Source organism: Nibrella saemangeumensis, assembly GCF_039541915.1.
Classification (GTDB): Bacteria; Bacteroidota; Bacteroidia; order Cytophagales; family Spirosomataceae; genus Nibrella; species Nibrella saemangeumensis.
Window position 1 is genome coordinate 115,344 of record NZ_BAABHD010000010.1, and the last position, 57,017, is coordinate 172,360.

The window sequence follows — 57,017 nt, forward strand, 5'->3', positions numbered from 1 at the left end:
TGACGAGTGAACTGGTGAAGGTGCTGGGGGGAACGATACAGGCATCCAGCGCAGAGGGGGTTGGTACTATCTTTACCGTCAGTCTGCCTATAGAATGGTCGCAGACTGACCTTCAACCAACTCCTCCTCCGGTGAGCGCGTTCCCTGAGTCTGTCCTGTTCCAGGCCCCTCCGGCTGCTGGTCCGGCACCGGTGCCGGCTACAGAAAACATCATGCTCATAATCGACGATAATGCCGATATGAGGGCCTATATACGAAGTATTTTTGAAGCAGATTACCGCGTTGTGGAAGCGGAGGACGGTCAGGCCGGTTTAGCGACCGCGACCGACAGTCTGCCCGACATCATTATTTGTGATTTAATGATGCCTCGACTGGATGGCTTTGGGTTCTGTAAAGCGCTGAAAACGCAGGAGGTCACCAGCCATATACCGGTGGTTATGCTTACCGCTAAAGCGGCCGTTGAGGACCGCATTGAAGGGTTCGGACTAGGTGCTGACGATTACCTGACCAAGCCCTTTCACCAGGCCGAGCTGCAGGCCAGGGTGCGCAATCTGATTGAGCAGCGCCGGCGGCTGTACCAGCGCTTTGCGGTAAAAGTGCCGGAGGCAGTCTCTGTACCGGAACCTGCCGGGCCGGTGCGGCTTGCGGCCGAACAGCAGTTTCTTGACCGGCTTACGGCGGCTGTACTGGCCCACCTCGACAATGCCGATTTTAGCGTTGAGAACCTGGCCGAGAGCGTTAACCTGAGTCGGGTGCAACTCCACCGTAAGCTAAAAGCGCTTACTAACACGACCGCGACCGACTTTATACGATACATCCGGCTGGCAAAGGCTGCCGAATTCCTGCGGACGGGCAATCAAAGTGTAACGCAGGTAGCTTATGCCGTTGGCTTTGCCAACCTCTCGTATTTTGCCAAAATGTTTCAGGAACAGTACGGGAAATTGCCTTCCGAATACGCCAGGGCCACGGCATCGTCTGGGTAAGTTGTTGTCCTCCGCCGGTGCGCAGAGAATTTTAGGGTAACTTCTACAGCAAGTCCGGGAAACCGGACTTTTTTTACGCCGGTGTAACGTGTCTGTTAATCAATGAAACGAGAAGGTTAGCGCTCAGGTAAAATTACGCGGTACTTGCAGGAGTAATTAACACTACTCAATTCGGTACTAAACACCCCTCTTTATCGTTATGAACAGCCCCTGCAAATCCCTGCTTCGCTTTCTGTTGCCAGCTACCTTCTGCCTGATGAGTATCTGTTTTCAAACGTTTGCCCAGCTTGCCCATCATGTAGAAAAAGACAAACTATCCTCCTCATTGGAAATGCCTGCGGAGCCTGCGTCGGTGCAGGCTCCGCAACCGTTGACCGACTATGCTCCCAATACAAATGCGCCGTTCTTTCCGGGTGGTCAGCAAGCCCTGCAGCGTTATTTGAAACAGCTAGACCTATACCCCCGTCAGGCGCGGATGAGCCAGCGCGAAGGTACTGTACTGGTGCAGTGCCGGGTGATGGCTACCGGAGAACTGTGCGAGGTTAGGGTGGTACGATCAGCCGGGACCTTGCTTGACCAGGCTGCCATACAGGCCGTGGAGCAGATGCCCCGGTGGTATCCGGCGCACCGGGCCGGGTCGGCGGTTGCCAGTCTGATGATACTGCCAATCACGTTTCGGGTCGACTAACCGGGTCCCACTACGCTATTTCTTACTTCACTTAGGACTATTTTCTGCTGTCCTAAGGCGTACACCCGTCGTCCGCAAACGGACAATCAGCTGTTGTGCATACTGAGTAAAATCTCATTTCTGAGCGGCTGAGACGTTTGCCTGCAATTGGCAATGTATTTGCTCAGCAAAATTGAATTATATGCTAGACCCATGAAACGGACCTACTTAGGCGAGTTTGAAGAAATTGTGCTGCTGCTGGTAGCGAGTATGGACGGGGAGGCCTATGGCGTTGCCCTCACCCATAAGATAAACGAGGAAACCGACCGCTCGGTGCGGCTCAACCAGGTACACGGGGCCTTGCATCGCCTGGAAGAGAAAGGTATGGTGGCCTCACGGCTTGGCGACCCGACTCCGGAGCGTGGTGGTCGTCGGAAACTATTGTTCACGGCGACGGCTTACGGTTACCGCACGTTACAGGACATTAAGGCTGTGCGGGCGCAGTTGTGGAGTGCGGTACCTGCTAACCCTAAACTCGCCACCAGCCTATGAGCAAGTCTACTCATAAAATGCCCCAACCCCCACGTTCGGCCGACCGACTGCTGGAATGGTTTTGTGCTCCGCACCTGCTGGAAGCCCTACAGGGAGATCTTCACGAGGAGTTTGCCTACCAGGTTGAACGCGTTGGTGAGCGAAGAGCCCGCTGGCGTTACTGGTTGGATGTGCTGGGGTTTGTTCGGCCCTTTGCCATCAAGCGTAAACGAAACGAATATCCACAACCATTTCTCCTTAATCCTGCCATGCTTCAAAATTATCTGAGAACAGCTTTCCGAAATCTTGCCAAACATCGGGTTAGTACGCTCATTAACCTGTTGGGGCTTACGATAGGGGTAACAGCTTGTCTGGTAATCTATGTCATTACCAGCTTTGAGCTAAGTTTTGATACCTTTCACCCGGACAGTGAACGTATTTACCGGGTCGTAGGAAAGGCCAGAATGGGTAAGTCCATCGATGACCAGCTTATAGGGTTCATACCACGGGCAACCCCCAAAGCCATTCGGGAAGAGATACCTGGACTGGAGACGGTGGCGGCTTTTCACAATCTAAGCTCTCACGTTCTTGTTCCCGATAGTACGCAGGAAATGAATCGTTTCGACGAAAAAACCTTGGGAACAGACCAGGCGCAAATCATCCTTGCCGAACCGCAGTACTTCGATATTTTTCGGTACGAATGGCTGGCTGGCAACCCTCAAACCGCTCTTAACGACCCGTTTAAGGTGGTACTGTCGGAGCAAAAAGCCCGTACATATTTCGGTGATATTCCGCTTACTTCCATGCTGGGTCGGGAGGTGATCTACCGCGATTCTGTTCGGACGACGGTGAGCGGCATTGTGAAGGAATGGACGCTCAACACCGATTTTACCTTTACCGACTTTATTTCGGCCGCCACCATTCGCGCTAGTTTACTTAAGCGGGAAATCAACCTCGATGAGTGGAATGATATCTGGTCGGCTTCGCAAGTATTTGTGAAGCTGGATAAAGGTGCCGTGCCCTCCGATGTTAACGCCCGGTTATTTGCCTTTTCCCAAAAACATTTTGGACCAAAGCAGGGAACTGGAGACTTCCGTATCGTACCAGTACTACAACCGCTCGCAGATCTTCACTTTAATGCCGCCTATCAGGATAATTATTCAAGAAAGGCACATCTGCCAACGCTCTATGGCCTAATGGGGGTGGCGGTATTCATTCTGCTCATTGCGGCCATCAACTTTATCAACCTGGCTACTGCTCAATCGGTACATAGAACCCGGGAGGTAGGGATGCGTAAAGTGCTAGGGGGCAGTCGGATAAGCCTGCTTGCACAGTTTATCAGTGAAACGTTTATTCTGACGATACTGGCTGTTGGCATCGCCCTGTTGCTGACTAAACCGGTTCTTTCAGCTTATCAGGCGTTTATTCCCAAGGGCCTTGTATTCATGGTATTTAATCCGCCGATCCTGCTTTTCCTGCTAGCCATAATCCTAATCACTACCCTGCTCTCTGGCTTCTATCCTGCCTGGATTTTATCGGCCCGTCAGCCCGCCCATGCGTTGAAAGGTCATTCCGGACTAATGGGTAACCAGAAAAGTTACCTGCGTCAGGGATTAATCGTTTTTCAGTTTACGGTATCACTGGTGTTTATTATTGGAACCATCATGGTTAGTCGCCAGCTTAATTTTATACGTGATAAAGATCTGGGTTTCTCGACCGACGCCATTGTCCTGATTGATACCCCGCACGATGACAAAAGTGCAGTACTTGCGCAGAAAATCAGGCAGCTTTCCGGTATTGACCGGGTGGCTATGCAATGGTTTCCGCCGATGGGAGAGGGCTATATGCTCACAAAACTTAAGTACAAGGGCGCTACGGAAATCGAAACCGACGTATCGGCTAAGGTTGGCGACGAAAACTTCATTCCGCTTTATCAACTGCGGTTAGTTGCCGGGCGTAACTTTATGCCCACCGATACACTTCGGGAACTAATCATAAACCAGACCTATGCCAAAGCGCTCGGCTTTAAGCAACCCGCCGAGGCAGTCGGTAAACTCTTAAATTTCAACGGTAAAGATTACCCTATTGCTGGGGTGGTCGCCGACTTTCACGAGGAAACACTACACCGGCCCATTCAGTCTACCTTCATCGCCTACATTCCGAACTTATCGAGGAACATAGCTGTGAAGCTGACCACCAAAGGCCGGCAGCTAAGCGACGCCAAGATTACCTTAGCCGCCATTGAAAAAGCCTGGCAAGCCGTATATCCTGACGAGAAGTTTGCGTTTACTTTTCTCGATGATTCGATTGCCCGCTTGTATGAGAAGGATCAGAAAACGTCTCAACTCGTTAACACCGCGACCGCCGTTGCTATCCTGATTTCGTGCATGGGCCTGTTTGGACTGGCTATATTCACGGCTGAGCAGCGGACCAAAGAGATCGGTATCCGCAAGGTGCTGGGGGCGTCAGTTGCGAGCCTCGTTACCTTACTATCGGCTGATTTTGTCAAGTTGGTTGTCGTCGCCATTGGTATTGCCTCGCCCATTGCCTGGTACGCGACCGACCAATGGCTGCAGGACTTTGCCTACAAGGTAAACATTGAGTGGTGGGTGTTCGCGCTGGCGGGGCTGCTGGCAACGGGTATTGCCTTGCTCACCGTCAGCTTCCAGAGTATCCGGGCCGCGCTGACAAACCCGGTGAAGAGTTTAAGGAGTGAGTAAATTCGAGTTGGGGCAACTTACTCGAATCAAGAATAACAAAATTCGCCATGACTCGCACCGGAACGCCCGAACCCCGCCATGAGCCTCCACGCGTAGCCGACCGGCTGCTGGAATGGTTTGTGGCTCCGCACCTGCTGGAAGCCTTACAGGGTGATTTGCACGAAGAGTTTGCCTATCAGGTCGACCTGATAGGTACACGCCGGGCCCGATGGCGCTACTGGCGGGATGTGCTGGGGTTTGTCCGGCCCTTTGCTATCCGGCGTAAACAAGCTGACTATCCATACCTAAATTTTACCGATATGCTACGCAATTATGTCAAAATCGCCTTCCGGCATCTCTGGAAAAGTAAAGAATATGCCACCATCAACGTGGTGGGTTTGGGCGCAGCCTTCTGTATCAGCGTCTTTCTGTTCCTGACGGCCTATCTGCAACTGACCTACGATTCGTTCCATGAGGACGCAGACCGTATTTTCAAGGTGTATTCCTTTGCCAACGATCCGGAACAACCTACCAAAACGGGGGCAATGCCTCTGCCTCTGCAACCGGCCCTGAAAGCCGAGTTCCCCGAACTGGAGGCCGTCACCCGTGTATTGACCATAAAGAATTCGGCAGAGTACGACGGAAAGTACCTCGACAAAATTGTCACGGCGGTTGATCCGGATTTTCTGACGCTATTCTCTTTTCCACTTATAAAGGGTACCCGGGAAACCGCCCTGAGCGAGTTGAGCAGCGTGGTGTTGAGCGAGCGTATGGCCGAAAATATCTTTGGGCGTAGCGAACCCATGGGTAAACACATTCGCATCCACAGCAACGGCCAGCCGAAAGAGTATATAGTTACCGGTATTGCCAGGGAGGCACCGACTAACTCAACCATTCATTTTGATGCACTGATCCGCATCGAAAACCTACCCGCTTACGCTGGTAGCAAAGCTAACTGGAGCGATAATTCATACCCGGTTTTTGTAAAGACGGCAGCGAACGTAGACCAGTCTGCTCTGGAAGAGCGGTTCAAAGCGTTCACTGCCAAATACTTTCCTGACCGGCAGAAAGAACTGAAATCCAAAGGGGCACGGCCAGACTCCTGTGGCGATGTATTCGCGCTACGTCTGGATAAACTAACTGATATTCACTTTGACCGGAAGTCGGCGGATCAGAAAGGTACGCCGGTGGCGGTGGTCTATGTGCTGCTGGGTATGGTAGCCTTCATTCTGCTGATTGCCTGCATCAACTTCATCAACCTGAGTATAGCCCGCTCCTTCAAACGCGCCCGGGAAGTTGGGGTTCGTAAATCGCTGGGAGCGCTTCGAGGAGAGTTGTTTGTTCAGATCTGGGGAGAGTCGACGCTGATTTGTTTTTTTGGTTTCGCGCTGGGGGCGTTGCTGGCTTACTTATTCCTGCCGGCTTTTAATGCCGTGTTCGGAGCCAAACTGGATTTAGCTTACGCCCTTCAACCAGGATTTATCGGACTGATTATCGGTCTTTTTATCTTGGTCACCTTGCTGGCCGGCGGCTACCCAGCCTGGCAGATGGCGAAATTAAATACCGTGGAGGTACTGAAAGGCAAAGTGTCTATGAAACGGCCCGGCGTGTTGCGGAATGCGCTTATCGTTACGCAATTCAGCCTGTCGAGCCTGCTCATCTGCTGTACCGTTGTCGCCATGCAGCAGGTCAATCATCTACAGCGAAGCCCGGTAGGGTTTGATACCGAACAGATTATCAGCATTCCGGTTGGTGAGCAGGTAAACGGGCGGCAGGTGTTGCAGCGCTTACGCAACCGACTGGCTAATGATCCCGCGGTGCTGACCATTACGGGTGCGGGTGTCAATCTGGGCAGGGGTAAAGACCGGGTAATGTCGCGCTCGGTGCTCGGCTTCACCTACAAGGGCCGGCAAGTCTCTACCGATATGCTGCTGGTTGATTACGATTATTTCAAAACACTCAACATCAACATGCTGGCCGGACGGGATTTCAGCCCGGCGTATCCTGCCGATTCCGCCAATCGGATAATTGTGACCGAAAGCATGGCCAAACTGATCGGCGAAAAAAATCTGGTTGGTACCCTGCTGGGCGACGACTCAGATACGACCGGCACCAAATCGCAGATCATTGGCGTTGTGTCCGATTTTCAACTGTACTCGGTGGCCGACAAAGCCCGGCCGATTACCATACATCTCTCCGCCACGGAACCCATCCGGTACGTGTTTGTCCGGGTGGCACCGAATGACCTCATGCGATCGATGGACCGGATCAAACAGGTCTGGCGTGAGGTAGCCCCCCAATCGGAGTTTATGGGTTCTTTTTTGAACGAGAACGTAGCGGAATGGTACCAGAATGAAACCCAGCTCTCTCAGATATTCAGCCTGGCTGCCGGCATTGCTATTCTGCTGTCCTTCATCGGTTTGTTTGCCGTTGCGATTCTGGTCATTGAACAACGTACCAAGGAAATTGGAATTCGTAAAATACTAGGGTCGAGTATCTTCGGTATTGTTCTGCTGCTGTCGCGGGACTTTGTTAAACTGGTACTGATCGCCTTAGCTATTGCATTACCACTCGCTGGCTTTGGCCTGCAGCAATGGCTGAATAATTACGCTGTTCGCATCGAACTCAGTGGCTGGGTCTTTGCCGGTGTGGGGCTGGCGGCTATCCTGATTGCGCTGCTATCCGTCAGTTTCCAGACCGTAAAAGCGGCCCTGGCGAACCCCGTGAAGAGCTTACGTAGTGAGTGATAGGTATCCTGTTCGAAGTAAGGCTAGCGGTATAACGTGTAGTTTTATCCTGCCAGCTTTTGTAAACGATGATATGTAAATGTATCGTAAAGGTTCGTTTACTTATTATACGGTATACGTTAGTACTAGACCTATTTCACATATTTGGGCTGACATCTCAACTATGTGAAAGCGATGCAGAAGAAACATTTACTTTTTATTAGCCTACTGGCTGTACTGTCCCAATTCACAGCAACAGCCCAGCCGCAACCCGCCAAACCCCGTACCATTATTACCACCGATGGTGAAGCCGACGACGTTAACTCGTTTATCCGGCTCCTGCTCTACAGCAACGAACTGGATATTGTAGGACTGGTGTACAGCAGTTCGCAGTGGCATTACGCCGGCGATGGCAACGGTACAGCGTTTACCTCCGAAATGCCGAATACCGCCAAGCTCTATGGTGAGCGGACCGAGCTGCGGTGGCCCGGTACCACCTGGCTGCAGGATTGCATTATGAAGTACGAGAAGGTTTACAATAACCTGGTAAAGCACGACAAGGGGTATCCGGCTCCCGATCATCTGATGGAGATGATAAAGGTCGGAAACATTGAGTTTGAGGGAGAAATGAGCAAGACTACTGAAGGGTCAGACTTTATTAAAAAGGTCCTGCTCGACAACAATCCGGGTCCGGTATACCTGCAAATCTGGGGCGGCACCAACACCGTGGCGCGTGCCTTAAAATCCATTGAGGAAGAGTATAAGGGTAAACCCGAGTGGCCGGAAATAGCCAAAAAGGTATCTGGTAAAGCCGTTCTCTACACGATTCTCGACCAGGATGCTACGTATCGGAAATACATTGCTCCGAACTGGCCGCAGATAAAGGTCATGTATAATACCACTCAGTTCGGGAGCCTGGCCTATGGCTGGCCCAAGACCGTACCGGCCGAACTACAGGCTTCGCTGAGTGGTAAATGGTTTGCCGAAAACATAAAGTTCAAGCATGGCCCACTGCTGGAAGGGTATTATTTATGGGGTGATGGTGAGCAGGTGCTCAATGATCAGGAGCACACGCAGGGGAGTATGGAAGAAGCCGAAAAAGCCGGACGGAGTCAGTATGACTTCCTCTCCGAAGGGGATTCACCGGCTTTTCTTTCGTTGCTCGATGTTGGCTTGCGCAGCCTGGAGAACCCGGCCTTTGGCGGGTGGGGTGGACGGCTGTTGCGCTCGCCAAAGAACAAATTCCGCTGGGAAGACGGCAAAGCTGTAGCCGATCTTAACCCCTACACCAAGCAGGAGGATACCGCCTATCCGCAGACCCGCTGGATCAACGCCATCCAGAACGACTTTGCCGCCCGGGCCGACTGGTGCGTGCAGGACTATAAAGAAGCCAATCATCCGCCGGTGGTGACGCTGACGCATGAACCGGACGTGCTGGTGAAGCCCGGCGGGCGGGTTAACCTCAGCGCTTCGGCCACCGACCCCGACGGGGATGCCCTCACCTACCGGTGGTGGCAGTACGAGGAGGTAGATGGGTATGAGAAGAAAATACGAATTGTGAACGCCGATAAACCGAAAGCGTATTTCTATCTACCCGAAGATGCTCCTCTCTGGCAAACGATCCATATTATTCTCGAAGTAACGGATTCCCGCACACCGGCCTTAACCCGCTACCAGCGTGTGGTTGCCAAAATTGTGAAGGAGTTGCCCAAGCCGGTAGCTGCCCGGTAACAGTGGCGTTTAATGGCTGATATGCGTACCTTCGCCCATCCGGCAGGCTCTTGCGGATGGGCGAAGCGCTTTTTTAATGAATCCATTTTTATTTAAAATTACCCTGATGCCCCTGGCGATTGGCCTGGTAACGCTGGTCAGCCGTCGGTGGGGCAACAAAGTGGGTGGACTGATTGCCAGTCTGCCGTGGGTGGCAGGGCCAATCCTGCTGTTTTTTATTCTGGAGCAGGGCAAAGCGTTTGGTATTCAGTCGGTACATGGCATCCTGACGGGCATAATTGCCTGGGTCTGCTTTACGTATACCTACGCCCGACTGGCCCCAGCCCGGCAGTGGCCGGTCACGGTATCCATTTCCTATCTGGTTTATGTGGGCGTGGCCTGGCTTATCAACTTTTTTGACATTAGCCTGCCGGTAAGTTACGGTCTGGCAATGAGTAGCGCGGTGCTGGCGCTCCGATACTTTCCAAAGGCACACCTTCGATCGGCTCCGGTCCGGCGGCTACCTTTTGATATTCCGCTCCGGATGCTGGTGGCCACGCTGTTTGTGGTAGCGGTTACGTGGCTGGCCAACACGCTGGGACCGGCCTGGAGCGGAATACTGACGCCCTTTCCCATTATGACCTCCGTGCTGGCAATCTTCACGCACCACCTGCAGGGCAGCGGAGCCGCCATCCTGATCCTGCGGGGGCTGCTCATTGGGGTGCTGGGCTTTACCACGTTTTTCTTTCTACAGGCATTTTTCCTCCCCGTCTTTTCGGTAGCCCTTTCGTTTTTTCTCGCGCTGCTCATCAATATGCTGATCAACGCTATTGCCAGCCGGGTATGGTGACGGGCCGGAAGTCTTTCCTCAATTATTTATAAAGAGAGTGGATTATCAGATTAATCTTTTGTACGTAATTTCGGACCCCAAAGAAAATATATGCTATGAATCAATTTTCTACCCTTGACTGGGTTGTTATCGGAGCCTATTTCCTAATACTAACCGCTGTTGCCGTTTGGGTTGTAACCCGCAAACAATCAAACACTGAAGATTACTTCCTTGCTGGTCGAAACCTGGGCTGGTTTGTAGTCGGCGCGTCTATTTTTGCCTCAAACATTGGGTCCGAACACGTAGTGGGACTGGCCGGAGCCGGAGCCGGAGGAAAAATCCCCATGCTCATTTACGAGCTCCATGCCTGGCTGGTGATTACCCTGGGCTGGGTGTTTCTGCCGTTTTATTACCGTAGCGGGGTATTTACCATGCCCGAGTTTCTGGAACGCCGGTTCAACGCGAGTACCCGCTGGTTCCTGAGTATCTTTTCGTTGCTGGCTTACGTCCTCACCAAAGTGTCGGTAACGGTCTACGCCGGTGGTATTGTGATCTCGTCGCTACTGAACATCGATTTCTGGTTTGGCGCGCTGATTACCGTTATCTTAACGGGTATCTACACGGTTCTTGGGGGGATGCGGGCGGTAGCTTATACGGAAGCTATTCAGACCGTGATTCTGGTGATTGGCGCGGCTACGCTGACGATCGTCGGGGTGCAGTCGGCCGGTGGCTGGAGCGGGGTGAAGGAGGCCTTACCCGCTGGTTACCTGAATATGTGGCGGCCCAATTCCGATCCGGATTTTCCGTGGTTACCGCTGGTGCTGACCAGCACCATTGTCGGTACGTGGTACTGGTGTACCGATCAGTACATTGTGCAGCGGGTGTTGGCAGCCCGGAATATTCAGCAGGGCCGGCGCGGTACCATCTTCGGTGGTCTGCTGAAACTGCTGCCGATATTTCTTTTTCTGATACCCGGTATTGTGGCGCTGGCGCTGAAGAATAAAGGTGAGCTGAGCTGGGATTCACCCGACCAGGCCTTTGCATCGCTGCTAATGAACAAAATGCCGGCTGGTTTGCGGGGGCTGGTCGCGGCTGGTCTGATGGCCGCGCTGATGAGCTCGCTGGCGTCGATTTTTAATTCCTGTTCTACCCTGTTTACCGTTGATATTTACAAAAAGCTGCGTCCGGATGCGCCGGAATCGCGACTAGTGAATGTAGGCCGGGTAGCTACGGGTTTTGTTGTGCTCCTGGGTATTGCCTGGATTCCCATCATGCAGAATATCTCGGGCGTGCTGTACGAGTATCTGCAATCAGTGCAGTCGTATATTGCTCCGCCCATTACGGCGGTGTTTCTGCTGGGCATCTTCTTCAAGCGAATCAACAGCCAGGGCGCTATGGCAACGCTGATCATTGGTCTGCTGGTGGCAGCTGTGCGACTGGTTTCAGAACTGAGCCGCAGCTCCCTGGATCCTGATGGCTTTTTGTCCGCCTTCGGCAGTATCAACTTCCTGACCTTTGCCGCCTGGTTTTTCCTGTTCTGCGTGATTGTTTGTGTAACGGTAAGTATGCTTACTCCGGCACCAACAGAGGAGCAGGTCAGAGGGCTGACGTTCGGGTCTTTGTCTGAGGAACAAAAAGCGGCCAACCGGGCTACCTACTCGGCCGTGGATGTGATCGGATCGCTGGTCGTTATCGCCATTGTGGTGCTGGTTATGGTGAGTTTCACGGGGTAAGCCATATAACCCGTAACCATACAGCAGCTTTGCGTTTCTTTGCTGAATTAAACTAGAGTTTACAATGAATTTGGAAAGTAAAGTAATTATTATTTCCGGTGCATCGCGTGGCATTGGCCGGGCAACAGCATTGCTGTTAGCCGAAAAAGGGGCTAGGGTAGTAGCTACGGCCCGGAGTGCCGATGAGTTGAAAACGCTGGAAGAACAATCGGGCGGCCGCATTGTGGCCGTAGCAGGCGATGTTGCCAGCGAAGCGGATATGCAGCAGGTGGTGCAGACGGCGCTGGACCGCTTTGGTCGTATTGACGTTGTGATTAATAATGCAGGTTATGGGGTCTTCAAGAATGTAGACGAACTGACCGTTGAGGAGTGGGATGCCCTGATGGCGACCAACGTAAAAGGTACGTTCCTGCTGACCAAAGCCGCTTTGCCGGCTATGAAGGAGCAGGGTGAAGGCCATATTATCGTGGTAGCCTCCGACGTAGCGAAGCGGACCTTTGCGGGCGGCTCGCTCTACACTGCCAGTAAGTATGCCCAGGAGGCCTTTATGGGCGCTCTCCGGAAAGAGGTTCGTCCGTTGGGTATAAAAGTCAGTGGTGTTTATTCTGGTCTCGTCGATTCACATTTTCACGCTAAGGGACAGGGCCACGAAACGTCGCAAAACTGGCTGAAGGAAAAAGACATGGCCAACGCGCTGTACTACATCGTCTCCCAACCTACCCACGTGGTTATTGACGAACTGATGATTCATCCGCTGGAACAGGATTATTAGTAGGCAGTGTGTGCAGTTCTAAATAGGCAGACTTGGGGAGCGGCGTTATGATACGATTTTCTGCTTACTGATAACTGCTTACTGCCCACTTTAAAACCTCTACACCCCGCTGCATCTCCTCCGGAGTTCGGGAGGCAAAGCCGAGCCGGGTGTGGTGAACGGTCGGCTGGTCAGGTTGGTAGAAGCGGCCGTCGCTAATGGACAGGCCTTGTTGGTGGCAACGGGCGGCTAGAGCGGGGAGGTTAACATCAGGGGCAAACTTCGCCCAAACCGCCAGACCGCCGTCGGGTAGGGTGAAGGACACCCGATCACCAAGATTTTCTCGTAATAATTGGCTGAAGGTATCCCGCCGTTGGTGGTATACCTTCTGTGCTTTTTTGAGGTGTCGCTGAATATCACCTTCCGCCAGCATTTCGGCAATGGCCTGCTCCAGAACCGTATCCCCCTGCCGGTCGATGATGCGCCGCCGGTAGCCAAGTTCCTCGATCAGATTGGGCGGAGCGACCACGTACCCAACCCGGAAGGCGGGGGCTATGGATTTGGTAAAAGAGCCTACATAGACGACCATACCGGCCGAGTCGGCGCTGGCTAATGGCAGAATCGGGCTGCTGGCGTAGTGGAAGTCGTAGTCATAATCATCTTCCAGCACGATAAAGCCAAATTCCTCCGCCAGTTGCAACAGTCGTACCCGGCGCTCGGCGCTGAGCGTAACGGTGGTGGGATGATGGTGGTGCGGAGTGACGTACACCATCCGGACGGGCTGTCGACGGCATTGTTCCGCTAAAGCCTCGACATCGATGCCTTGATTATCCACCGGGATTGGCAGGAGGGTAGTCCCCCGTTCTATAAAAATCAGATTAGCCGTCCGGTAATTAGTCTGCCCAACGGCTACTACATCGCCGGGCGTGAGCAGGACCTGCGCCAGCAGGTAAATTGCCATAACACTGCCGCGAGTTGTGAAAATATGCTCGGGCGTGGCCGGAATCCCACGGCTGTCTTGAAGGTAGCGGGCGAGTTGCTGCCGGAAAAAGAAACTACCGTTGGTATCGGCATAATTCAGTAGGTGATTCTGAAACCCCCGCTTCAGGATGTTGCGGTAGTTGCGCGCCAACTGCTCGACAGGAGCCAGCCGCACATCCGGAAAACCATCGTCGAAGGTCAGTGCTGAACTGGGTTTAAGGACCGGAATCGCTAAATGCTTCTGCTGCTTAAATGAATAACCGGTTTGGTGCGCCAGGCCCGGCTTAGGCGATTCGGCGATAGGCCTTGGTGTAACGTCCGGTAACTGACTGCTGACAAATGTGCCCTGGGCTGGGTTTTGGATGAGCCATCCCTGTGCCGTCAGGTCATCGTAAGCCGCAATGACCGTTTTGCGGTGGACCTCCAGTAGTTCGGCCAGAGCCCGGCTACCGGGCAGTTTGGTGTTGGCCGGCAGTACCCCTTGCCGGATGTGACGGATCAGCGCATTACCAATTTGGGTTGATAACGAGGTAGATGCCTGACGATCCAGCAAAATAAGTGTTTTATACGGAAGCATAATCTGGACTACTAGCTATATAAAAACTGGTAGCCTACAGTAGTCCAGTAAAGAAATAAATTTGTGGAGGTAAAAACAACTATTCTCCATGCTCACCGCCCGCACCAAACTCAGCCGTCTGCCTAAGCGCGGCTCTCACGACACAACAACCATTTACCCAATCCTGGATCAGGGTCTCGTCTGCCATGTCAGCTACGTCCTGAACGGGCAGCCATTCACCATCCCGACTGCTTACTGCCGGATTGACGACACGGTCTACATCCACGGTTCGGTCGGCAGCCATTTCTTCCGGGAATTGGCCAAAGGCATAGATGTTTGCGTGTCGGTCACAATGATTGATGGGCTGGTGCTGGCCCGCTCCGCGTTTAGCCACTCTGTAAACTACCGGTCGGTGGTGGCGTTTGGAAAAACGCAATTGGTGGCCGATGAAGAAGAGCGGTGGCTGGCTTTGGAGCGCATTACGGAGCATCTGGTACCCGGCCGTTGGGCCGACGTGCGCCAGCCCAACACCAGTGAAATGAAGAAAACGATGGTCATTGCCATACCTATCGAAGAGGCTTCCGCCAAAATCCGCACTGGCGGGGTCAACGATGATCCCGAAGATATTGATCTGCCCCACTGGGCCGGCGTTGTACCTCTTTCTACGACCTATCACGCACCCATTCCTGACCCGAATCTGCGGGAGGGGGTTGAAGTGCCGGGGTACTTATTAAAGTAAGCAGCAGGCAGATCTCAGTAGGCAGAAAATACCGTCTCAATATGCCCACTGAGAACTGCCTGCTGCTTACTAACTACTGGCTCCACTCCGTCGGGGTTCGGTCCCAGCGATGGCCTTTGAGTTCTTCCAATAATTCCTCGGGAAGACCTTTGCCGTCGCTGGTGGCGGTGTTGGCTTCGACGTTGCGGATTTTGCGCATGCCGGGGATGGTCGTATGCACATCCGGATTGCTCAGGATGAATCGGAGCGCTAGTTCGGCCATAGTCATTCCCTGCGGAATCAGCGGCTTCAGGGCGTCGGCATGGTCAACGCTGGCGTTAAGGTTCTCGGGGACAAAGTAGGTCGAGCGCCAGTCATCAGCGGGGAACGTCGTTTCTTTGGTTAGGGTGCCGGTCAGTGTGCCCTCATCGAAGGGTACGCGGGCGATAATGCCGATGTTCATCTCGCGGCAGAGCGGGAAGAGGTTATCTCCGGGGTTCTGGTCGAAGATGTTGTAGATCACCTGTACGGCATCGATCAGGTTGGTGCGGAGCGTGTTCAGACAGTTATCCGGCTCCCAGCGGTTGACGCTGATACCCCACGCCCGGACTTTGCCTTCCTGCGTCAGTTTAGTCACCGCTTCTTTCCACTCATCGCGGTCGGCCCAGCCGTCTTCCCAGACGTGAAACTGTTGCAGGTCGATGGTTTCGACGCCTAAATTCTTCAGGCTTTTTTCTGTGTATTCCACGATGTAATCAGCGGGAAACACCTCGTCCAGCGAAAACTGGGGCTTCGACGGCCATTTCCGATTTTTAGGTGGAATTTTGGTAGCAGCATACAGCCGCTTGCCGGCATGGCGCTTCAGCAAGTCGCGCAGGATTTGTTCGCTGACACCATCGCCGTAGGCCCAGGCCGTGTCGAAAAAATTGCAGCCGCGTTCTACGGATAGTTCCAGCGCTTTGTACACTTCATCCTGATCGGAGCCGGTCCAGCCCGCCAGCCCCCACATACCGTAACCAATTTCGCTTACTTGCCAGCCGGTACGACCAAAAGTTCTATATTGCATTTTCTAAATTAGAGTTTAAGAGTGATGAGATAAGAGGCCGGAATACCCTGGTTCTTCCGGTGGGCAAAGGTAAAAAAGGATAACTCGTAACTCCTAACGCTAAACTCATAACTGCCGGACGGACCCGTCTTAACTATTAATTCTTAACTCCTCATGGCTGAAGTCCTGCTCTACGGTGCTAATGGCTACACGGCTGGCCTGATCATTGATCTGGCTGGATCCTACGGCGTAAACCTTATACTGGCCGGGCGGAGTGCGGAGAAAATTAAACCGCTGGCGGAACGGTATGGGTTACCGTATCGGATTGCTGATTTGCAGGATTCAGGTGCGCTTGATGCCATACTTCAGGATGTGCCCGTGGTACTTCATTGTGCCGGCCCTTTTATCCGTACCGCGTTGCCGATGCAACAGGCCTGCCTGCGTACGGGAACGCATTACCTGGATATTACCGGTGAAATTCCGGTCTTTGAGCAGGGGGTAGCGTTGCACCAACAAGCTACAGATAAGAACATCATGCTGATGTCGGGCGTCGGCTTTGATGTGGTGCCTACGGATTGTCTGGCGTTGTATTTGAAGCAGCGGCTGCCGGATGCCACGCACCTGCAACTGGCGATTAATAATCAGGATGGGGAGGTGTCGCATGGCACAGCCTCAACCGTACTCGAAAATCTGGGTGTGGGAGGTATGGTCCGCAAAGATGGAAAGCTAGTCACGGTACCTGTTGCCCACAAGACCCTGCACGTGCCGTTTGAAGCCGGCAAAATGCTGATGTGCATGACCATTCCCTGGGGTGACTTATCGACGGCCTACTACACTACCCGTATTCCGAACATTGAGACCTATATGGCGACTCCGCCCGCCATGATCCGGGCGGCAAAGCTGTCGAATTACCTGAGCTGGCTGCTGGGGAGCCCCTGGTTTAAGCGATTTGCCCAACGGCGCATCGACAAATCGCTAACCGGCCCCAACGAACAGGTGCGTCAGAAAGCCCGGTCGCTGGTGTGGGGAAAAGCCTGGAACAGCCAGGGTGTCAGTGTGCAGGCCCGGCTGGAGGGACCAGAGGGGTACACCCTGACCGCCATAGCGGCTTTGCGCATTACCCGAAACGTGCTGGATGGTCACTGGAAACCCGGCTACCAGACTCCCGCATCCATGTACGGTCCTGACCTGATTCTCGAAGTACCCAACACTACCCGCGAAGACATAAGGGATTGAATTTGCCATGAAGAGCTGTGGCTTTATAACGCACCAGTCCACTCATCACCGCCGGATGTCTTCCGCTAACGCTAAACTTCCTCATTCCTCTCATGCTCATCCGTATTGTCCGCATGACGTTTCAGCCTGATAAACTCGACGAATTCATGGTTATTTTTAACCAGTCGAAAGACAGAATCCGAACCTTTCCAGGTTGCCGTCATCTGGAATTGTTGCAGGATATAGATAAACCGAATGTGCGGATGACCTACAGCCTTTGGGAATCGGCAGACGAGCTGGAGGCCTACCGGCAATCAGAATTGTTCCGGACTACTTGGGCGGCTACCAAAGTGCTGTTTGCCGATAAACCAGTAGCGTTTTCGGCGGAGAAGATAACGGAGCTTTAGCTTAATAGATAGTCTGTCCGTAGGTTGTTAAAATTTAGAGCCGGAAGGTTATTGCCCTGCAAGTAATAACAAAAGTCGAGGTCGTCGGTCAGCACAAGGTATTGCTGTTTGGCTAATTCATAGGAGACAGTGTCGCTCAAACCAAATCTGGTGAAAATTTTAAGGTTTGCCTGCATCGTGGAATGGCTAAGCAGGTACTTTTCTTCTACTATTTGAATCTGTTGTGGAAAGTAAGATAGGAGCGGTCCATACTGGTAGGAGGTCCCTTCTAGTAAATTACTTGCTTCCGTTAAAATGTTTGGCGTGGTAACGACTTTTGAAAAGAGCGCAAGGAAGCGGATTAACAAATCAAAGTCCTGAGGAGTGTAGGCGCGGGTACGTTTGTTCTCTTCAATTCGTTTTTTATCATATGAACCAACAGAGTAGAGAACCAGAAGATTGGTATCAATCAGTACGCCTGCCATTCGGCGGAGGTCCTGACTGGTCATCTTTGTAGCTCCCGAATCTTCATTGAAACTACATTTCCGCTATTGGCGTCTATTTTGAACGTTTTGTATCGTCTATCTGCCTGTTTACCGAACATAGCTAGCGTGGAGCCCTGCTCTGCCGTAACCGGAAAGCTAAGCGTAATTAGCCAGAAACTCTGAGATTCATCCATCTCAATTTCTTCAATTAATGCTCCCTCTATATTTGGATAAATGTATTCGTAAAATTCCAGCGCTTTTTGGGCTGCTTCTTTGACAGTTAGCATAGTTCTGAATAGTATTGGCCTACAAAACTACCAATTTTTGCATGAGCCAGTTAGTTCCTGCCTTCCAAAAGGACGACGCGCTACTAGCCGATATTGAAGCGGCTCTGGCCCAGCCGGAGGCTCTTCATATCTGGTGGCTGGGTCAGAGCGGTTTTCTGCTCCAGTACGCCGGTATCCAAATCCTGTTTGACCCGTACCTTTCCGATTCGCTGACTAATAAATACGCGCACACCGACAAACCGCACGTCCGTCTGTCGGAGCGGGTAATCGATCCGGCCCGGCTGACAATGGTCGATGTGGTTACCTCCAGTCACAACCATACCGATCACCTGGATGCCGAAACGCTGCTGCCGCTGTTCGACGCCAGTCCGCAGGCCGGATTCATCATTCCGGAAGCGAACCGGGCGTTTGTTGTTGACCGGCTGCATTGTACTAATGACTTTCCCGTTGGCCTGAATGATACCGAGCAGATGAGTATTAAGGGCGTTACCGTACACGGCGTGCCGGCGGCTCATAACGAACTGGAACGCGACGAACAGGGTCGATGTAAGTTTATGGGCTTTGTCGTGGAGGTTGGTCCGTACACCGTTTACCACTCCGGCGATACGCTCTGGTACGAAGGTATGGTCGACATTCTCAAACCCTTTCAGGTTGATGTGGCTTTTCTGCCCATCAACGGTAACAAACCCGAACGGCGCGTTGCTGGTAACCTGAATGCCGACGAAGCCGCCCGCCTGGGTAATGAAATTGGCGCCAGGCTGGTGATACCGCACCACTACGATATGTTCGCTTTCAACACCGCCGACCCGGCCGACTTTGTGCAGGCCTGTACGCAATACGGCACACCTTGCCGGGTGTTGCAGTTGGGGGAGCGGGTGACCATCAGCCGATGATCGACCATGGTTAGTCAAAAAACATTTTTACTGAATTTGCTATGGGCGTTTGCCGGAGTGGTTGTCTGTTTCTTTTCAGCCGAAGCACAGTCCACTAAACCAGGTCGTTTGGAAGTAACGATAGCCGATGCCGGTACGGGTAAACCTACGCCGGTGCGGGTGCGACTTACCCAGGCTGACCGGCCGGTAGCTCAGTTGCCGCCCGAAGCCGCAGCGGTGATGTATGGCCTTTGGGACCACGCCGACGGCTACGGTTTTCAACCGGATAGTGCGTTCTACGTACCCGGTACGTTTACGTTGTCGCTGCCACCGGGACGCTATCAGCTCGCTATCTCGAAAGGACCAGAGTACCTGGACCAAGCGCATGAGTTAGTCATCCAAGCCGGAAAAGCGCTGAAGAAGACATACAAAATAGCACGCTGGATTAACACGGCCGAACGGGGCTGGTACTCGGCCGATGGGCATATCCATATCCGGCGTTCCCCCCGCGAAGACCCGCTGCTGATAAACTGGATACAGGCCGAAGACCTCCGGGTGGGCGTGCTGCTGCGGATGGGCGATTTCTGGGAGACGTATTATCCCCAATATGCCTGGGGAGAAAAGGGCGTTTACCAAACAGGCGATTATCTGCTGACCTCCGGCCAGGAAGACCCACGTACACCCGAAGTGGGTCATGCCGTAGGGATCGGAGCCTCGGACCGGGTGCGCTATCGGGACGAGTACTACCTGTACGACAAAGTGTTCGATCAGATTCATAAACTGGGTGGTGTAACAGGGTACGCGCACCAGGCCGAAAGCTTTCACGGCTATCGCGGTCTGGTGCTGGATGGTTTGCGGGGTAAGGTCGACATGCTGGAACTGTTGCAATTCTGCGTGTCGGAGCAGCCGCTACGGACGGATCATTACTACCACATGCTGGATCTGGGTATACCACTGACGGCCACCGCCGGTTCTGATTTCCCCTGGTGCGGCCACGACCACGAACATGGCCCCCCCGAGCGCACGGCCCGCATCGGCAACGCCCGGTTTTATACCTACCTGAATGGACCTTTTAGCTACCAGAACTGGAAGGCTGGTTTGGCTGCCGGTCACACCTTCGTATCCAGCGGTCCCATATTGGAATTAAAAGTAAACAGTGCCATACCCGGCGACCGACTGAATGTAAAAGCCGGCGGTAATATCACCATCACGGCTCACGCTTATGGCCATTCGTCGCAGGTGCCGCTGGAGGCACTGGAGATTATCGGCCACGATAAGGTGCTGGGGCGGGTAACAAAAGGGCAGGCGGGTCAGTCATCGGAACATCTGACCTTAACACTGGACCAGACGAATCTGCAACACGGCATGTGGATTGCCGCCCGGTGCATTGCCGGACCGCAGCAGGCTGCCCACACCACACCGGTGTACGTGACGGTCGATGGGGGAGGTTTTCATAATCCTGAGACAACTGAGCGCTACCTGACCCTGAGCGAACAGTACCTCACCGAACTGGAGCAGGAGTTGGAGAAAGACCAACAGAAACCGGAGTTTCAGGCGTGGTACTACCGCAAAGCGCTGAAAACCCGCATTGATGAAACACGGAAGGTGATCGATGACTTGCGCAAAAAGCTGAAATAGGTTACGTTTGATCTGCAACTGGGGCGAACGCCCGGTTCGGTCAATGTATTAGCTGCTATTCCTAACCTGCATATGAAAAAGATTCTGTTCCTGCTGGTCTGTGTGGCCGGCCCGGCACTCGCCCAAAGTCCAACGTTTAAAATCCAGGTCATTGATAACCAGATAGACATAGGTTATGGTCTGGCCATTGGGGATGTCGACGGTGACCGGAAGCCGGATATTCTGATGGCCGATCAGAAAGAGATTGTCTGGTACCGCAATCCCGGCAGCAAAACCGGCGAGTCGTGGAAGCGCCACGTCATGGCCAGCAACCTGACCCCCGAAGACAATGTCTGTATTGCGGCCCGCGACATCGACGGTGACGGTAAAGTGGAAGTAGCCGTGGGGGCCGGCTGGAACCCCGCCGAAACCAACGATACCACCAAATCGGGGGCGGTGTTTTATCTTATTCGCCCGAAAGACCCTACCCAAACCTGGGAGCCGGTGCGGCTGCATCATGAGGTAACTACCCACCGCATGAAGTGGGCTAAGGTGGCCAACAATCGCTATCAGCTCATTGTGGTACCGCTGCACGGGCGCGGAAACAAAAACGGTGAAGGCAAAGGCGTAAAGATCCTGGCTTACGACTTTCCGAAGAATCAGCGTGGTCCCTGGAAAACCAGCCTCGTGGACTCTACCTTGCATGTGACCCATAACTTTGAGATTTGGGAAGACGGGCCACAGACCCGTATGGTCATCGGCAGCAAAGAAGGGGGCAAGATCGTGGCCTGGCGCAACGGTCGGTGGCAGGATACCGGCGAGTGGGTCGGTAAAGGGGACGGCATTGGAGAGATCCGGCGCGGCAAACCCAATCTGGTGGCGGCCGTGGAGCCCATGCACGGCAATAAACTGGTCGTGTACCAAAGCAACCCGATTACGCTGACGGATAAGATGAACCAGGGACACGCCATTGTGGTTGAGGATTTCCTGCGTATGGGCAAAGATCAGATTGCCGTCGGCTGGCGGAATCCCAACGCTGATAAAAAAATAGGTGTCCGTCTGTTTGTTCCGCAGGCCAATGGCAGCTGGCAGGAGCAGGTGCTGGATGACAGCGTGATGATGGCCTGCGAAGACCTCCAGGCCGCCGACCTCGACGGCGACGGCGACCTGGATCTCATTGCCTCCGGCCGGGCTACCCTAAACGTACTTGTCTACTGGAATCAGACGATTCCGTAAGCAACGAACCTGTGGTGATCCGTCACGGCGGCTTTGTCCCCCAGGTTCGTACATTAATGGTTATTTATCCAGTTTAATAGCCGGTCAACGTCGGGCTTCTTAAAGAGTTCGGTGCCGGGGTTCATGGTAGCGGCCGTGCCGCAGGCTACCCCCAGCCGGACCATTTCGCTGAACGACTGGCCCTGTGACAAGGCATACACCATACCGCCGACCATGCTGTCACCCGCACCGACCGTGCTTTGCTTGCGGACCGTTGGCGTATGTACATGTTCGTAGGAGTCTCTGGTGACAAGCATGGCACCGCCCGGCCCGAGCGAAACCACAACCACCTCGCAGTCGCCCCGGTTGATGATTTCCATAGCGGCATCGTCGACATCGCTCATTTCAAGTGTTTCGACACCGGCCATTCTGGAGAGTTCGCCCAGGTTGGGCTTCAGCAGGAAAACGCCTTCGTTGGCGGCCGCTCTCAGGGGTTCGCCCGATGTGTCCAGGATAAAACGGGCATTTAGTTTTTTTGCCTGCCGGGCGACAATGGCGTAGAAGTCTTCGGAGATACCAGGGGGGAGACTGCCGCTGGCTACAATGTAATCGGGTTTGGCGGGAAGGTTCTCCAGCGCGGCCAGGCAGGCTTCGGCTTCGGCATGGGTGAGCGTGGGGCCGGGCATTCCAAACCGGAACTGGTGATTGGTGGACGTTTCGGTGATGATGAAATTTTCGCGGGTTAGCCCTTCAATGCCGATAATCTGATGTTCAATACCTTCCTTCTCAACAAGCTCCTGGAGCATCAGGCCCATGGCTCCGCCTGAGGTAAAGAGGGCCAGCGATTCACCGTCTAACCGCCGGATGGCCTTGGAGACATTGATACCACCACCGCCGGCATCGTAGCGGGGACTGGCGCAGCGGAGCTTGTGGTCGGCCGCTATACGGTCAATGGTAGTGCTGGTATCAACGGTGGGATTTAACGTGAGGGTTACAATCATGAGGATTCCCGGTCGGCTGGTATGGTTGATCAGCCGACTTACAGCAAAGGTACACCGAATAAAAAAGATGACGCCCTCTTACGAGCATCATCTTTTCTACTGGTTCTGTACATGACCGGCTTAGCTGGCCTTGGGCTGGTTGGTATCCGAATGCTGGTTGAGCTGAATACTGGCATTGCGCAGGGCAACCGCCATTTCGCCCAACTGGTCGTGCAGATTGCTGCCCAGATCGGTTCGGGTACTCAAAAGTCGAAGCTCCTGAGCCAGAGCTTCCATCTGCGTCTGGATTTCTTCAGCCTTTGGATTCTCCTGCTGTAACTGTTTCATCAGGTTATCCAGCGAACGGGAGACATCGCCCGTCTTGTCATGGCTGCGGAGTATTTCCTGCCATTGGTCGATTCCCCCGGTCTGACGATCTCCCTGTGCACCCCGTCTGAGGGTGTCCAGTGTCGACTGTACCGAATTATTAGCTTCTTGATGCGTGGCCATAGCGATTAAAAGTTTCTGCTGAAATGGTACAAAGCCACCGATAACTCCTCCAGCCGGGCCGCCCAGACCTCCTCCGTGTCAGCCGTACGGGCAGCCTCGTGCGCCTGACTGGCCAGACTAACCAGGATGCCGTGAATGACACTATTGTTGGGCGATGGCTTCTTAAGTTCGTCCCGTAATTCCCGTAACGTATTCCGGACGACAGCCAGGTTAAGATTACCGTCCAGGGCGTTCAGCCATCCTTCAATCAGGAGTTTACCGTGACTTTCAGATAGCAGCTTCGTTTCTGTACCGTGCTGAAAGGCACCCAGGGTGTCTACCAGCATATGTTCAGCTCGTTCAACGGTTTCCATACAGGTTCTGGGTTTTGTGAATGGATGTTAACGGTACGTGTGCGTTTCGTTACTGATTTGCGTCTGAGTTTGCGAGTTTATCACTGAACTGCTGAAGCGCAGTAACTAATCCCTCCAGGCGGGTAAACAAGTCGCCTTCCGGGCCAACCTCCGTGCTTAAGAACTTAGTTTTGTCGACCAGATTCTTAAGCGTCTGGTACAGTTCGTCCGGATTCGGCTGATCGGTTGTTAGTTGACCTTTGAGTTGTTCCAGCGTGTCGGCAACTTCTTTGGTATTCTCGCCTTCCCGGAGTGCGTTTATCCACTGATCCAACAGACCCCTGCTTTCCTGGGGCGCTGCTGAAGAGGGGTCTCCCTCCAGCGCAGCCATGGTGGCGTCCAGTAGATCAGTCGATTTTTCGTGTGACAGCATACTCGTTCCTTACAGTTGAACAGCAAATTTGCGGATAGCCGTGGCCAGTTCTTCCAGTTCGGTCGCCGTATTCTCATCTACGTTCCGGCTCTGCCCGATTTGGGCCGTGTGGTCCGACAGGTCGAGCAAAATGCCGCGAATCCGCTCCGGATCGGGATTGGCCAATTGCAGTTGCCCCTTCAACTCCCGCAGCCGCTGTTCAACCATGGTGGCTGCGTTGTTTCCTTCGACTACCTTAATCCAGTTGTCGACCAGAAAAACGCCATCCTGCGGAGCTACTTCGCTGGTCTCCGAACCCTCAATCAAATCGAGCGTCCGAAGCATTATCTTATTTTCAAGTGCGTTTGAAGGCATGATAGTATCTGAAGTTTTACGTTCCAGGTTTCATGTTCCAGGTTAAGGTGAGTTCCCTAACGCCTGGAATATGAAACCTGAAACTCGGAACAAGATTTAAACTGTTGTTGAAAGCTGGCCGGCGAAGTTGCGCAACGCAGTCGAGAGACTGGTTAGCCGGGATGGATAGTCGCCACCGGTCTGCGGAGCAATTTTGTCGGTCTGGTCCGCCAGGGATTCGAGCAGTGAGCGCAGCCGTTTGTTGTCTGGCATACCACCCTGGAGTTCTTCCCGCAATTCGCGCATGATGTCGACCATGTCTTCGGCCAACGGTTGCGTTTTCAGCGACGAAAACCAGTCATTTATCAGAGAAAGACCCTCCTGAGGAGTGGCTGCGTTAGCGCCCGGGTCAAACGCTTTAATCGTTTCATCGATCAGCGTCGTGGCGGTTGTGCCGGCTGACTGCGTATGTTGATGAGCCATATAATCGTTGAGTATGTATAACAAAAACTGATTTATTGATTAACCTAAAGCGGTATGACGATGTTTGCCGGGAAACAGACGGACGGTCAAATACCGGTATTTAACCGGGCTGACTAGGTGCTCGGATAGTTGGACGATGAGCCGGTTTCTTCGTCCGACTCGCCACCGCTAATGCCGTGACCGCCTATACGCCCGCCCGACTGGCCGGGTTTCGTTGCACTGGATTCTCCGGTTTCTGTACCTGAATTGCTGGTGCCTTCTTCCTGCGTACTGCCGGTACCGTATCCTGAACCGTAGGAGCCACCGCCCTGGGTATTGCCGTCGGCCTCGGCGGTTTCGTCGCCGGTATTGCCGCCCGGCGTACTGCTGGTGTTCGTCTGTGAATCGACGGTGCCGCTGCGGGTGCTGTCGATAAAGGTGGTATCGTTGGACTGATCCTGGTCATTGCCCTCGGTATTGCCGGCATCATTGGCACCGGGCTGGCGTACCGAGGTGGTACTCATACCTGATACCGTGCCGCCACCGGGCGCATTGCCGCCCGTATTGGCTGGACCCGACTCGCCGGCCAGTTGCTTGCGGAAGGTATCAAGCGCAGCCGCGAGCATATTGAGCGATGGCCTTTGGTTATCTTCGGCCGAGTCGGCGAAGCCACGGGTTTCTTCAACCAGTTGGTCCAGTATATCCTCAATGCGGTCCGTTTTCGGATTGCCGCTCTGTAGTTCCAGTTTGAGTTCGCTCAGGGTATTCGCCACCGGATTGGTGGAGGCATCTCCACTATGTAGCGCGCTTACCCAGTTGTCGATCAGCGCAATGCCATCCATCGGTGAGATGGTGGTGACGCTGCCGTTGAATGTGTTGATCGTTTCGTCGATGAGGGCGGTGGCAAATTGACTTTGTGCCATAGTCGTTGAGTCGGTTTTGTATTAGACCAGAACATACGCTTTCGTAGATTGTTTACTGAACGAGTAGATTATTTATTGAGTAGCTAATCCTGTAGTTTTGCCGCCAGGTTCACGTATACAAAGGCATGATAGACCCCAGTCGATTACACCCGGAATTGCAGTTTCAGTTTGCCCGCAGCGGGGGGAAAGGCGGGCAGAATGTCAACAAAGTATCAACCAAAGCGGAACTGCGCTTCAGCGTCCGGGATTCGGCCCTGCTGACGGACGAAGAGAAAGCGGTTCTATTTGAAAAGCTGGCTAAAAAGCTGACTACGGAAGGTGAATTGGTGCTGTACCACCAGACTGAACGCTCACAACTGGACAATAAGGAGAAAGTAATTGAAAAGTTTAACCGGCTGATCAGGAGCGCTTTTGACAAGCCCAGGCCCCGCAAGCCAACCCGGCCGTCCAAAGCGTCGGTGGCCGAGCGGAAGGCCGGGAAGAAGCGCCGGGGCGAGGTGAAGGAAGCACGAAGGAAAGTTGATTTCTAGAATAATAGGTTTGGGCATTAGGTATGGCAGGCGACATTCTGAATCGCCTATTTTTATAATCGCTTCAGACCGTTTGGTCGGCAAGGCTTTACTGGGACTATGATCGTAAAAGGCACCTTAATTGCAATTGGAGGGAATGAGGATAAAGGGATTAAACGTAAAACATTACACGTCCAGGACACGATTCACGATTTCGTGACATCCGGCATCCTTTACCGGGTGGTGAAGGAGATCGACAATCCGGATGCGCCCATCGAGGTAGTAACTACGGCATCAAGTATTCCCGAAGTGGTAGGGCCCAATTACGTCCGGGCTTTCCGGAAACTAGGCCACAAGAATGTGGGGTTAATGCATATTACCACCAAAGAGCAGGCCGATGACGAGAAGATGCTGGAGCGCATTGCCAGTGCCGGAGGCATTATGTTCTCAGGGGGTGACCAGTTCAACCTGATCAAGGCGTTTAAAGATACCGCCTTTGCCTATCTGATTCATATGCGCTATGTGCAGGATCCTTTTGTGATTGCCGGTACCAGTGCCGGGGCCATGGCCATGTCCGACCTGATGATCTATCCGGGTGCTGAGCCGACTACTGATTTAAACCCGGAAGTGCCGCTTTACGAAGGACTGAGTCTGGTTCACGAAGCCATCATCGATACCCATTTTCTGGTGCGGGGCCGTTTTCGCCGGCTGGCTGTGGCGGTAGCCAATAATCCTACCCATATTGGCATCGGGCTGGAAGAAGATACCGGCATCATCATCCGCAAAGGAAATAAGCTGGAAACGATAGGCTCGGGCCTGGTGACCATTATTGATGGCCGAAGCCTCAAAGAGGCTAACCTGACGGTTGCCGGGGTCAGGCACGATATGTTTATTGAAAACCTGCTGGTGCATATGCTCGTCCACGGTAACAACTTTACCCTGCGCGGCAAAAAGATTTCGTAACCTTTTGTCATTACTTTAATTACCTGCTGAGAAAAATCAGCCGGTGAGGCTATGGCTGTCATAACAGTGCAGCATATCGGGTAGTAAATTTGATACGAAATCAAAACTACAAAGGGTATGAAAACTTTACTGGCTTTACTGTTATTCATTCCTGCCCTTACTTTTGGGCAGGATACGCCACAACCGGGCGTCGTAAAAAGCGTCTGGCGGGCTGCCTTTATTGCACCGGGCATTATCCATGAACTGCGCCTGGGCAATCGCACCACACTGGTGTCGGAGGTGCGGATGACTACTTACAGCAAAGTGAAGGAAGTCAAAGCAGAACCCAATAAATCGGAATACTACTCTTCATACACAATTAACCCGATTGTAACGGTAGGGGCCCGGCACTTTTATAACTTCGAGCGCCGGCTGGAGAAAGGGAAAAGTATTCGCTACAACTCCGGCAACTACCTGATGGCCCGGACCCGGTACGTTCTGCCCGCCGTGGCGAAGGAGGAGTCTGATATGGTACCCATCGGCAACGGAAGCGGCTTTGGGGTAGAAGCGCTCTGGGGCTTTCAGCGCACGTACCGCCGTAATTTCTACCTGAACCTGGCGATTGGTGGCGGTATTTTCCAGGGTAAATCGTCGGGAGCCGCTGATTTTACGCTGGGTTATACGTTTCCGACCAATTAGATCAAGGGTAAGAAACGTGGTCAGGCCGGTAGTTGTGACTGCCACCGGCCTGACCGCGTTTGCGTACTTTCAAAATATAGCCGTTCCGCCTTCACCCCGGTCGTTGCGCCATCCCCGGTACATACCTTCCGAGTTGAATGCCAATTCAAGATTACCGGCGCGGTCGACGGCGATGAGGCCGCCATCGCCTTCTATTGCCTTGAGCTTTTCGTGGACAACCACCCGGCATGCTTCCTGGAGTGATAATCCTTTATACACCATCAGGCAGTAGACATCGTAAGCGGCTACGGCTCGTATAAAGTATTCGCCGTCGCCGGTGCAGGATACCGCACAAGCCTGGTTATTGGCGTAGGTGCCCGCCCCAATCACCGGGCTGTCGCCCAGCCGCCCAAAGGTCTTGTTGGTCATACCACCGGTAGAGGTAGCGGCAGCTACATTACCGGCCTGGTCAAGGGCTACCGCACCCACCGTCCCTATTTTTCGGGAGTCGCCCTCGCCTGATTGCTTTTTCTTCAGCTCCTGATACCGCTGTTGAGTGAAGAAATACTCGTCAGGTTCGAACGGCAGGTTGTGCTGACGGGCAAAATCCTCGGCACCGGGGGCCATCAGCAAGACATAGTCTGACTTATCCATCACCGTCCGGGCCAGCGTGATGGGGTTGCGGACGTTTTTTACCCCGGCCACCGCACCCGCTTTCAGCGTTTTGCCGTCCATAATGGAGGCATCCATTTCGTGCCGTTCGTCGGACGTAAAAACGGATCCCCGGCCGGCGTTGAAATGTTCGGCATCTTCCAGGACCCGCACCGCCTGCTCCACGGCATCCAGAGCGGGGCCGCCTTTGGCTAAGACCTGATAGCCGGCCTCTACCGCATCTGCCAGGCTCTGATGAATCGCTTTTTCTTTGTCAGGTGATAATTCAGACCGGTTCATAACACCGGCTCCGCCGTGAACAGCAATGGCAAACATAAAACTATGCAGATTAAATGGTTGCCATGACTTCCTGACTCCGGCTATAGCTATCCTCCAGTTCTTTAAAGCCCCGTACAATCTCAACGGACTTCGCTACCTTTTCGGTCAGGTGTACGATCAGCGAACCCGGCCGGGCGTGACGGATCGCGTGGTCGATGGCTTTCAGTTCATCCGGAATGCAGATGATACTCTTTTCGGAGGTCACTTCGTGAATGCCTGTTTTGATCAGGTTTACGATATTATCCGCTTCCCGGCCGCGCCTATCTTCGTCCAGCCGAACGATGATCTCGTCGAACAGCCCGGCAGCCACCCGCCCCAGTTCAATAATGTCCTCGTCGCGCCGGTCGCCTACGCCGGTGATGATCCCTACTTTCGGGCCGGTGCCGACCTGCTTGATGTAGTGACCCAGGGCCAGCAGGCCGTGCGGGTTGTGTGCATAGTCGACCAGCACCGTAAAGTCGTTGAAAGTAAACTGGTTCATCCGGCCCGGTGTGTTCTGGTCCGACGGCACAAACGTTCTCAGCCCCTCCGCAATGGTCTCGGTTGGGATACCCTGGCAGTAGGCTGCCAGGCTGGCCGCCAGGATGTTCTCCACCATAAATATCGCTTTACCGTCAAAGGAAAGCGGAATGTTGGTGGCCTGTTCGATTCTGAAGCGCTCGTTCCCCTTCAGAATCGTTACAAAGCCATTTTCGTACACGGCTGCGAGACCGCCCTGCTGGCAGTGGGCCTGTATACGTTCGCTGTTGGGGTCGGTGCTGAACAGGGCAACGTGGCATTCTACCCGGTTCCGCATATCGTAGGTATAGTCATTGTCGGCATTCAGCACCGTATAGCCATCAGGCTTTACCGTCTCCGGAATTACCGATTTTACGTGAGCCAGATCCTCCAGCGTGTGAATGTTGTTCAGGCCGAGGTGGTCGGACGCCACATTGGTCACCACGCCTACATCGCATTGATCGAAGGCCAGCCCCGACCGCAGCAACCCACCCCGCGCACATTCCAGCACGGCGAAATCGACGGTAGGGTCCATCAACACTTTACTACAACTGCCAAAACCGGTACAGTCGCCTTCTTCAATCTGGAAGTTGCCGATATAGACGCCATCGGTCGTGGTGTACCCCACGCTGAAGCCCGCCTGCCGGACAATATGGGCCGTTAGCCTTGTCGTTGTTGTTTTACCGTTGGTTCCGGTGATGGCAATGATGGGTATGCGGCCGTTCTGCTCACCGGGGAAAAGCATATCTGCAATGGCTTTGCCTACATCGCGGGCCTTTCCTTCTGAAGGGTGCGTATGCATCCGCAGGCCGGGTCCGGCGTTTACTTCGATCACGGCTGCGTTGGCCTGCTTCAGCGGCAGGCTGATGTCTTCGGCAATCAGATCGATACCGCAGATGTCGAGGCCGATGATGCGGGCCGTCCGCTCCGCCATAAACGTAATTTCGGGATGAATCTCGTCGGTTTTGTCGATGGCGGTGCCGCCGGTACTCAGGTTGGCCGTTTTCTTCAGGTACAGCGTCTGACCGGCGGGTAAAACCGATTCCAGTGTCAGATGCTGTTGTTTCAGGATACACATTGTGGCATCATCCACTTCAATGCGCGTCAGCAGGTTCTGATGGCCGTCACCCCGGCGTGGATCAAGGTTAACGGCATCAATCAACTCCTGAATAGTTGACACACCGTTGCCCGTGACGCAGGCCGGAATCCGCTGACCAACGGCATAAACTTTGTAATTGACCACCAGAATGCGGTAATCATTGCCCTGCATAAACTGCTCCACTACCACCCGTTCGGAGTGGGATTTGGCGCAACGGAAGGCTTTAACGGCTTCTTCGTACCGCTGAATATTAGTTGTTACACCCCGGCCATGGTTGCCGTCCAGCGGCTTGACTACAACCGGATATCCCAGCCCCTGAATTACCTCCTTCAGTTCCGACTGGTCGGTTATAACTTCTCCGGCTGGTACCGGTACGCCGGCATTTTCCAGGATCTTTTTGGTCAGGTTTTTGTCCGCAGCCAGCTCGGTGGCAATGCAACTGGTTTCATTACTAACAGCCGCAACAATACGCTTTTGCCGGGTACCGTAGCCGAGTTGCACCAGGGAGTCTTCGTCTAACCGACGGAATGGTACCCCTTTGTGCACGCAGGCTTCCACAATGGCGGATGTACTCGGGCCAAGCCGGTGGGTATCGCCGATGTCGCGTAAGGCGGCAATCGTTTTGTCAATGTCGTACGGTGTGCCGGCAATGAGCGCCTGGGCAATGTCAACGGCGCAACCGGCTGCGTATAGCCCTGCCCGTTCTTCCTGAAATTCAAAAATAACGTTGTAGATACCCTGCTCACCGGTACCCCGGGTGCGACCGTAACCGCAGGACATTCCCGCCAGCGTCTGAATTTCCAGGGCGATATGCTCAATGACGTGCCCCATCCAGGTGCCGGTCTCTACGCGGAAGAAGAAGCCGCCGGGCCGCCCTTCCGAGCATTCGTGGCTGTGTAAGCTGGGGATTAGCTGGCGGAGCCGTTCGTAAAAGCCGTCGATTTTATTGGTGGGGTTTTCCTCTAACTGCTCAAGGTCCAGCCGCAAGGCAATTAGCTTGTGCTTCCGGACAGACCAATAGTTAGGCCCTCTCAGACAGCGTATATCCAGAATCTTCATGTTCGTCGAAAGATGTTGAGTGGTTTTGTTGTACTATAAAGACGGTAGCCTGAGCTACGATAGCCTGAAAGATACCTGACTCTTCACAGGCGAACCAGATAGATGAGACTATGAGATGACTGATGTATTATGATTCCTCCTTTTCGGTTGTTGAGTAGTCTGAAAACGATTAAATGCTCCCTGAGTTTGTGGCTGCTACGCCGTACTGAGGCAATGGCCCTTCTGTAATCGCTGGTGGATGTTGTGCCAAGCGGTTTTCTTCATGTAATCTTGCTCTATCTGTTTGGTGGAAAATTAACAGATTTACTGGATAATTTGTTTATGGAGTATACCTTTTCTGATATGAAGTTATCAACAGGCCTGGCGTCTGTTTCGGTTGATCAGCAGGGGTGGGAGAGTAGGAATTTGGTACTCCGGCCCGTTGGATATATACTTGAAACAAAACGGGGATAAATTGCTTATTTTATCAACTCATTTACAAAAAAGACGATCCTCAAATCTATGCATTTTGATTTTGCAATTGTGGGTGCCGGTTATGCCGGTAGTGTGTTGGCGGAGCGCCTGGCCAGTCAGTCTGGCAAAAAAGTACTTCTTATTGACAAACGTCCTCATATTGGCGGTAACGCTTACGATTATTACAACGAAGATGGTATTCTGATTCACTTATACGGGCCGCATATCTTCCATACCAATTCGCCCGATGTCTTTGCTTACCTCTCGCAGTTTACCGAGTGGCGCCCTTATGAGCACCGGGTGTTAGCGTCCGTCGACGGCAAATTGCTGCCAATTCCCATTAATCTGGATACCGTCAACAAACTGTACGGCTACAACTTCACGTCCGAAGAACTGGAAGAGTATTTCAAAACAGTTGGGGAGCAGGTTGATAAAATCCGGACGTCGGAAGACGTGGTGGTAAGCCAGGTAGGCCGCGATCTGTACGAGAAATTCTTCCGGGGCTATACCCGGAAGCAATGGGGTCTCGATCCGTCGGAGCTGGACAAAATGGTAACGTCACGCATTCCGACCCGGACCAACCGCGACGACCGGTACTTCACCGACCAGTACCAGTACATGCCGCTGCATGGCTATACGAAGATGTTCGAGAAGATGCTTGACAACCCGAACATCCAGCTGATGCTGAGTACGGATTTCAGGGAAGTAAAAGAGACATTGTCATACGACCAGCTGATTTACACGGGGCCGGTAGACGAGTATTTTGATCATTGTTTTGGCAAGCTGCCGTACCGTTCGCTTCGTTTTGAGCACAAAACGGTCGACACAGAGCAGTACCAGCCAGTAGCGGTGGTAAATTACCCGAACGATAACGCTTATACCCGCATTACCGAATATAAGTATCTGACGGGTCAGGAGCATCCGAAAACCAGCATTACGTTTGAGTACCCGCAGGCGGAGGGGGATCCTTATTATCCCATTCCGAAGCCGGAGAACGCCGAGCTGTATCAGCGCTACAAGCAACTGGCCGACCAGCAGCCGAATGTACACTTTGTGGGCCGGCTGGGAACATACCGGTATTATAATATGGATCAGGTAGTGGCGCAGGCACTGACGCTGTATAAGAAGCTGATAGGTGCCGAGTCACTGGAGGATGTTGTGGGCTCGAAAGAGAAAGAACTGGCCCGGTAATTTTTTCCCTAACCTATGCATGAGAAAGCCCCTCACCGTTATGGTCGAGGGGCTTTCTGTTTGCACTATATGTGGCAGTCTGTTAGTCTGCTGCTTCGTGCAAGGCTTTAATCTGGTCACGTGACTGCCGCAGTTCATTAAGCTGGGTGCGCAGTGTATCTTTTACGTAGCCCGGTAATTTTTCTTCCTCCAAGGCATCTTCGTAAGCCTCGACGGCTGCGTTGTCGCCAAACTCACAGGAACTCAGAATTGCCTCCCGGTCTTTGCCAGTTACGGCTGCCTTGATATTGATCCAGGCGCGGTGAATCTTGCTGGAGAAATCCGTGTGCGTTGTGTCGGAGACCGCCGATCCATCCAGGCGTACAATATGCTCGGCCAGTTGGCTGCGGAGCTGCTGGGTTTGCAGAATCATCTGCCGGAACGTTTCGTCCAACTGCGCGTCTTTGCTGTCGTCCATGGCGGTCTGGTAACCGCGAATCCGGTCGTTCAGGATTTCTACCAGTTCGTTGAGTGCATCAACGACGTCTTCATTCTTCGTCATAACGGAGAGGGGATTTGATGGTTATAGAACAGGGATAAAACCCCGGTCTGCTCTGAATGTTTGTCCAAACGATTATTTTTGAGCAAACGTAACGTCCTATGACAATCCTGCTGATCGAAGATGAGCCCCTGGTGGCCAAAAACTTAGTGCGGCTGGTGCAGCTACTGGAGCCGGGGGCAGTGGTATTGGGCCCTTTGGGTAGCATTTCGGACGTGCTGACGTTTATGCGAAGCCATCCGCAGCCCGATCTGGTGGTATCGGATATTCAACTCTCCGACGGCGTCAGCTTCGACATCTTCCGGCAGGCCGAATTACACTGCCCCGTCATTTTCACCACCGCTTATGACGAGTACGCCATCCGGGCCTTCAAGCTCAACAGCATCGATTATCTGCTTAAACCCATTGATCCTGACGAGTTAAAGGCTGCCTTTACCAAATACCACCAATGGCGCGGCACGAGCGCAGCGCCTGATTTTCGTGAACAGCTCCGCGATCTGCTGCTGGACTTTACGGAGCAGGGGCCGGGCAAAAAATACAAACGACGGTTTACGGGCCACTACCTCCGCCAGATTGTGCCGGTGCCGCAGGAACAGGTCGCCTGCTTTACCCGCGACGAAGTGATTTACCTCTACACCGCCGACGGTCATAAACTCATCACCGACTACAGCACCCTCGACGAACTGGAAGCCCTCACCGACCCGGCCGTATTCTTCCGCGCCAACCGCCAGTTCCTGCTTCATCTCGACGCCATCGCCGGCTACCAGTCCCACTACAGCGGCAAACTACTGGTCATGCTGAAAAAACCCAACGACGTAGAAGTGACCATCAGCAAAGAAAAAGCCCCCATGTTCCGGGAGTGGTTCGAACAGGGGTAGTTCGTCCGCGATGGCATTCCGCTGCTCGTCCGCGATGGCATCGCGAGACGGGCGAGCGGAGCAAGGCGAGTAAAATCTATTGAACCGTAATAGTATGCGCGGCAAACCACATCCGGCACTCCTCCAGACTAACCTGACCGGATGCCACGCTGATAATGAAGTCGTATAACTCGCTATGGGCAAGGTCACGCTTCAGGCGCATCCCATTGAGCTTCAGAAAAGCCAGAGCGGCTTCTAAACCTGTCCGTTTGTTGCCGTCGGAGAAGATATGGTTGCAGATGATGTTATAGCAGTAAATAGCGGCCTTGTCCGGTACGGAAGGATAAAGAGGTTCACCAAACATTTCTGCCTGGACAGCTTCCAGCAGGTAATCCAGATTTTCTTCGTGCAAAAAATTATGGGGCGGCATAAAATGTCCCCCATGTTCCGAGACAGTACGCTGATTTATAAAGACAATGTCTTCCTTGTCCAGATAAATCATGCCAATGCCCTGAATACGTCTCCGTACTCGTCGAAATCTTCCCGGATAATGTCTTCTAAACGCTGCTTTTTGTGTTGCTTCAACTCTTCTTCAACCTCTGCCAATAAAGCAGCCACAAATGCAGGGTCTTCATTCGCCAATTCTTTGAGCGATTGGCGAATGAGTTCCTTATCTAATCCAGTGCTCATGTGTTTTTAAGCTGGTCTTATACAAAGCTAACAAGTTTAGCGGGAATTTGACTCCGCTGTTCGTCCGCGATTGCATCGCAAGACAGGCGAGCATGTACGAAGGCACTGAAGTTAGGAGTCCGTGGTACTTATTGCTTCAAAAAGTAAAAATCCTCTCCCGCCAGCGAACTGAGATCCCATGGTGTCTGCTGACTGGCCGTTTTGCGAATGACCTCCGTCCGTACCCGCTTGAAGACTGATTCTATCGATAGATTAGGTACCCTCAGCGCGTCCAACAGGGCACTTGTAAACACGCCGTTCCGGCCGGAGCCGTCGGAGGCAGTATTATCCGGAGAGGTGGCAAATGCAATAAATGTTCCCTGCGGAGCTTTCATGGTGGTTAGTCCTTGCCTCTCGTCGCCCCGGCTGAAACTCCGCTCGAAGGGGTTGTTGCGGCAGGCGTCCAGAATCACAATGTTGGTGCGTACCTTGGCGTCTTCCATAAAGGCCAGCACCCGGTCGGCGTACTCGCACTGGTACTGAATGTCGGCGGCTATTTTGGGACTGGCGTTAACCGGCACCAGAAAGTTTCTGCCCTGGTACTGTACGCCATGCCCGGCATAATAAAATAGTCCCACTTGATACCCCTCGGTTTTGAGCCTACTACCAAAGTCCTCTACGGCTTTTTTCATGCCCTGTAGGTCCACATTGGTGTAAGGCATTACCTCAAAACCCAACTGCTTGAGGGCATTGGCCATGTCGGTAGCATCGTTGACGGGGTTGGCGAGCCGGTTGCCCGACGCATAGTTGGCGTTGCCGATAACCAGCGCCAACCGGCGCTCGACTTTCTCGTAGCGCAACGTTAGCGAAGTCGAGCGGGTTTCTCCTCCTTCGTTGCGGGCGATTAGTACCGCCTGGTTGTCGCCTTCACGGAGTTTGACCAGTTGCTCAAAGGGCTTGCCCTGCGGACAACCCCCTTCAGAGAGTTTGAACCCCCGCTGCGCCGGTACAGCCGCACCATTGAGTTCCAACCGCACCTGACTGGCCTCGTTGACGATGCAGGCTTTCAGCGTGACCTCCGGTTTGTTACTGGTGGTAGAAGCCGTCAGCCAGGTAGTCTGTGGTTTAGCCGGCAGCAGCGGGTTGAAGACATCTCTGATGCCGTTGGCGTACACGATATACGCCACCTCCGAACGGAGCACCGACTCCAGCATACCCCGACGTGAGTTCTGGATCTGATACCGAATCTTATCTGGATAAACCTCCTGGACTTCCACCACCTGTTTAATGCCGTTACGAAGGCAGAGGGTGTCAGATGCTGGATTGGCTAATACTGCATAAATAGAAAATTGTCCTACTAAAGCCAGATAGCAAATATGTATTTGTTTTTTCATAAGCTTGTCATCTTATCTTTATGACCCAATAATCTTTATCTCCATAATTAGGAGAGGACTTATCCCCGGAAGCTGATGAAGTTGATACCCCGCCCAGCAGAAATCCCCTATCGACTGAGACACATATGGAATTTATAGCATCATCACCTATTCCTCCAAACGTTTTATCCCACTGTTTAGCGCCATTTGCGTCAATTTTTAATATCCAATAATCGGTTCCTCCTCTGCTATTCTCTGACTTATCACCAAATGCATTTGAGGCAGACCAACCTCCAAGTAAGAATCCACCATCTAGTGTAGCAATACTAGAATCAAGCCAATCCCACTCTAGGCTCCCAAAAGTTTTATCCCACTGTTTTACTCCATTAGCTCCTATTTTGACAATCCAACAGTCAAACCCTCCTTTATTATTTTCGGATTTATCTCCGGAAGCATTTGAGCCCGACGGGCCAACTAATAAAGCTCCTCCATCAGTTGTAGGTGTTATTGAACATGATTCCTCCCATTCACTTCCCCCAAATGTTTTATCCCACAGTTTAACCCCACTAGCCCCTATTTTAATTATCCACCAATCGCATATACCTCTGCCATTCTCCGATTTATCACCTGAAGCGTTCGAAAATGAACGCCCACCAAATAGAAAGCCTCCGTCAGTTGTAGCTACTATTGAACGAACAACATCTTCTGCACTGCCTCCAAAAGTTTTATCCCATTGCTTAGCTCCATTAGCCCCTAGTTTAACTATCCAGCAATCAAAACTCCCCTTACTATTTTCTGACTTCTCCCATGAAGCATCAGATGCTGAGCTTCCTGCTATTAAAAAACCATCGGTTGTGGCTATAATAGAAGCTAGGTATTCAGTACTATTGCCTCCCAAAGTTTTATCCCATTGTTTGGTTCCATTGGACCCTATTTTAACTATCCAATAGTCTAATCCTCCTCTACTATTCTCGGATTTATCACCAGAAATATCAGAAGCAGAGGCTCCGGCTAACAAAAATCCTCCATCAGAGGTCGAAACTATCGAAGCTAGTCCTTCTTCACCTGCTCCGCCTAATGTTCTATCCCATTGTTTTTCACCGTTTAAACCAATTTTAATTACCCAATAATCGCTGTTCCCTTTGCTGTTTTCTGACTTTTCTGCGGAAATATTAGAGTAAGAATTACCACCTAAGAGATAACCTCCATCAGCAGTAGGTATAATTATGTTGAGCTTATCCTCTGCGCTACCTCCAAAGGATTTATCCCAAACTTTCTGCGGAATGCCTGCTTGAACTTTAACGCTCTGCGTGCTGCCTACATTGCCACCTTCTCCTTTAGCAATCAGCTTTATTGAATACGTTCCAGCCTGGGTGTAAGTATGTTTTGGATTGGCGTCAGATGAGGTCTGCCCATCGCCGAAGTCCCATCGATAACTACTAACGTTTTGTGCGGTGCTGGTAAAGCTCACTTCGCATGGAACTGCACAATTGTTGTTCTGTACGGTAAAACTAGCGGTTGGCACAACGGGTATGTCCATGTGGCACTCAGCTAGGAGCATTAATATGAATAAATATATTAACAGACGTTTCATTAAAAATTAAGTAGTAAGATAATGTTAAGATATTATTTAATTTTTACTAACCAGAAGTCATTGTAGCCATAACCTGGTGTTACTTTATTGCCAGAAGCTGCAGAGTAAGTATACCCCCATAAAAGGTAGCCTCCATCCAGAGTTGAAGTAACCAAAGGATAACCATCACTAGCAACGCCACCGTAAGTTTTATCCCAGATTTTATCTCCATTGTCATTAATCTTCACCACCCACATATCGTAATTGCCGTACGTTGATACAGTTTTATTGCCTGAGAGCATAGATGATGAATCTCCTCCCAGTAAAAAGCCTCCATCTTTCGTTGCTATCATGAAGTAATACCAATCGTCACCACTTCCTCCATAGGCTTTCTCCCAAATCTTATCACCATCATTATTTATTTTTACTACCCAGTAATCACTTCCACCATAGCTTAATATTGTTTTATTACCTGAAGCAGGAGAAAGAGAGTGCCCTCCAAGCAGAAAACCGCCATCTGGAGTGGCTACTATAGATTCTAAAAGTTCTCTGTTGCTTCCACCAAAGGTTTTGTCCCATAGTTTATCACCGTTGCCGTTTATTTTCACGACCCAGAAATCATTATCTCCATAGTTTGGAGTCGATTTATTACCCGAAGCAGGAGAGAGAGAGTGCCCCCCAAGCAGAAAACCACCATCCTGCGTAGAAATTAATGTTCTATAATCTTCATTATCACTTCCACCATAGGATTTATCCCAAAGCTTATCACCACTAGTAGTAATCTTCACTAGCCAAATATCATAATTTCCATAGTTTGGAGCTGATTTATTACCTGATACTGGGGAGTACGCATATCCACATAAGAGAATGCCTCCATCAGGGCTAATACTTGCTTTTGGAGCACCATCAGGTTGGCTACCTCCATAAGATTTATCCCAAAGCTTATCGCCATTACCGTTAATTTTGACAACCCAATAATCCCACCCGCCATAGGGCAGGGCAGATTTATTACCTGAGGTCGGAGAAATGGAATCTCCTCCAATTAAAAAGCTTCCGTCCGGAGTTGCAATCAAGAAGTATAACCAGTCGGTGTTATTGCCACCATAAGATTTATCCCAAACCTTATCACCATTGGCATTAATTTTTACCAGCCAATAATCATTACCGCCATAATTTGGTGCCGATTTATTTCCAGATGCTGAGGAAGTAGAATTACCAGCTAGCAGAAAACCACCATCCGAAGTGGTAGTAACAGAAACTAATTCATCCTTAGCAATTCCTCCAAACGTTCGGTCCCAAAGCTTATCGCCATTAGCATTGAGTCTAATTATCCAGTAGTCAGTATCTCCATAGTTTGAATTCGTTTTATTACCAGATGCAGACGAATTGGAATTGCCGCCTAATAGAAAACCACCATCCTGCGTAGGTATTACTATTTTTGTATCGTCATTACCGCTGCCCCCGTAAGTTTTGTCCCAGATCTTATCAACATTGGAGTTAAGAATAGTTATATTCTCTGTATTACCAACAGTTCCTCCTTCCCCCTTAGCAATCATCTTCACCGAGTAGGTTCCGCTCTGACTATAGCTATGTTTCGGGTGAGCTTCTGTAGAACTCTGCCCATCACCAAAGTCCCAGCGGTAGCTGCTGGTGTTTTGAGCGGTGCTGGTAAAGCTCACTTCACAGGGGGCAGCGCAATTGTTGTTCTGAACAGTAAAGTTGGCGGTCGGCACGCCGGGTATGTCCATGTGGCATTCTATTTGTAAAAAGGCTATAAACAGGTAAAGAAATAAACGCTTCATGCAGGTTTGTACAAGTCTTAATAATCAAATAGTACAGGAGTGCGAACCTATGATCCACTATTTTACTTTTATAATCCAATAATCATGGCTTCCCCAATCAGTAGCTAATTTATCGCCCGAAGAGGGGGACGATGATGCTCCGCCCAGCAGAAATCCGCCATCGGCAGTGGGCACTATCGCGTATAGGGCATCTTCCGCATTCCCGCCGAGAGTTCTATCCCACTGTTTCGCTCCATTTGGTGCTACCTTAACTATCCACCAATCTAATCCCCCTCTAGTGTTTTCTGATTTATCTCCGGAAATATCAGAGAATGATGACCCTCCCAATAGATAACCACCATCAGTTGTCGCTACTACTGTTTCAAGATAATCCCACTGATTACCACCATAAGTTTTATCCCACTGCTTAACACCATTGGCACTTACTTTAAGCAACCAGTAATCGTCCCCACCTCTACCTTCTTCAGACTTTTCACCAGATATAGGAGAATAAGATCTTCCGCCTAAAAGAAAAGAGCCATCGTTTGTGGCTACTATTGAGAAAATATCTTCCCAGCCATTTCCACCATAAGTCCTATCCCATTGTTTAGTTCCGTTTGTCCCTATTTTAATTACCCACCAATCGAAACTTCCCCTGTTGTTTTCCAATTTATCACTGGAGGCATTAGAGAACGACCGTGCTCCTACTAAGAAGCCACCATCTGGTGTAGCTACAACTGAGCAGGCCACTTCTTCCTCATTACCACCGTAGGTCTTATCCCATTGTTTTTCTCCGTTTGGGCCGATTTTTACTAGCCAAATGTCAAATTTTCCTTTACTATTTTCTGTCTTCTCACCAGACGCGTTGGAAAAGGAACAACCCACGAGTAAGTATCCGCTATCGATTGTCGAAATGATTGGCCGAAGGTATTCCGTGCTGTTGCCACCAAATGTTTTATCCCACTGTTTTGCACCGTTCGCTCCTATTTTAATCACCCAATAGTCTAATCCTCCTCTGCTATTCTCCGACTTGTCTCCCGAAACATTGGAAGAAGAGTTTCCGCCTAGTAAAAAGCCCCCATCAGCCGTAGGTAGTATGAACGATAAGTCATCTTCACCACTTCCGCCATAGGTTTTGTCCCACTGTTTAGTGCCAATTGCGGTTATCTTGATCACCCAAAAATCCCTATCGCCCTTACCGTTCTCAGACTTACTTTCGGAAGCGTTCGAATAGGAGAACCCTCCCAGGAGATAGCCTCCGTCAGTTGTAGCTACTATTTTGTAAAGTCGATCCTCGGCACTACCACCAAACGTTCTATCCCAGACTTTCTGGGGAATGCCTGCTGCTACACTCACGGACTGCGTACTACCAGCACTACCGCCTTTACCTGTAGCTATCATTTTTACGGCATACGTGCCGGCTTGGTTGTAGATGTGACGGGGATTGGTTTCTGTGGAGGTTTGGCCGTCACCAAAGTCCCAACGGTAGCTGCTGGAATGTTGGGCGGTACTTATAAAGCTTACCGAACAAGGAGCTTGGCAACCATTGTTCTGAACAGTAAAGCTAGACGTTGGTATTCCAGGTATATCCATATGGCACTCGGCCAGCAGAAGGCATAAACACAGATAGAGAACCAAACGCTTCATATGAAATCAGAATGTGAGTGTCAGATGGACGCCCGTTAACCGGGACCCGGCCTGGTGGTAGGGGCTCATGGAAAACTGCCGTTTCTGGGCGATGGTCCTGCGGGTTTCGCGGGCTAGTTTAGCATTATGCTGGCCGATTAATCCCAGCACTACCCCGCCTACCAGCCCAGCCCCGGCTGCATAAATACCCGGTGAACCAAAAGTAAGCAGGTTTTTGGGCTGAACCAGATCATCGGCGCTGGGGGCGCGTCCGTAATTGGTCTGGTGCCAGTCGGTAAACGTAGCGTTGGTGGTTAGCAACTGATCTCTATAGCTATTATATGAGTTTTGTACAACCAGGAATGTTCCGGCACCTGCCAATATGGCTCCCCCTCCCAGCAAGGAATACAGCAGGCCGTTTTTCTGGTAGCGGGCAGCCTGTTTCTCCAGGGTTGCCACATCGCCCGTGATCTCCGGAACCGGGGCTTTCTTTTCATATTCAATACGGTCTACTTCGGTTTTGTAGATGAAGTAGTCGGGACCGGTCAGGTTATCAAACCGCTTGTAACGAATGTAGGTCTGATCGGTGCTCAAAATGCGAGCTTTGATCTGTTGGCCATCTTTACGGATGATATGGTCTTGCGCCAGCGTGGGTAGGCGCAGGAGCAGCAGTATTCCCAATACCAAGACCAGGCAAAGCGGCAAGGCAGTTTTGGAATGGAAAGAAAGAAACTTGTAATTAAAAGGATGACGTACACTTATCTTCATAAAGATGAATTTTCGAGCAAATGGTAATATAGAGATGGTGCGTTGCAAAATCGGTAGTTTTTGTTAAAAAGTTGGTGTTCTGCCCATTACTGGTCCGCAACTGTAATGCAGGTTGGATAGAAACTGGGTTTGTTACCTCGTCACCGACCCTATTCTCGCCGTCTCGCTTATAAACGTGGACGAGCAAGGGCACAGAATGGAATTCCGTAGTACTAGCGCTTGCGAGTGGTGACCTGGATCATTTTTTCAACGACGGAGCCGTCAGTAGTTTTTAGTGTGTGGGTGGTAGATATCTTTTTTATAATGGCCAGATTGTCTTTGATGTGGGTGATGTATTCTTCTCCGCCCTGGGCGTTTTTGCCTAAGACTTCGCGTTCGGTATTCAGCTTTTCAAACGGGACGCTGGAGGCATAACCAATCAGGAATTCCGGACCGAACGGGGGGCCGTAGCAGATGTAGTTTTCCGGTAACTCTATCCACTGGCCCGTCTGATTCGGCTGAATCACAATGTCCTCGTTACGCAGCAGCAATAAATTGCTCTCGGCGTCCTGGTAGATCAACCGCACGTAGCAAGGCTGACTGGCGCGCATAAATACTTTCATAGTATCGTCGGCCAGATATAGCGGGTTGGCCGCTCCCCGGTTGGTGCTAAGGTCGAACTGGAGCCGTTTGGGATTGGGTAAGACGGTAATACCGCTGCTGACTATTTGACGTACTTCACTGGCTACCGCCATGGCTTCTTCATCGGGCTTCCAGACCTGACCGGTCAGGTTGCTGAGTTGGATGCTGGCCGTAGCTGCCGGGCCGGTTGGTTGGCGGCTACTGTTGTACACCTGTGCTGAAAACGTCAGCAGGTCGCCTTCCTGCCGGTAGGTGCCTTTCACCGCCACTACTTCTTTCGCCCAGCTTTGAGAAGAGGTTTCCAGCCGGAGTGCCGGGTTTAGCCGGCGGAGCTGGTTGCGCAGCGAGGCCGTGACCTGCTGAGCAAACTCATTGATAACACCTTTTCCGTCATAGCTCAGCGTTTCGATATGTATGGGCTGGGCAGCGGATTTGGGAAGACTGGCGGAGAGCTGTTTCGCCAGTTGCTCTAATGTCTCTTCCAGCGTTACATAGTCCAGCGGGTTTTCACTGGTTAGGGTGAAAGTAGACCCCTGCTGAGCAGGCTGACTGTCGATGAAGCCAATACGGCAGTTGCGAACTTTGCTGCCCTCTACAGCAAAATACACGCCTATCCTGCAAGGGTGTTTACGGCGGTATGGCCGGTCACCTTTATACAGTCCCTCTAGCTCTTTGGTAGTGTAGACCGCCATCAGGTAACCATTAGGGGTGTACAGGACTTTGGTCTCGAACCGGGCATCTTTGGTATTAATTGCAAACACTTGCAAGCCGTTAGGGTAATCGACCAGGTTGGCGCGTTTGATGTACTCCGTAAAATCGATGGTGGGTGATCCGGTACGCTGGGGGGCCAGGTCATTCTCAAAACGGGCTTCCGGATGCACCTGACTAGCCAGTTGCATCCGGAGTGTTTCGCGATCCTGCGGGTCAATGTCGGCTGCAGGCTGGCCGAGCAGGCTGCTGAGGTTCATCTGAAAGTCGGCAATCGTCTGCGAGATCACCAGGGCCGCCAATCGTTTCTGGGTGTCGGTTAGCGGAGCCTGAGCCATAGTATTGACCGACATCAACAGCAAAGGCAGGATACGGAGGAACTTCATGAAAACTTACTTGTGTTCGATCATCACCAACAGCGGAACAATACTGCCTTTGGGATTACCTTTTACCTGAAACGCTACCCGGTTGGGTTCGTATTGGATGTCGGCCGGTGCAATCAGTTCACTACCCAGCGCGCTGTACACTTTCTCTTTAAAATCTCCCGGAGCCGCTTTGATTTTGCCGACGACTTCTTCAAAGTTGAGTTCCTTATCGGCTACCAGGACCAGAAAGTAGTCGTTACCCACCTGGTTGTCCATGGTAAACGAACGGTTGCTGGCTGGTAGCATTACGTTGGAGTTTTGGGGGACAATTGGGCTGATGTTCTCAGTCGTGCCGCTATAGGGGAATAGCTTAGTAGTACGGTACACATCGTCGGAGCCGATGATGTACATATATGCCTGCTTATTGTTATTAACCGCCATTTTGAACTGTGTACCCGACACATACGGCTGCGACATCCGGTAGGTGATCATTTCAACCTGACTGTCATCTTTTGTGTCCAACCCTTTCTCTTGAATGGAATAGACTGGCATAGCTGCTCCGTTTCTGAGCGTAAAGTCCATCCCTGATTGCAGAGCAATAGTACTTGGAGCCGGATTGGGTACATTGCCCGAGTAGGTTTGGAAAGCGTACCGGGTGAAGCGAACTACATCTTCGTAGTTGCCCCAGGTGTAGCCTTTGTTGCCCCAGCCGGTGCCCCAACTATTCACAATCAGGAAAGAGCCACCGTTTTTGTTGTCGTCGTAACCGATAACTGTCATGGCGTGGCCCCCCAGTGAAGCTTCGGGCGTTTCGCCCGGTGAGGCTCTCCAGGTATCACCCGCCTGGATAAACGAGCGCGGAACCTGCATACCAATTACCACTGCGTTTTCGCCTTCAGCCAGTGCGGCTTTAATGGCACCTATCTTTTCAGTAGATGCACCCTGCAAGATATCGAACAGCGTAGCGTAGCCTTCAATTCTGTATTGGGCGGCTTCGTTATCATAGCGGCTCAAATCGGCTCCGCACTGTGGGTATGATACCTGGCTCAATAGCATATTGCCTGTTTTCTTCATCACGTCCAGTGCATCGACCAGCGTAGCACCACCCTGACATTCATTATCATTGCGCAGCTTAATCCGTTCGTAGAGATAAGCAGGGGAGAACCGGGTAGCATCAATGGCCGAACCGGAAAGACCCTGCTGACGGGCCTGCATGATCGTACGCATGTAGTAGGCAGATGCCCAGGCGACGCAGGTACCAAACTCACCCTGATCCCCAACGCTGGGCATAAAGTTGGCGAGCGAATAAGCTGAAGGTAAAATGCCTTTAAACTGAATGTTCCGGGCTTTTTTCGGCATCTTCAGGTACTGCTGATCGTTGAAGCGCAGGCCCAGTTTATATTGTCTGGGTTGGGCAAACGAAGTAACGGCTAGCGTCAGGAGACCAACCAGGATGAAGAGCGACCGGCGGAGGAGTATAGAGTTGGAAGTCATGATCTTGTTCGTTTTGCAAATGAATAGGTGTCTCTGGCTTTTTCTTATCAGTTTGGTTGAATTATTTTTCTTTTAATGTAATAGATGCCAGTTGCCAGTAGGCAGCCGGTGCCTGTTGCGGCTTGTTTTTTACTGGTACGTAAGGCACCGTCGACACGCTGGTTGATACAGGCAGTTGCTGACTGTCATACTGGATTACATCCCGGTAAGTGCTCACGCGGCAGAGCGGCTTTCCCTCAGCATTTTCCCGGAACTGGTCGTAATAGACGATATCTGCTTTCTGCAATTCATAATGGACTCTTTGCTGCCGGGCGCGAGTCAGAAAGGCCCGGCGTTCGAGCCGGAGCATACGACCATCGCGAGTCTCCAGGGCTACGTAGCCGCTTGGATCGAACAATATATCAAAATTTGTTTTCATTTGCTCAAACTGGCTATCGTTTACTTCCTGAGCCAGTTGGTTAGCCGTTTGCAGCGCAGCCGCTGTCTTCTGGGCCGGGCTCCAGGTCAGCAGTGCTGCGCCTGTACTAGTTGGCTCCCCCGGCTGAGGAGCAACAGGCTCAGGAGTGACCGATGCCGGAGGTGTTACGGGTACAGGTGGATCAGATGGGGTAGGAACTGGCGTTACCGCAGGGACATATGCACTGCCGTTGGGCTGAATGGCCTGTATACGGGCATACCGGACATCGCGTTTGCTGTCGGTGTACACCAGCGCGTAAACATCGAGCCGGTTATTCACTTCAGATTGCACCTGCGGATTAGTCCGGCCTGCCACCCGGACCGGTATGGCGATGCGGTACTGATGCACCTGGCGGTACTCTTCTTTAGTTGAGTCCAGCGAGGTAATCGTCATCTCGTCACGGTCCAGTTCATACGTAAAGCCTGTTTTGTAAAGGCCGGCCAGAAGCCGCAAAAACTCGTTGGGCGTAAGCACTAGCTTATCGGCTAGGGGTTCAAGGACTTTACCGGGCCGTACATTAGCGGGGGTAATGTGATTGGCAATGGGGCTGGCGTCGGTCAGAAAATAAACCTGCACAAAATCGCGCGCGTTGCTGCTGGTCGGGTTCTTCTCTATGGTTGGCACCAGCGCCAGGAGGTCGTGCTGAAAACCTTTCAACGTATTGTTTAAGGCCTTATCGTGCGAACGGGGCCAGTCTGCTCTCAGACGTTGGGGTGCAACGGTATCAGGCCGGGCCGAGGCCTGTAAGCTCCTGGTAGAGGTTAGGGATGATTGCGCCGACAGGCAGGGTAGCAGCAGGGTCAGGAACAGGAGCTTGCGGCCGAAGTTTGTCTGATTCATTCGTTGGCGGAACATAGTAGTCTTAGTATTACAGATGAATGGTTAATTGCGTTATTTGCCAATAGCTGAGTTGACCGCCGGCCCGTTGAGCAGGTACTGGTACCGGGTCAGTACGTCGGGCCTGATACCAGACCCCAGTATTAGCAGCCGGAGAAGCACTGTCGAGATGCGTTCGTTCGCCGATCAGCGTACCACCTGTACTTGGGTGAATTTCCGTTACATAATCCAGAGAGAAAGTAACCAGAGCGGCTGTTTTTCGGTTGGGTAACGCCCCCCTTGGCAGTGCCTCACACTCCTTAATAGATAAGGGGTAGGTTTCCTTATCACCCTGTCGCAAAAAAATTGTGTCGGTAGTGAGGGTTTTTCTTAGCTGCTCGCAGGCTTGCCGGCGCAGGGTAGCGGACTGGCTAGGGTTGAACCATACCGATACCCAATCCAGTAGCTGGCCCTGGATCTGTTGCGCTTTGTAGCGCGTCAGTGGGTCCGCATACAACCATTGCCGGGTACCGGTGATGCCTACGATCCGCATGAGTGAATTTTGTATAGGATCAGCTTGCAAGCGTATAATCCACCACTCACCCACCCGGTGCGGCTGGCGCGTATCGGACCGGATACCCCGAATGCCAATGGGTACACGCAGGTTGACGGTCTGCCGGGCCAGATCGATCTGCTGCACAACTATCGAATCAATCTCGATCCTGAATCCCTTCCAAAAATGTCGGGGTAATTGCCGCACAAATGTCTGGGCAGTAATAGAAGGATGGTCCTGCTGGAATACCATTCGGGTAACCAGCAGGTTGGGCAAGGTCTGAGTGGGTTGGTTAAAGAGAGACAGCAGGTCGGTCTGTCGCCGGGGCCAGGTAGCAGAGTCGGCTCCGTCGCCCAGCGCCTGAACGTGTGCCCTGAACCGGTTCAGGAAGGCCAGCGCGTTAGCCCGCAACGTTTTTTCGCTGAGCGTAGTGCTGGGCGGGGGAAAGGGGGCGGGGCGGGGCTGACCGGCTATCGGTAGTGAAAGCCAGAGCCCGAAAAACAGACTAAACAGTTGGGCAGGCTTCATGGCTTTTTTGGTTGAACGGCAGTCCGTATATGTGTCGGTAAGGTAGATAGTGTGTAGGTATCAAATAGATCGGTTATGAGCCAGCCTGAGTTGGCTTTTTCCCGGACAAACTCCTCGAGTTGCAAAACCCAACCCCAGCCTGTATCCAGGTACATGATGGTTCGAATACTTGTTTCGATCGTCAGGTTACCGGCGTGGATAATTGTTTCGAGCCTCTGCTCGTTGTTGGTGGGTTTGACTCTGTCGGGCATAAACCGTAACAAGCTTCTAGTCTCTGTTATCCCCCGCAGTAGGGGCAGGAACGCCACCTCATGCGCATTAGGTGGCAGAAATTCACGGCGTAAGGTATCTGCGTTCCCTATACCTTTGGATGTGATGAACTTCTTTCCGGACATTTTTGGCAGCGGGTCAGTGCCGATTACCTGCCAGTAAGCCGCACTGTCGGTTCTGTACCGCTTTTGCAGATATATGCGGAGCGTGTCAGGGTGTTTATTGTAAATTACCCGGAAGTCGGTACGAGCCAACAGGGTGAGTGGGCGGGATAGCGGTTTTGGTGATTCCATTAACGCTTCGATAAATTGTGTCACCCGCTGGCGGTAAGCAGATGCGGGGCCGTTCTTTGGCGTTCGCAGCCGGGAATCATCTTCATTAAAAAGCGACCATAACGTTGCTATAGAATCGGATGCCGCCCTTGGATGAGTAGTTGTGTTAAACCGCTCGACAAACTGACCGACTGTTTTGATTTGAGCGTTCATCCAGTTTGTTGGTGCCTGACGCTCTACCGGACTCGACGCTGGTTGGGCAGCGGAGTGATTAGCAGGTGGCAAAGCCTGTCCGACTGCGCCCAGCGGAAGGCAGCTTAAAAACCAGAGTAGCTGTTTCATAATCAGGTGCCTGTTTTTCTCAAACGCGCTACGCTTAGTTAGCTGGTATAGGTATCGTTTCGGAGACTTTTACATCGCCGAAAAAGACTTTTATGTCGAGCTGTCCCACATCTTTGTAGGGCCCCATGGCTTTGGCGGTTACGGCAATGTCTTTGCGGGTACGATCGCCGTAAAGCATTTTTCCGGTTGTATCAAACCCCTGAAAATCCTGGAAGTACGTAGCTGTTGCGTGATAGTTGCCATCGGTGCCTTTTTCAAAATCGGTGGCTACGGCTGCGTCGTAGAAGGTGAGCTTTACATCGCTATAGCGGGTACTCATCAGGTTATTGAGGTATTGCTCTACCGGCAGGGTGCGTTTAGTGCCGTCCCGGCGCGATACCTGCATCAGCGCTTTTCGGCCGTCGGGCTGGGCAAACAGATCCAGCGCCAAACCAATAGCCATCCGGCGCTCGTCAAGAGACCGCTTTTTATCGGCAATCACCGTCAGGTACTCCTGCAGGTCGTTCACCCGGCGAAGAGTGAGGTCTTTAAACTCGGTCAGCCGCTCCTGCGTAATGTCAGGAGCCTGTGCCCGGCCGTCTGCTGCACCTAACCAACACAGGCAGAATAGCATATATAGCGTTTGCTTCATAGCGTTACAGCGTATTTTACCGTACTTCTTCAACCGTCAGCACCTCATACCGGCCGTCTGGTTTCAAATCCGATAAACGCTCCACGGTGTTGATTCGAACCACCTGCCGGGCGTTGACCAACATACGACTCAAAAAGCGGGTTATGGACTGAAGTTCGACCGGCTTCTCCGGGGATTTGATGTAGATCTTCACGGTGCTGGTTGGGGTGAAATACAGCGGTTCCAATCGCTGGCGCAGGGCGTTACGTTCGGCAAACGACTTCGATTCATCGGCTAGCTGATTCAAAAAGTCATTAACCTGATCAAATGTTGCCACGGGTTTCGGCGCAACGGGCGCTACCGGCTGATCGGGCGTTACCGGAGGCCCAGCATCGGCTATGTTAATTTTCCAGTGCGAATGATGCCGGACCGTATCGGGAAAACCGGCCAGCAGGCTTTGCATACGCTGTTCACTGTCGTTCAGCAGCGTAGCCCAGGTGACATCGTTGTTATTAACGATGGCGTGTTTGAGGGCATTTAGCCAGGAGTAGGTGTAAAAGCTGCCAATACTGGGAGTAGAAGCCGCCCGCTCGCCCCGCTTGGCCGTGGCAATAAGCACATCGCCCTTTGTTTCGACAAACAGTTTGCGAAGAATATCAGTATCTTTTTGTGTGTTCAATCCCCTGATCTGAAGAGGGTTCGGCAGGATCTTGCGTAGATCACTCAGCACGTTGTTGCAGCAGTCGCCAAGGCTAATGCAAAGGCGGGGCTTTTTAGCGACCAGCCGCTGGTGCAGCCCTGCCAGATCGGTAGTATCAGTACGGAGGTACAGCAAGGGGAAGTCATTGTTGCGTTTGGGCGTGCTGAAACCATGACCGGTAAAGTAGAAAAAAAGAACATCGTCGGGCTGGCAATTCACAGTATTGACAGCCTCGTTGAGTCCGGCCAGTCCAAATTGCTCATTGCTCCGGACTATCAGATTATACTGGTACCCCAGCGAGCGGGCCACCGCATCCATGCGAAGTGACATATCTGCCAGATCCTTCTCGCAGCTAGGCCCAATGCTATGGTCTTTGGTATCCGCCAGTATAATGCAATGCAGGGTTTGGGCGATGGATGATGAACAAGGAACAAGCAATAATGAAAAGCAAAGCAAAAGCTTCGGCAAGCGAACGAAAAAGGAAGGGTTTCTATATAGATGCTTCATGGTCAAGAGAGCAAGATACTCGTTTTCGCCGGGTTTAATGGGCCGTGATTTTCAGACTGATCTGCCCGGTAGAGACTTCTGGCCGTTCACCCGACGACGTAGGAATAAGCCTTGCATTCTGCAACTGATCCCGGTACCAGGCCACTACCGCTGGCGAAACGGAGGTAGTCTTCACGTTCAGGGACAAGATGCGACCCTGGGCGTCAACTTTCACCACAAAGACAATCCGGCCGGTTTCGTCGTATGGGTCCTGAGCGACCGATAAGCGTCCGAACCGGAAGCCCGTGAGGTCGAGGCCAATGCCGCCCGTTCCGCCGGGACCGGCTATGCTGCCACTGGGGTCGCCCTTAGGCGAGCCGCCTTCCTGGTTAGTAGCCTTGGGACTGGTGCCGTTACCGGGTTTGTCCACCTTTCGGTACAGGCCCCGTTCGTCTACTTTAGGTTCCTCTACCGGTGAGGGCGCATTGGTGGTCACATTGGGCTTGGTGTTGCCCGGTAGCAGAGCTGCACTGGGCCGGGCTTCGCGGGGAGCAGGTGTCCAGCGGGCTACCGGCGCAGCAGCCCGGCCAGCGGACCGGCTGCTAACGGCCACCCTGGTCTGCGCCTTTCGGGCTAGCTCCAGGGGAATATAAGCTAGTTGCAGACTGTCGATGGCGGGTGTTAAAGTGGTTTGTGACGCCGGCGCAAAGGTCAGCCGTGCCAGAAACAGTAACGGAATCAAGGCTGCCGCTACCAGGACGGTATACAGCATCGCTTTCTGACGGGCTTGGTTTTCAGGAGAGTTATGCAGGTCGATATACATGGCCGAAGCAGGATTTTATTTTTTGTTTGCTACGGTTGGATAGGAAAAGGAATCAAAAGTTTATCAGCTGGAGCGTATAATTTTTCGTCCCTACAACTGGTCCAGTACTGCCTGCGCGTCTTGCTTGTACAAATCTGTTTTACCAGTAAGTAGAGCCTGAAGTTCCTGCCGGGCTTTGTCGGTCTGATTGCTTTTCAAGTATGCCAGTGCCAGAAACCAGCGGGCGTTGGCCTGCCAGTCGGGTAAGGCGGCCTGAGTAGCTGGTGCTAAAAGGGTTATGGCTTGTCTGACTTTCCCCCGACGCAGGAGCTGAATACCCGTCAAAATGTTGGTAGTATCTTGCGGTAGCCGTAGCATTGATTCCCGGTTGGAGAGCGGAACGCCCAAACGGTTTTCGAGGGCAGGATCGGGTGGGGTCCGGCGAACAGTGGGACGGAAGTTATCCCGGAATAGCTTTTCGAAGCGACCAACTACCCGTTCCTCTGCTTTAGGAGCGGGTGCTGGCACCGGATTAGTAGCCGGAGCCGGTATCTCAATTGGGTTTTCGGAGGAGGGTACCGGCGTTACCGGCTCCTGTTTGGCTATCTGATCGGGTGATTGCGTAGCCGGTTGCTGCCGCAACGCAAACCAGCCGAATGCAACGGCCAGTAGCACACAGGCTGCGGCAGCGTAATAGCCCCAGTTGAGCCGACGAACAGATTGGGTATGGGGAAGCGGGTTTGTTTCATCTGCGGCTTGTGTTTGCTGCGGTGGATTTGGTTGCCAGAGTTGCCCTTGGGCCATCAACTCCTCATGGATGCCGGTTAGGAGGGTCTTATTATTACGGATTTTGTAGGCAGCTTTGATCTGACGCTGGAGTTCCACCTCAGTGGCTAATTCATTATCTGTGGACATCTGCCGGGCAAATTGCTGCCGTTCGACTTCATCCATCTGCCCGGAGAGATAGCGGTGTATTTGCTCCAATAGCGTTTCGTCTAAGTTCATCGGTGCTTTTGTAGGGGCTGTTTGACTGCTACTGAATAGGTAAATGCCGAGAAACCTTATCAGTAAGACCTGTTTTTTTCGAAAAAGCTAAACGCTGAGGTAGCGGTCACGCAGGTATTTAGCACACTTAAAGCGCTTGACGGCCGCCGATGCTTCTGTCATCGATAGCCGCTCGCCAATCTCCCGCAGGGATAGCTCCTCTACATAGAACCAGTGCAGCATTTTCTGGCAATCCTCCCGCAGCAGGGCGACGGCTCTGTTGAGCCGGTGTACCCATTCGCTTTGTTCCTCTTCATCGCCAGCCTCGTCAGCCAGTGGAACAGGTTCACCTGACGAGTCCTCCTCGTCGCCGTCATCACCGCCGGCACCATTGCGGTTACCGTCAAAAGAGACCTCCCGGCGTTGCTGCCGTTTGTCGATATAGTTATGCCATTGGTTGTAGCAGATGCGGTACAGGTAGCTGGTAATTTTGGTGTCGGGCTGAAACACAAATTCTCCGCTTCGCACCTTTTGCAGAAAAATAGCCAGACAATCGTTCATTATGTCTAAGGCCTCGTCATAACTACCGCCCCGCTGACAGGCTAGCGGAACAAACTGGTTATGAACCCGGCTGTACAGACAACTGAATGCCTGACGCTGTTCGGCCCGAAGCGCTTCGTAAAAAGCGGCTTCGTTGCCGGCGAAAGGCTGGCAAACATCAACAGATTTCGATACGGTCATCCCTCTTTTCTAAAGAAAAATCTCCCGCGCAAACGACCTTCTATATACGGCGGTTGTTTAATGCCGCGCTGGGAGAGGCCACGGTCGATCCGGTCGACCAGTTCAAACAAATCTACGTTGGGCACATTCATGTGTTTCACCAGTTCACTGGTGAAAAGGCCGTTTTTGTCGTCTTCAACCGCAGGTTTCCCCGGTTCGGTTGCATAGATAATTACTGTACCCACAGCCGGTTGCACCGGAGCAAAAATTGGTTCATCCGTCCCCCGGCGCCACGAGCGGTAAGGGTTGTTCCGGCAGGCGTCCCAGAAAACCAGGTTAGCCCCATCCGGGTTGGCCTGCTGCATACGGGCGATGAGCCGGCGCAGGGGGTAACACTCATACTCAACGTCCGGCTCCGATGCCGGATCAGCATCAACCGGTTGCACAAAATTTTCTCCGTTTACCATCAGGCCATGCCCGGCATAGTAGAACAAGCTGACACTCTGGTTGCTTAAATCCGTCATAAAGGAGTCAAAGGTCTTTTTTAATTCCTTAAGGGGCAGATTCTCTTTATAAAGCACGGTAAATCCTAAATTCTCCAACTCTTGCTTAACGGCCTTCCCATCATTCACCGGATTTTTGAGCGGAAATTTTACGTATTTATCATTCGCAACAATCAGAGCCAGCCGTTTCTGCGGTGGAGGTGGTGGTGTAACGACAGCTTGGTAAGTAATGTAGCGGGACGATGAGGTGGTGGTACCGGCCACATTTGTAGCTTTAACGTGAACCTCATTGGCTCCCGCAATAAGGTTAATATCCTCTGATACCTCCTGCCCACAGGTAACCTGCTTAAACCCTCTTTGGCGGGTGTCCAGCGGTTGTCCATTGTGAAAGAACTGGATGGATTGGATAGGTGCATCAGACTGTACACACACCGATACGGTAAGTTTCGGTTGTTTGGTAGTCCACTGCTGCGCCTGAGGGGTCTGCCAGTTTATCAATGGTGGCAATTTTTGGGGCGTTGCTGCCGCATTGGGTTTTACCCAGCCGCTTGCTGCCGAGATAACCTCCTGCTGGGCCAGAGCAGGAGTTGCCAGCATCACCAGATAAACAACAAGATAATGTAGCGTGTTTTTCATAACTCAACGTTCAGAATTTGATTTGAGCGGAAAGGACCGGAATTGATCTATTGAGATTCAGACCGAGTTTTACGGTATCAGCGCGTCGTTGTTTCTCGTTTTGAGTTCCTCTGATGAACGTGTAAACAACATCAGCGGCCCAGATGAGAGCCGCAGCACGGGTGGCAAGGAAATACCGTTGGTGCGCACTATTAGCTTCATCGTAGAACGGCTGAGCCGCTGCTTCATTTTGGGAAGCCATGTATTTATCGTACTGTTGATTGGAGTGGCTTTTCTGTAGGATGCCATAAATTAGCAATCCACCGTACGCAACCGTTATAGCCGGGCGCAGCCCTATCTTTTTGCCAGGCTGTACCATGATATTGCCTACTCCAGGCAGTAACGCTGACACCAATGCGTTAGCCGGACCACCACCTAAGGTTCCCGGTGTTGGTGGAATGAATGGTTTTACATTTACTGTAACCTTAAATTCCTCGTTCAGCGGTTCACCATCCCGTACATAATCCCATAAAACGGCTTTATTCGTTCCGGGAGTAATACGCTTTCCAATGTCTCCTGATACCGTCCGGACACGCAGCAAACCCTTAGTACGACCCTGCGCCTGTATATAAACCGAGTCCTGCGCCTTGATACCAGCAACATCATACGTAATCTTAACTCGTTGCGCATCCACATCAACCTGGATGTTGGAAATGGTAGCCTCAGAACGCGTTTGCCCGTAACCGGTGCCTACCGACAGAATAGCCACCAGTAATGTCAACGCGCATGAATAATAAGTTGAACCCATGGTTATTGATTGAATAAAGCCTGAACCTGTGCTGAATTAAGCGCTTTGTTGTAGATCCGGATTTCGTCCATCGCACCGTTAAAATAATCTGGATAACCAGCCGCCTGAGCCCCAAATTTCAGAGTCCCACCCGGACAGTTGTCAATAGCACCAGCCGGTACAGGTTCTGATTTAAAGAAATTCCCATTGAGGTAAATGGTAATCGTATTGCCATCAAATGTGCAGACATAGTGATGCCAGACATTGACAGTAAGAATATTGGTTGTTCCTGATGCAGTCTGCCAACCCTGACCAGCAACACAATTGCTATTTCTTTTTATATCACCATTTACCGTAATACCAGGGTTGCCGGGTTTCAACAAGGCGCTATACTGTTCGTTAGCCCCATCCGAGAAGCGGGATTTATTGTATAACTGCATACGTGAACTTGTTACTGGACTGGCAAGCCTAAACCAAAGGCTTATGGTAATTTGAGAAGGTCTTAGAGCTGTGTAATCCGGTATATTAAAATAAGCGCCGGTTCCATTCAACGAGAGTGCGGCATTGTTGTTACCCTTTCGGTCCGAAGTATAGGTAGCTCCATTGAGCAGTGAGCCATGGAGGTTATTACCACTATTATCGTTGGGAGAGCTATTAAATGGATAGTAAGCAATCAGGCCGCTGTTCAGGTCAACATCTGTTTGCGTAGTAAATGACATAGTAGCTCCGTAGACGACACGTCCATCAGGCATAACTGCGAAAGCGCGATAGGAATAGGTTGTACCGGGTACTAAGTTGGACAACAGGACATTTATGTTCGTGTTAACGCTCCCACTTTGGTTAGTAGTCAGAGAGTTGCTGATCTCCGGATTGTTATTACTAGAAGAATAAACGATGCCATAGCGCGTTGCAGCTGGATTTCCAGTATCATTAATTCGGAAAGTGACGTTAGCAAAGGTTTTATCAACAGAGGAGTTCCCAACAGTTGTGACATTCGCTAAGAGAACTGCCGAAGTAGTAAATGTTTTTGTGGCTCCATATACTGGACCTCCCGCTGCATTGTAGCCATAGGCTCGTATATAATAAGTCGTATTAGGCAATAATGCATTTGCAGACAACTGCGCTGTTTGATTAACGGCTATGTCTCCTGTTACTTCTGTCTTTGTATCTGCTACTGTTGGTGACTGATTTGTTGATGAGTAACAAACGCCATACCGGCTGATTGTGCCATTGCCTTTATTACTGATGGACATCTGTAGGGTGGCGGAATTTAGTGTTACATTGGTGGCGTCATGTGTGACAACAGTTGGCAAAACCACATTGCTGATGGTTATTTTTTTAGAAATGGTTTTTTCCTGACCGCATTTGTTAATCAGCTTGGCCTTTACTTCATAATCGCCGGCGGTCTGATAAACACGCCTTGCCGTTAATGATGTAGTAGGGGTGCTGTTATCTCCAAAGTCCCAAATGACATTGTCGATAGTGCCAGATGTAGATTCTAATGAAAAGCTGACATCTAAAAGATTTGCTTGGTGGCCAATCTGAGCTGATGGACTGGTACATTTAGGAAAATCCTTTTTGGCTAAGTTCCAGCCTTCGCAGCTTATAAGGAGGAAAACAAGGCTTCCCCACACAAACAGGCGAGAGAGTTTTCTGTAAAGTAGAGTTTGGTACATATAGTTCTGTACAGAGGAAATACTAAGAACGTGTTTAAAAATGGAGCGCTGGGGTTAGAAAAAGCGGAAATCAGCCTATCTTGAGGGTTAATCCGACCAAAGATGTACCCCTCCGACTTGACTGA

54 protein-coding genes (1 of these 54 only partly in view) are annotated in these 57,017 nt (G+C 51.9%); 20 read left to right on the forward strand and 34 right to left on the reverse strand.

Translation table 11 applies throughout. The annotated features are described in order from the left end of the window. The 9 genes from ABD949_RS04990 to ABD949_RS05030 all read left to right on the forward strand — a co-directional run. On the forward strand, positions 1-983 hold the final stretch of the coding sequence (locus ABD949_RS04990; protein WP_345241213.1) for a two-component regulator propeller domain-containing protein. 3,106 nt of this gene lie to the left of the window's left edge; 983 of the gene's 4,089 nt are visible here — the last part of the coding sequence; its start codon lies beyond the left edge, outside the window; its stop codon occupies positions 981-983. A 199-nt stretch (positions 984-1,182) separates the two neighbouring features. Beyond that, on the forward strand, positions 1,183-1,671 hold the full coding sequence (locus ABD949_RS04995; protein WP_345241215.1) for an energy transducer TonB: 489 nt from the start codon (positions 1,183-1,185) through the stop codon (positions 1,669-1,671). Between the two features lie 192 nt (positions 1,672-1,863). Next, positions 1,864-2,202 (forward strand): PadR family transcriptional regulator, encoded by a 339-nt coding sequence (locus ABD949_RS05000; RefSeq protein WP_345241217.1) that lies wholly within the window; start codon positions 1,864-1,866, stop codon positions 2,200-2,202. Beyond that, positions 2,199-4,901 carry a permease prefix domain 2-containing transporter gene (locus ABD949_RS05005; protein ID WP_345241219.1) on the forward strand — a complete coding sequence of 901 codons (2,703 nt, stop codon included), beginning with the start codon at positions 2,199-2,201 and terminating at the stop codon, positions 4,899-4,901. Before ABD949_RS05000 ends, ABD949_RS05005 begins: the two co-directional genes overlap by 4 nt. 47 nt (positions 4,902-4,948) lie before the next feature. After that, positions 4,949-7,627 (forward strand): permease prefix domain 2-containing transporter, encoded by a 2,679-nt coding sequence (locus tag ABD949_RS05010; protein ID WP_345241221.1) that lies wholly within the window; start codon positions 4,949-4,951, stop codon positions 7,625-7,627. A 174-nt stretch (positions 7,628-7,801) separates the two neighbouring features. Further along, a complete protein-coding gene (locus ABD949_RS05015) occupies positions 7,802-9,337 on the forward strand; it encodes a DUF1593 domain-containing protein (RefSeq protein ID WP_345241223.1) in 1,536 nt (511 codons plus the stop codon). A 76-nt stretch (positions 9,338-9,413) separates the two neighbouring features. Continuing rightward, positions 9,414-10,166 carry a hypothetical protein gene (locus ABD949_RS05020; protein WP_345241225.1) on the forward strand — a complete coding sequence of 251 codons (753 nt, stop codon included), beginning with the start codon at positions 9,414-9,416 and terminating at the stop codon, positions 10,164-10,166. Positions 10,167-10,261: 95 nt separating this feature from the next. Beyond that, the gene (locus tag ABD949_RS05025; RefSeq protein ID WP_345241227.1) at positions 10,262-11,878 is read left to right on the forward strand and encodes a sodium:solute symporter; all 1,617 of its coding nucleotides are present in this window, start codon (positions 10,262-10,264) and stop codon (positions 11,876-11,878) included. 64 nt (positions 11,879-11,942) lie between these two features. Continuing rightward, the gene (locus tag ABD949_RS05030) at positions 11,943-12,650 is read left to right on the forward strand and encodes an SDR family oxidoreductase (protein ID WP_345241228.1); all 708 of its coding nucleotides are present in this window, start codon (positions 11,943-11,945) and stop codon (positions 12,648-12,650) included. A 64-nt stretch (positions 12,651-12,714) separates the two neighbouring features. Here ABD949_RS05030 and pdxR read toward each other — a convergent pair whose 3' ends face one another. Continuing rightward, positions 12,715-14,187, reverse strand: coding sequence for a MocR-like pyridoxine biosynthesis transcription factor PdxR (gene pdxR / locus ABD949_RS05035; RefSeq protein WP_345241230.1), 1,473 nt, complete (start codon positions 14,185-14,187; stop codon positions 12,715-12,717). Positions 14,188-14,275: 88 nt separating this feature from the next. Here pdxR and ABD949_RS05040 point away from each other — a divergent pair, with 88 nt between their 5' ends. Next, complete coding sequence (locus tag ABD949_RS05040) at positions 14,276-14,905, forward strand: pyridoxamine 5'-phosphate oxidase family protein (protein ID WP_345241232.1); 630 nt, start codon at positions 14,276-14,278, stop codon at positions 14,903-14,905. 73 nt (positions 14,906-14,978) lie between these two features. On the opposite strand, the gene ABD949_RS05045 is transcribed toward ABD949_RS05040, so the two are convergent. Next, positions 14,979-15,950, reverse strand: a complete 972-nt coding sequence (locus ABD949_RS05045) for an aldo/keto reductase (protein WP_345241234.1) — start codon at positions 15,948-15,950, stop codon at positions 14,979-14,981. A 153-nt stretch (positions 15,951-16,103) separates the two neighbouring features. Between ABD949_RS05045 and ABD949_RS05050 the strand changes: the two genes are divergently transcribed. Beyond that, complete coding sequence (locus ABD949_RS05050; RefSeq protein ID WP_345241236.1) at positions 16,104-17,165, forward strand: saccharopine dehydrogenase family protein; 1,062 nt, start codon at positions 16,104-16,106, stop codon at positions 17,163-17,165. Positions 17,166-17,257: 92 nt separating this feature from the next. Then, positions 17,258-17,551, forward strand: a complete 294-nt coding sequence (locus tag ABD949_RS05055) for a putative quinol monooxygenase (protein WP_345241237.1) — start codon at positions 17,258-17,260, stop codon at positions 17,549-17,551. Here the strand turns inward: ABD949_RS05055 and ABD949_RS05060 are convergent. Together ABD949_RS05060 and ABD949_RS05065 are read right to left on the reverse strand one after the other, a co-directional pair. After that, complete coding sequence (locus tag ABD949_RS05060) at positions 17,548-18,015, reverse strand: PIN domain-containing protein (RefSeq protein WP_345241238.1); 468 nt, start codon at positions 18,013-18,015, stop codon at positions 17,548-17,550. The genes ABD949_RS05055 and ABD949_RS05060 overlap by 4 nt on opposite strands. A gap of 20 nt (positions 18,016-18,035) precedes the next feature. Next, a complete protein-coding gene (locus ABD949_RS05065; protein WP_345241240.1) occupies positions 18,036-18,302 on the reverse strand; it encodes a hypothetical protein in 267 nt (88 codons plus the stop codon). A gap of 41 nt (positions 18,303-18,343) precedes the next feature. Here ABD949_RS05065 and ABD949_RS05070 point away from each other — a divergent pair, with 41 nt between their 5' ends. The 3 genes from ABD949_RS05070 to ABD949_RS05080 all read left to right on the forward strand — a co-directional run bounded on the left by ABD949_RS05070 (position 18,344) and on the right by ABD949_RS05080 (position 22,027). Further along, positions 18,344-19,195: an MBL fold metallo-hydrolase gene (locus ABD949_RS05070; RefSeq protein ID WP_345241242.1), complete on the forward strand. Its 852-nt coding sequence runs from the start codon at positions 18,344-18,346 to the stop codon at positions 19,193-19,195. Between the two features lie 108 nt (positions 19,196-19,303). Next, positions 19,304-20,812: a CehA/McbA family metallohydrolase gene (locus ABD949_RS05075; RefSeq protein WP_345241243.1), complete on the forward strand. Its 1,509-nt coding sequence runs from the start codon at positions 19,304-19,306 to the stop codon at positions 20,810-20,812. Between the two features lie 72 nt (positions 20,813-20,884). Next, complete coding sequence (locus tag ABD949_RS05080) at positions 20,885-22,027, forward strand: FG-GAP repeat domain-containing protein (protein WP_345241246.1); 1,143 nt, start codon at positions 20,885-20,887, stop codon at positions 22,025-22,027. 53 nt (positions 22,028-22,080) lie between these two features. On the opposite strand, the gene ABD949_RS05085 is transcribed toward ABD949_RS05080, so the two are convergent. From ABD949_RS05085 to ABD949_RS05115, 7 genes are all read right to left on the reverse strand, one after another. Next, complete coding sequence (locus ABD949_RS05085) at positions 22,081-23,007, reverse strand: 1-phosphofructokinase family hexose kinase (RefSeq protein WP_345241248.1); 927 nt, start codon at positions 23,005-23,007, stop codon at positions 22,081-22,083. Positions 23,008-23,127: 120 nt separating this feature from the next. Then, positions 23,128-23,496: a hypothetical protein gene (locus ABD949_RS05090; protein WP_345241250.1), complete on the reverse strand. Its 369-nt coding sequence runs from the start codon at positions 23,494-23,496 to the stop codon at positions 23,128-23,130. Between the two features lie 5 nt (positions 23,497-23,501). Further along, the gene (locus ABD949_RS05095; protein ID WP_345241252.1) at positions 23,502-23,849 is read right to left on the reverse strand and encodes a hypothetical protein; all 348 of its coding nucleotides are present in this window, start codon (positions 23,847-23,849) and stop codon (positions 23,502-23,504) included. Between the two features lie 49 nt (positions 23,850-23,898). After that, the gene (locus tag ABD949_RS05100) at positions 23,899-24,261 is read right to left on the reverse strand and encodes a hypothetical protein (RefSeq protein WP_345241254.1); all 363 of its coding nucleotides are present in this window, start codon (positions 24,259-24,261) and stop codon (positions 23,899-23,901) included. Between the two features lie 9 nt (positions 24,262-24,270). Then, positions 24,271-24,615 (reverse strand): hypothetical protein, encoded by a 345-nt coding sequence (locus ABD949_RS05105; RefSeq protein ID WP_345241255.1) that lies wholly within the window; start codon positions 24,613-24,615, stop codon positions 24,271-24,273. A gap of 96 nt (positions 24,616-24,711) precedes the next feature. Beyond that, on the reverse strand, positions 24,712-25,077 hold the full coding sequence (locus tag ABD949_RS05110) for a hypothetical protein (protein WP_345241256.1): 366 nt from the start codon (positions 25,075-25,077) through the stop codon (positions 24,712-24,714). Between the two features lie 113 nt (positions 25,078-25,190). Continuing rightward, entirely contained in the window at positions 25,191-25,979 is a 789-nt protein-coding gene (locus ABD949_RS05115; RefSeq protein ID WP_345241258.1) for a hypothetical protein, read from the reverse strand. Between the two features lie 125 nt (positions 25,980-26,104). Between ABD949_RS05115 and arfB the strand changes: the two genes are divergently transcribed. The 3 genes from arfB (at position 26,105) to ABD949_RS05130 (ending at position 28,129) form a co-directional block, all read left to right on the forward strand. Then, complete coding sequence (gene arfB / locus ABD949_RS05120) at positions 26,105-26,509, forward strand: alternative ribosome rescue aminoacyl-tRNA hydrolase ArfB (protein WP_345241260.1); 405 nt, start codon at positions 26,105-26,107, stop codon at positions 26,507-26,509. A 99-nt stretch (positions 26,510-26,608) separates the two neighbouring features. Next, complete coding sequence (locus tag ABD949_RS05125; RefSeq protein ID WP_345241261.1) at positions 26,609-27,451, forward strand: cyanophycinase; 843 nt, start codon at positions 26,609-26,611, stop codon at positions 27,449-27,451. A 117-nt stretch (positions 27,452-27,568) separates the two neighbouring features. Beyond that, the gene (locus ABD949_RS05130; protein ID WP_345241263.1) at positions 27,569-28,129 is read left to right on the forward strand and encodes a hypothetical protein; all 561 of its coding nucleotides are present in this window, start codon (positions 27,569-27,571) and stop codon (positions 28,127-28,129) included. A 69-nt stretch (positions 28,130-28,198) separates the two neighbouring features. Here the strand turns inward: ABD949_RS05130 and ABD949_RS05135 are convergent, their stop codons facing one another. Together ABD949_RS05135 and cphA are read right to left on the reverse strand one after the other, a co-directional pair. After that, complete coding sequence (locus tag ABD949_RS05135) at positions 28,199-29,095, reverse strand: isoaspartyl peptidase/L-asparaginase family protein (protein ID WP_345241265.1); 897 nt, start codon at positions 29,093-29,095, stop codon at positions 28,199-28,201. A gap of 13 nt (positions 29,096-29,108) precedes the next feature. Next, positions 29,109-31,754, reverse strand: coding sequence for a cyanophycin synthetase (gene cphA / locus ABD949_RS05140; RefSeq protein WP_345241267.1), 2,646 nt, complete (start codon positions 31,752-31,754; stop codon positions 29,109-29,111). Between the two features lie 501 nt (positions 31,755-32,255). Between cphA and glf the strand changes: the two genes are divergently transcribed. After that, positions 32,256-33,398, forward strand: coding sequence for a UDP-galactopyranose mutase (glf, locus tag ABD949_RS05145; RefSeq protein ID WP_345241269.1), 1,143 nt, complete (start codon positions 32,256-32,258; stop codon positions 33,396-33,398). An 82-nt stretch (positions 33,399-33,480) separates the two neighbouring features. Here the strand turns inward: glf and ABD949_RS05150 are convergent, their stop codons facing one another. Continuing rightward, positions 33,481-33,939 carry a ferritin-like domain-containing protein gene (locus tag ABD949_RS05150; RefSeq protein ID WP_345241270.1) on the reverse strand — a complete coding sequence of 153 codons (459 nt, stop codon included), beginning with the start codon at positions 33,937-33,939 and terminating at the stop codon, positions 33,481-33,483. Between the two features lie 98 nt (positions 33,940-34,037). On the opposite strand from ABD949_RS05150, the gene ABD949_RS05155 reads away from it, so the two are divergent. Continuing rightward, a complete protein-coding gene (locus ABD949_RS05155; protein WP_345241272.1) occupies positions 34,038-34,814 on the forward strand; it encodes a LytR/AlgR family response regulator transcription factor in 777 nt (258 codons plus the stop codon). 76 nt (positions 34,815-34,890) lie between these two features. Here ABD949_RS05155 and ABD949_RS05160 read toward each other — a convergent pair whose 3' ends face one another. From ABD949_RS05160 to ABD949_RS05255, 20 genes are all read right to left on the reverse strand, one after another. After that, entirely contained in the window at positions 34,891-35,295 is a 405-nt protein-coding gene (locus tag ABD949_RS05160; RefSeq protein WP_345241274.1) for a type II toxin-antitoxin system death-on-curing family toxin, read from the reverse strand. After that, positions 35,292-35,483 (reverse strand): hypothetical protein, encoded by a 192-nt coding sequence (locus ABD949_RS05165; RefSeq protein ID WP_345241276.1) that lies wholly within the window; start codon positions 35,481-35,483, stop codon positions 35,292-35,294. Before ABD949_RS05165 ends, ABD949_RS05160 begins: the two co-directional genes overlap by 4 nt. Before the next feature lie 128 nt (positions 35,484-35,611). After that, positions 35,612-36,856: a caspase family protein gene (locus tag ABD949_RS05170; protein WP_345241278.1), complete on the reverse strand. Its 1,245-nt coding sequence runs from the start codon at positions 36,854-36,856 to the stop codon at positions 35,612-35,614. Between the two features lie 7 nt (positions 36,857-36,863). Further along, positions 36,864-38,429 (reverse strand): PKD domain-containing protein, encoded by a 1,566-nt coding sequence (locus tag ABD949_RS05175; protein WP_345241280.1) that lies wholly within the window; start codon positions 38,427-38,429, stop codon positions 36,864-36,866. A 32-nt stretch (positions 38,430-38,461) separates the two neighbouring features. After that, positions 38,462-40,210: a PKD domain-containing protein gene (locus ABD949_RS05180; protein WP_345241281.1), complete on the reverse strand. Its 1,749-nt coding sequence runs from the start codon at positions 40,208-40,210 to the stop codon at positions 38,462-38,464. A 57-nt stretch (positions 40,211-40,267) separates the two neighbouring features. Then, entirely contained in the window at positions 40,268-41,836 is a 1,569-nt protein-coding gene (locus ABD949_RS05185; RefSeq protein WP_345241282.1) for a PKD domain-containing protein, read from the reverse strand. 6 nt (positions 41,837-41,842) lie between these two features. Then, positions 41,843-42,583, reverse strand: a complete 741-nt coding sequence (locus ABD949_RS05190) for a hypothetical protein (protein WP_345241284.1) — start codon at positions 42,581-42,583, stop codon at positions 41,843-41,845. Positions 42,584-42,795: 212 nt separating this feature from the next. Further along, positions 42,796-44,298: a hypothetical protein gene (locus tag ABD949_RS05195; protein WP_345241286.1), complete on the reverse strand. Its 1,503-nt coding sequence runs from the start codon at positions 44,296-44,298 to the stop codon at positions 42,796-42,798. 6 nt (positions 44,299-44,304) lie between these two features. Then, the gene (locus ABD949_RS05200) at positions 44,305-45,771 is read right to left on the reverse strand and encodes a C1 family peptidase (RefSeq protein WP_345241288.1); all 1,467 of its coding nucleotides are present in this window, start codon (positions 45,769-45,771) and stop codon (positions 44,305-44,307) included. A gap of 61 nt (positions 45,772-45,832) precedes the next feature. After that, positions 45,833-47,068, reverse strand: a complete 1,236-nt coding sequence (locus ABD949_RS05205) for a hypothetical protein (RefSeq protein ID WP_345241290.1) — start codon at positions 47,066-47,068, stop codon at positions 45,833-45,835. A 28-nt stretch (positions 47,069-47,096) separates the two neighbouring features. Continuing rightward, positions 47,097-48,125: a hypothetical protein gene (locus ABD949_RS05210; RefSeq protein ID WP_345241292.1), complete on the reverse strand. Its 1,029-nt coding sequence runs from the start codon at positions 48,123-48,125 to the stop codon at positions 47,097-47,099. Beyond that, the gene (locus ABD949_RS05215) at positions 48,122-49,009 is read right to left on the reverse strand and encodes a type II toxin-antitoxin system RelE family toxin (RefSeq protein WP_345241294.1); all 888 of its coding nucleotides are present in this window, start codon (positions 49,007-49,009) and stop codon (positions 48,122-48,124) included. Before ABD949_RS05215 ends, ABD949_RS05210 begins: the two co-directional genes overlap by 4 nt. 34 nt (positions 49,010-49,043) lie before the next feature. Next, positions 49,044-49,640 carry a hypothetical protein gene (locus tag ABD949_RS05220; RefSeq protein WP_345241296.1) on the reverse strand — a complete coding sequence of 199 codons (597 nt, stop codon included), beginning with the start codon at positions 49,638-49,640 and terminating at the stop codon, positions 49,044-49,046. 16 nt (positions 49,641-49,656) lie between these two features. Next, the gene (locus ABD949_RS05225) at positions 49,657-50,649 is read right to left on the reverse strand and encodes a caspase family protein (RefSeq protein WP_345241298.1); all 993 of its coding nucleotides are present in this window, start codon (positions 50,647-50,649) and stop codon (positions 49,657-49,659) included. A gap of 211 nt (positions 50,650-50,860) precedes the next feature. After that, the gene (locus ABD949_RS05230; RefSeq protein ID WP_345241300.1) at positions 50,861-51,628 is read right to left on the reverse strand and encodes a hypothetical protein; all 768 of its coding nucleotides are present in this window, start codon (positions 51,626-51,628) and stop codon (positions 50,861-50,863) included. 90 nt (positions 51,629-51,718) lie between these two features. Then, complete coding sequence (locus ABD949_RS05235) at positions 51,719-52,612, reverse strand: hypothetical protein (protein ID WP_345241302.1); 894 nt, start codon at positions 52,610-52,612, stop codon at positions 51,719-51,721. Between the two features lie 87 nt (positions 52,613-52,699). Next, positions 52,700-53,332: an RNA polymerase sigma factor gene (locus ABD949_RS05240; protein ID WP_345241305.1), complete on the reverse strand. Its 633-nt coding sequence runs from the start codon at positions 53,330-53,332 to the stop codon at positions 52,700-52,702. After that, entirely contained in the window at positions 53,329-54,450 is a 1,122-nt protein-coding gene (locus tag ABD949_RS05245) for a caspase family protein (protein WP_345241307.1), read from the reverse strand. The genes ABD949_RS05240 and ABD949_RS05245 overlap by 4 nt, the downstream gene beginning before the upstream one ends. Before the next feature lie 10 nt (positions 54,451-54,460). After that, positions 54,461-55,237, reverse strand: a complete 777-nt coding sequence (locus ABD949_RS05250) for a hypothetical protein (protein WP_345241309.1) — start codon at positions 55,235-55,237, stop codon at positions 54,461-54,463. A 2-nt stretch (positions 55,238-55,239) separates the two neighbouring features. Then, complete coding sequence (locus ABD949_RS05255) at positions 55,240-56,892, reverse strand: LamG-like jellyroll fold domain-containing protein (RefSeq protein WP_345241312.1); 1,653 nt, start codon at positions 56,890-56,892, stop codon at positions 55,240-55,242. Positions 56,893-57,017 lie beyond the last annotated feature (125 nt).

What these genes read in the sequence shown, in the direction of transcription:
- ABD949_RS05210 (WP_345241292.1), bottom strand. Translation starts at nt 48,125, where the DNA reads ATGAAGCCTGCCCAACTGTTTAGTCTGTTTTTCGGGCTCTGGCTTTCA.
- ABD949_RS05065 (WP_345241240.1), bottom strand. Translation starts at nt 18,302, where the DNA reads ATGCTAACTGTCAAAGAAGCAGCCCAAAAAGCGCTGGAATTTTACGAA.
- ABD949_RS05255 (WP_345241312.1), bottom strand. Translation starts at nt 56,892, where the DNA reads ATGTACCAAACTCTACTTTACAGAAAACTCTCTCGCCTGTTTGTGTGG.
- ABD949_RS05000 (WP_345241217.1), top strand. Translation starts at nt 1,864, where the DNA reads ATGAAACGGACCTACTTAGGCGAGTTTGAAGAAATTGTGCTGCTGCTG.
- arfB (WP_345241260.1), top strand. Translation starts at nt 26,105, where the DNA reads ATGATAGACCCCAGTCGATTACACCCGGAATTGCAGTTTCAGTTTGCC.
- ABD949_RS05185 (WP_345241282.1), bottom strand. Translation starts at nt 41,836, where the DNA reads ATGAAGCGTTTGGTTCTCTATCTGTGTTTATGCCTTCTGCTGGCCGAG.
- ABD949_RS05110 (WP_345241256.1), bottom strand. Translation starts at nt 25,077, where the DNA reads ATGGCTCATCAACATACGCAGTCAGCCGGCACAACCGCCACGACGCTG.
- ABD949_RS05240 (WP_345241305.1), bottom strand. Translation starts at nt 53,332, where the DNA reads ATGACCGTATCGAAATCTGTTGATGTTTGCCAGCCTTTCGCCGGCAAC.
- ABD949_RS05040 (WP_345241232.1), top strand. Translation starts at nt 14,276, where the DNA reads ATGCTCACCGCCCGCACCAAACTCAGCCGTCTGCCTAAGCGCGGCTCT.
- ABD949_RS05125 (WP_345241261.1), top strand. Translation starts at nt 26,609, where the DNA reads ATGATCGTAAAAGGCACCTTAATTGCAATTGGAGGGAATGAGGATAAA.
- ABD949_RS05160 (WP_345241274.1), bottom strand. Translation starts at nt 35,295, where the DNA reads ATGATTTATCTGGACAAGGAAGACATTGTCTTTATAAATCAGCGTACT.
- ABD949_RS05045 (WP_345241234.1), bottom strand. Translation starts at nt 15,950, where the DNA reads ATGCAATATAGAACTTTTGGTCGTACCGGCTGGCAAGTAAGCGAAATT.
- ABD949_RS05220 (WP_345241296.1), bottom strand. Translation starts at nt 49,640, where the DNA reads ATGAAGCAAACGCTATATATGCTATTCTGCCTGTGTTGGTTAGGTGCA.
- ABD949_RS05230 (WP_345241300.1), bottom strand. Translation starts at nt 51,628, where the DNA reads ATGTATATCGACCTGCATAACTCTCCTGAAAACCAAGCCCGTCAGAAA.
- glf (WP_345241269.1), top strand. Translation starts at nt 32,256, where the DNA reads ATGCATTTTGATTTTGCAATTGTGGGTGCCGGTTATGCCGGTAGTGTG.
- ABD949_RS05055 (WP_345241237.1), top strand. Translation starts at nt 17,258, where the DNA reads ATGCTCATCCGTATTGTCCGCATGACGTTTCAGCCTGATAAACTCGAC.
- ABD949_RS05190 (WP_345241284.1), bottom strand. Translation starts at nt 42,583, where the DNA reads ATGAAGATAAGTGTACGTCATCCTTTTAATTACAAGTTTCTTTCTTTC.
- ABD949_RS05200 (WP_345241288.1), bottom strand. Translation starts at nt 45,771, where the DNA reads ATGACTTCCAACTCTATACTCCTCCGCCGGTCGCTCTTCATCCTGGTT.
- ABD949_RS05015 (WP_345241223.1), top strand. Translation starts at nt 7,802, where the DNA reads ATGCAGAAGAAACATTTACTTTTTATTAGCCTACTGGCTGTACTGTCC.
- ABD949_RS05170 (WP_345241278.1), bottom strand. Translation starts at nt 36,856, where the DNA reads ATGAAAAAACAAATACATATTTGCTATCTGGCTTTAGTAGGACAATTT.
- ABD949_RS05115 (WP_345241258.1), bottom strand. Translation starts at nt 25,979, where the DNA reads ATGGCACAAAGTCAATTTGCCACCGCCCTCATCGACGAAACGATCAAC.
- ABD949_RS05105 (WP_345241255.1), bottom strand. Translation starts at nt 24,615, where the DNA reads ATGCCTTCAAACGCACTTGAAAATAAGATAATGCTTCGGACGCTCGAT.
- ABD949_RS05225 (WP_345241298.1), bottom strand. Translation starts at nt 50,649, where the DNA reads ATGTCACTTCGCATGGATGCGGTGGCCCGCTCGCTGGGGTACCAGTAT.
- ABD949_RS05050 (WP_345241236.1), top strand. Translation starts at nt 16,104, where the DNA reads ATGGCTGAAGTCCTGCTCTACGGTGCTAATGGCTACACGGCTGGCCTG.
- ABD949_RS05150 (WP_345241270.1), bottom strand. Translation starts at nt 33,939, where the DNA reads ATGACGAAGAATGAAGACGTCGTTGATGCACTCAACGAACTGGTAGAA.
- ABD949_RS05070 (WP_345241242.1), top strand. Translation starts at nt 18,344, where the DNA reads ATGAGCCAGTTAGTTCCTGCCTTCCAAAAGGACGACGCGCTACTAGCC.
- pdxR (WP_345241230.1), bottom strand. Translation starts at nt 14,187, where the DNA reads ATGCTTCCGTATAAAACACTTATTTTGCTGGATCGTCAGGCATCTACC.
- ABD949_RS05235 (WP_345241302.1), bottom strand. Translation starts at nt 52,612, where the DNA reads ATGAACTTAGACGAAACGCTATTGGAGCAAATACACCGCTATCTCTCC.
- ABD949_RS05090 (WP_345241250.1), bottom strand. Translation starts at nt 23,496, where the DNA reads ATGGCCACGCATCAAGAAGCTAATAATTCGGTACAGTCGACACTGGAC.
- ABD949_RS05165 (WP_345241276.1), bottom strand. Translation starts at nt 35,483, where the DNA reads ATGAGCACTGGATTAGATAAGGAACTCATTCGCCAATCGCTCAAAGAA.
- ABD949_RS05100 (WP_345241254.1), bottom strand. Translation starts at nt 24,261, where the DNA reads ATGCTGTCACACGAAAAATCGACTGATCTACTGGACGCCACCATGGCT.
- ABD949_RS05215 (WP_345241294.1), bottom strand. Translation starts at nt 49,009, where the DNA reads ATGAAACAGCTACTCTGGTTTTTAAGCTGCCTTCCGCTGGGCGCAGTC.
- ABD949_RS05020 (WP_345241225.1), top strand. Translation starts at nt 9,414, where the DNA reads ATGAATCCATTTTTATTTAAAATTACCCTGATGCCCCTGGCGATTGGC.
- cphA (WP_345241267.1), bottom strand. Translation starts at nt 31,754, where the DNA reads ATGAAGATTCTGGATATACGCTGTCTGAGAGGGCCTAACTATTGGTCT.
- ABD949_RS04995 (WP_345241215.1), top strand. Translation starts at nt 1,183, where the DNA reads ATGAACAGCCCCTGCAAATCCCTGCTTCGCTTTCTGTTGCCAGCTACC.
- ABD949_RS05180 (WP_345241281.1), bottom strand. Translation starts at nt 40,210, where the DNA reads ATGAAGCGTTTATTTCTTTACCTGTTTATAGCCTTTTTACAAATAGAA.
- ABD949_RS05195 (WP_345241286.1), bottom strand. Translation starts at nt 44,298, where the DNA reads ATGAAGTTCCTCCGTATCCTGCCTTTGCTGTTGATGTCGGTCAATACT.
- ABD949_RS05005 (WP_345241219.1), top strand. Translation starts at nt 2,199, where the DNA reads ATGAGCAAGTCTACTCATAAAATGCCCCAACCCCCACGTTCGGCCGAC.
- ABD949_RS05175 (WP_345241280.1), bottom strand. Translation starts at nt 38,429, where the DNA reads ATGAAACGTCTGTTAATATATTTATTCATATTAATGCTCCTAGCTGAG.
- ABD949_RS05205 (WP_345241290.1), bottom strand. Translation starts at nt 47,068, where the DNA reads ATGAATCAGACAAACTTCGGCCGCAAGCTCCTGTTCCTGACCCTGCTG.
- ABD949_RS05030 (WP_345241228.1), top strand. Translation starts at nt 11,943, where the DNA reads ATGAATTTGGAAAGTAAAGTAATTATTATTTCCGGTGCATCGCGTGGC.
- ABD949_RS05080 (WP_345241246.1), top strand. Translation starts at nt 20,885, where the DNA reads ATGAAAAAGATTCTGTTCCTGCTGGTCTGTGTGGCCGGCCCGGCACTC.
- ABD949_RS05250 (WP_345241309.1), bottom strand. Translation starts at nt 55,237, where the DNA reads ATGGGTTCAACTTATTATTCATGCGCGTTGACATTACTGGTGGCTATT.
- ABD949_RS05060 (WP_345241238.1), bottom strand. Translation starts at nt 18,015, where the DNA reads ATGGCAGGCGTACTGATTGATACCAATCTTCTGGTTCTCTACTCTGTT.
- ABD949_RS05085 (WP_345241248.1), bottom strand. Translation starts at nt 23,007, where the DNA reads ATGATTGTAACCCTCACGTTAAATCCCACCGTTGATACCAGCACTACC.
- ABD949_RS05010 (WP_345241221.1), top strand. Translation starts at nt 4,949, where the DNA reads ATGACTCGCACCGGAACGCCCGAACCCCGCCATGAGCCTCCACGCGTA.
- ABD949_RS05130 (WP_345241263.1), top strand. Translation starts at nt 27,569, where the DNA reads ATGAAAACTTTACTGGCTTTACTGTTATTCATTCCTGCCCTTACTTTT.
- ABD949_RS05095 (WP_345241252.1), bottom strand. Translation starts at nt 23,849, where the DNA reads ATGGAAACCGTTGAACGAGCTGAACATATGCTGGTAGACACCCTGGGT.
- ABD949_RS05155 (WP_345241272.1), top strand. Translation starts at nt 34,038, where the DNA reads ATGACAATCCTGCTGATCGAAGATGAGCCCCTGGTGGCCAAAAACTTA.
- ABD949_RS05135 (WP_345241265.1), bottom strand. Translation starts at nt 29,095, where the DNA reads ATGTTTGCCATTGCTGTTCACGGCGGAGCCGGTGTTATGAACCGGTCT.
- ABD949_RS05025 (WP_345241227.1), top strand. Translation starts at nt 10,262, where the DNA reads ATGAATCAATTTTCTACCCTTGACTGGGTTGTTATCGGAGCCTATTTC.
- ABD949_RS05245 (WP_345241307.1), bottom strand. Translation starts at nt 54,450, where the DNA reads ATGAAAAACACGCTACATTATCTTGTTGTTTATCTGGTGATGCTGGCA.